General features: G+C 73.2%; 54 protein-coding genes, 1 tRNA gene, 2 pseudogenes and 1 riboswitch (2 of these 58 running past the window's edge). Of the genes and pseudogenes, 24 read left to right on the forward strand and 33 right to left on the reverse strand.

All coding sequences use genetic code 11. The annotated features are described in order from the left end of the window. Positions 1-1,676: the 3' portion of a phosphoribosyltransferase gene (locus ACTWJ9_RS23585; protein ID WP_423836122.1), read on the forward strand. The gene continues 964 nt to the left of window position 1, outside the view; only the last 1,676 of its 2,640 coding nucleotides appear in the window; its start codon lies off the left edge, out of view; its stop codon occupies positions 1,674-1,676. Then, complete coding sequence (locus ACTWJ9_RS23590; protein WP_388701984.1) at positions 1,676-2,488, forward strand: HAD family hydrolase; 813 nt, start codon at positions 1,676-1,678, stop codon at positions 2,486-2,488. Before ACTWJ9_RS23585 ends, ACTWJ9_RS23590 begins: the two co-directional genes overlap by 1 nt. A 95-nt stretch (positions 2,489-2,583) precedes the next feature. On the opposite strand, the gene ACTWJ9_RS23595 is transcribed toward ACTWJ9_RS23590, so the two are convergent. From ACTWJ9_RS23595 to ACTWJ9_RS23605, 3 genes are all read right to left on the reverse strand, one after another. Next, on the reverse strand, positions 2,584-2,808 hold the full coding sequence (locus tag ACTWJ9_RS23595; protein ID WP_279336258.1) for an FmdB family zinc ribbon protein: 225 nt from the start codon (positions 2,806-2,808) through the stop codon (positions 2,584-2,586). Positions 2,809-2,876: 68 nt separating this feature from the next. Next, a complete protein-coding gene (locus ACTWJ9_RS23600) occupies positions 2,877-4,319 on the reverse strand; it encodes a hypothetical protein (RefSeq protein WP_443294739.1) in 1,443 nt (480 codons plus the stop codon). A gap of 73 nt (positions 4,320-4,392) precedes the next feature. Further along, positions 4,393-5,241, reverse strand: coding sequence for a DUF4097 family beta strand repeat-containing protein (locus tag ACTWJ9_RS23605; protein ID WP_387037763.1), 849 nt, complete (start codon positions 5,239-5,241; stop codon positions 4,393-4,395). 252 nt (positions 5,242-5,493) lie between these two features. Between ACTWJ9_RS23605 and ACTWJ9_RS23610 the strand changes: the two genes are divergently transcribed. Further along, positions 5,494-5,565 (forward strand) — tRNA-Val (locus ACTWJ9_RS23610). A 66-nt stretch (positions 5,566-5,631) separates the two neighbouring features. On the opposite strand, the gene ACTWJ9_RS23615 is transcribed toward ACTWJ9_RS23610, so the two are convergent. Next, complete coding sequence (locus ACTWJ9_RS23615) at positions 5,632-5,985, reverse strand: hypothetical protein (protein ID WP_443294741.1); 354 nt, start codon at positions 5,983-5,985, stop codon at positions 5,632-5,634. A gap of 107 nt (positions 5,986-6,092) precedes the next feature. Here ACTWJ9_RS23615 and ACTWJ9_RS23620 point away from each other — a divergent pair, with 107 nt between their 5' ends. Beyond that, entirely contained in the window at positions 6,093-6,326 is a 234-nt protein-coding gene (locus ACTWJ9_RS23620; protein ID WP_279336262.1) for a DUF2277 domain-containing protein, read from the forward strand. A 43-nt stretch (positions 6,327-6,369) separates the two neighbouring features. On the opposite strand, the gene ACTWJ9_RS23625 is transcribed toward ACTWJ9_RS23620, so the two are convergent. From ACTWJ9_RS23625 to ACTWJ9_RS23640, 4 genes are all read right to left on the reverse strand, one after another. After that, a complete protein-coding gene (locus ACTWJ9_RS23625; RefSeq protein ID WP_443294742.1) occupies positions 6,370-6,972 on the reverse strand; it encodes a DedA family protein in 603 nt (200 codons plus the stop codon). Positions 6,973-7,140: 168 nt separating this feature from the next. After that, positions 7,141-7,323 carry a hypothetical protein gene (locus tag ACTWJ9_RS23630; protein WP_279336264.1) on the reverse strand — a complete coding sequence of 61 codons (183 nt, stop codon included), beginning with the start codon at positions 7,321-7,323 and terminating at the stop codon, positions 7,141-7,143. A 77-nt stretch (positions 7,324-7,400) separates the two neighbouring features. Continuing rightward, positions 7,401-9,104, reverse strand: coding sequence for an alkaline phosphatase D family protein (locus tag ACTWJ9_RS23635; RefSeq protein WP_443294743.1), 1,704 nt, complete (start codon positions 9,102-9,104; stop codon positions 7,401-7,403). A 67-nt stretch (positions 9,105-9,171) separates the two neighbouring features. Then, positions 9,172-9,816: an HNH endonuclease family protein gene (locus tag ACTWJ9_RS23640; protein ID WP_279336266.1), complete on the reverse strand. Its 645-nt coding sequence runs from the start codon at positions 9,814-9,816 to the stop codon at positions 9,172-9,174. A gap of 422 nt (positions 9,817-10,238) precedes the next feature. Between ACTWJ9_RS23640 and ACTWJ9_RS23645 the strand changes: the two genes are divergently transcribed. After that, the gene (locus tag ACTWJ9_RS23645) at positions 10,239-10,820 is read left to right on the forward strand and encodes a TMEM165/GDT1 family protein (protein ID WP_279338072.1); all 582 of its coding nucleotides are present in this window, start codon (positions 10,239-10,241) and stop codon (positions 10,818-10,820) included. A gap of 259 nt (positions 10,821-11,079) precedes the next feature. Beyond that, positions 11,080-11,745: an HAD-IA family hydrolase gene (locus ACTWJ9_RS23650; RefSeq protein WP_279336267.1), complete on the forward strand. Its 666-nt coding sequence runs from the start codon at positions 11,080-11,082 to the stop codon at positions 11,743-11,745. A 65-nt stretch (positions 11,746-11,810) separates the two neighbouring features. Here the strand turns inward: ACTWJ9_RS23650 and ACTWJ9_RS23655 are convergent, their stop codons facing one another. Beyond that, a complete protein-coding gene (locus tag ACTWJ9_RS23655) occupies positions 11,811-12,869 on the reverse strand; it encodes a peptidoglycan-binding protein (RefSeq protein WP_443294744.1) in 1,059 nt (352 codons plus the stop codon). Positions 12,870-13,219: 350 nt separating this feature from the next. On the opposite strand from ACTWJ9_RS23655, the gene ACTWJ9_RS23660 reads away from it, so the two are divergent. After that, positions 13,220-15,358 carry an MDR family MFS transporter gene (locus ACTWJ9_RS23660; RefSeq protein ID WP_387037751.1) on the forward strand — a complete coding sequence of 713 codons (2,139 nt, stop codon included), beginning with the start codon at positions 13,220-13,222 and terminating at the stop codon, positions 15,356-15,358. A gap of 79 nt (positions 15,359-15,437) precedes the next feature. On the opposite strand, the gene ACTWJ9_RS23665 is transcribed toward ACTWJ9_RS23660, so the two are convergent. Then, complete coding sequence (locus ACTWJ9_RS23665) at positions 15,438-15,929, reverse strand: GNAT family N-acetyltransferase (RefSeq protein ID WP_279336270.1); 492 nt, start codon at positions 15,927-15,929, stop codon at positions 15,438-15,440. A gap of 125 nt (positions 15,930-16,054) precedes the next feature. On the opposite strand from ACTWJ9_RS23665, the gene ACTWJ9_RS23670 reads away from it, so the two are divergent. Together ACTWJ9_RS23670 and ACTWJ9_RS23675 are read left to right on the forward strand one after the other, a co-directional pair. After that, on the forward strand, positions 16,055-16,732 hold the full coding sequence (locus tag ACTWJ9_RS23670) for a hypothetical protein (RefSeq protein ID WP_387037748.1): 678 nt from the start codon (positions 16,055-16,057) through the stop codon (positions 16,730-16,732). A 5-nt stretch (positions 16,733-16,737) separates the two neighbouring features. Further along, positions 16,738-17,265, forward strand: coding sequence for a hypothetical protein (locus ACTWJ9_RS23675; protein ID WP_387037746.1), 528 nt, complete (start codon positions 16,738-16,740; stop codon positions 17,263-17,265). Between the two features lie 40 nt (positions 17,266-17,305). On the opposite strand, the gene ACTWJ9_RS23680 is transcribed toward ACTWJ9_RS23675, so the two are convergent. Further along, positions 17,306-17,743: a J-domain-containing protein gene (locus ACTWJ9_RS23680; RefSeq protein ID WP_279336272.1), complete on the reverse strand. Its 438-nt coding sequence runs from the start codon at positions 17,741-17,743 to the stop codon at positions 17,306-17,308. A gap of 152 nt (positions 17,744-17,895) precedes the next feature. On the opposite strand from ACTWJ9_RS23680, the gene ACTWJ9_RS23685 reads away from it, so the two are divergent. Next, complete coding sequence (locus ACTWJ9_RS23685) at positions 17,896-18,288, forward strand: hypothetical protein (RefSeq protein WP_279336273.1); 393 nt, start codon at positions 17,896-17,898, stop codon at positions 18,286-18,288. Between the two features lie 30 nt (positions 18,289-18,318). On the opposite strand, the gene ACTWJ9_RS23690 is transcribed toward ACTWJ9_RS23685, so the two are convergent. Further along, complete coding sequence (locus tag ACTWJ9_RS23690; RefSeq protein ID WP_443294746.1) at positions 18,319-18,990, reverse strand: O-methyltransferase; 672 nt, start codon at positions 18,988-18,990, stop codon at positions 18,319-18,321. A gap of 326 nt (positions 18,991-19,316) precedes the next feature. On the opposite strand from ACTWJ9_RS23690, the gene ACTWJ9_RS23695 reads away from it, so the two are divergent. Continuing rightward, positions 19,317-21,395 (forward strand): bifunctional glycosyltransferase 87/phosphatase PAP2 family protein, encoded by a 2,079-nt coding sequence (locus ACTWJ9_RS23695; protein ID WP_443294747.1) that lies wholly within the window; start codon positions 19,317-19,319, stop codon positions 21,393-21,395. Between the two features lie 177 nt (positions 21,396-21,572). Here ACTWJ9_RS23695 and ACTWJ9_RS23700 read toward each other — a convergent pair whose 3' ends face one another. From ACTWJ9_RS23700 to ACTWJ9_RS23730, 7 genes are all read right to left on the reverse strand, one after another. After that, positions 21,573-21,989 (reverse strand): transglycosylase SLT domain-containing protein, encoded by a 417-nt coding sequence (locus tag ACTWJ9_RS23700; protein WP_279336276.1) that lies wholly within the window; start codon positions 21,987-21,989, stop codon positions 21,573-21,575. Between the two features lie 358 nt (positions 21,990-22,347). Beyond that, complete coding sequence (locus tag ACTWJ9_RS23705; RefSeq protein WP_279336277.1) at positions 22,348-23,205, reverse strand: ECF transporter S component; 858 nt, start codon at positions 23,203-23,205, stop codon at positions 22,348-22,350. Next, on the reverse strand, positions 23,202-24,866 hold the full coding sequence (locus tag ACTWJ9_RS23710; RefSeq protein WP_279336278.1) for an ABC transporter ATP-binding protein: 1,665 nt from the start codon (positions 24,864-24,866) through the stop codon (positions 23,202-23,204). Before ACTWJ9_RS23710 ends, ACTWJ9_RS23705 begins: the two co-directional genes overlap by 4 nt. Further along, complete coding sequence (locus ACTWJ9_RS23715; protein WP_443294749.1) at positions 24,863-26,029, reverse strand: energy-coupling factor transporter transmembrane component T; 1,167 nt, start codon at positions 26,027-26,029, stop codon at positions 24,863-24,865. Before ACTWJ9_RS23715 ends, ACTWJ9_RS23710 begins: the two co-directional genes overlap by 4 nt. Beyond that, complete coding sequence (locus tag ACTWJ9_RS23720) at positions 26,022-26,711, reverse strand: SCO2322 family protein (RefSeq protein WP_279336279.1); 690 nt, start codon at positions 26,709-26,711, stop codon at positions 26,022-26,024. The genes ACTWJ9_RS23715 and ACTWJ9_RS23720 overlap by 8 nt, the downstream gene beginning before the upstream one ends. Beyond that, on the reverse strand, positions 26,708-27,964 hold the full coding sequence (locus tag ACTWJ9_RS23725) for a prenyltransferase/squalene oxidase repeat-containing protein (protein ID WP_388701966.1): 1,257 nt from the start codon (positions 27,962-27,964) through the stop codon (positions 26,708-26,710). The genes ACTWJ9_RS23720 and ACTWJ9_RS23725 overlap by 4 nt, the downstream gene beginning before the upstream one ends. A gap of 123 nt (positions 27,965-28,087) precedes the next feature. After that, a riboswitch (adenosylcobalamin-variant (AdoCbl-variant) riboswitch) is annotated at positions 28,088-28,184 on the reverse strand. Between the two features lie 202 nt (positions 28,185-28,386). Continuing rightward, positions 28,387-29,007, reverse strand: a complete 621-nt coding sequence (locus ACTWJ9_RS23730; protein WP_279338075.1) for a TetR family transcriptional regulator — start codon at positions 29,005-29,007, stop codon at positions 28,387-28,389. Between the two features lie 333 nt (positions 29,008-29,340). Between ACTWJ9_RS23730 and ACTWJ9_RS23735 the strand changes: the two genes are divergently transcribed. From ACTWJ9_RS23735 to ACTWJ9_RS23745, 3 genes are read left to right on the forward strand one after another with little or no spacing between them, the layout of a single operon-like run. Continuing rightward, positions 29,341-30,768 (forward strand): glycosyltransferase family 4 protein, encoded by a 1,428-nt coding sequence (locus tag ACTWJ9_RS23735; RefSeq protein ID WP_279336282.1) that lies wholly within the window; start codon positions 29,341-29,343, stop codon positions 30,766-30,768. Further along, positions 30,762-31,550, forward strand: coding sequence for a class I SAM-dependent methyltransferase (locus ACTWJ9_RS23740; protein ID WP_279336283.1), 789 nt, complete (start codon positions 30,762-30,764; stop codon positions 31,548-31,550). Before ACTWJ9_RS23735 ends, ACTWJ9_RS23740 begins: the two co-directional genes overlap by 7 nt. After that, positions 31,547-32,623, forward strand: coding sequence for a prenyltransferase (locus tag ACTWJ9_RS23745; RefSeq protein ID WP_279336284.1), 1,077 nt, complete (start codon positions 31,547-31,549; stop codon positions 32,621-32,623). The genes ACTWJ9_RS23740 and ACTWJ9_RS23745 overlap by 4 nt, the downstream gene beginning before the upstream one ends. Before the next feature lie 37 nt (positions 32,624-32,660). On the opposite strand, the gene ACTWJ9_RS23750 is transcribed toward ACTWJ9_RS23745, so the two are convergent. The 5 genes from ACTWJ9_RS23750 to ACTWJ9_RS23770 all read right to left on the reverse strand — a co-directional run bounded on the left by ACTWJ9_RS23750 (position 32,661) and on the right by ACTWJ9_RS23770 (position 36,003). After that, positions 32,661-32,786 (reverse strand): hypothetical protein, encoded by a 126-nt coding sequence (locus ACTWJ9_RS23750; protein WP_279338172.1) that lies wholly within the window; start codon positions 32,784-32,786, stop codon positions 32,661-32,663. Between the two features lie 77 nt (positions 32,787-32,863). Next, positions 32,864-33,157, reverse strand: a complete 294-nt coding sequence (locus ACTWJ9_RS23755; RefSeq protein WP_279336285.1) for a hypothetical protein — start codon at positions 33,155-33,157, stop codon at positions 32,864-32,866. Between the two features lie 132 nt (positions 33,158-33,289). Next, positions 33,290-34,102 carry a hypothetical protein gene (locus tag ACTWJ9_RS23760; RefSeq protein WP_443294750.1) on the reverse strand — a complete coding sequence of 271 codons (813 nt, stop codon included), beginning with the start codon at positions 34,100-34,102 and terminating at the stop codon, positions 33,290-33,292. 157 nt (positions 34,103-34,259) lie between these two features. After that, positions 34,260-35,273: an N-acetylmuramoyl-L-alanine amidase gene (locus ACTWJ9_RS23765; RefSeq protein WP_387037729.1), complete on the reverse strand. Its 1,014-nt coding sequence runs from the start codon at positions 35,271-35,273 to the stop codon at positions 34,260-34,262. 67 nt (positions 35,274-35,340) lie between these two features. Beyond that, the gene (locus tag ACTWJ9_RS23770; protein ID WP_387037727.1) at positions 35,341-36,003 is read right to left on the reverse strand and encodes a class I SAM-dependent methyltransferase; all 663 of its coding nucleotides are present in this window, start codon (positions 36,001-36,003) and stop codon (positions 35,341-35,343) included. 200 nt (positions 36,004-36,203) lie between these two features. On the opposite strand from ACTWJ9_RS23770, the gene ACTWJ9_RS23775 reads away from it, so the two are divergent. Together ACTWJ9_RS23775 and ACTWJ9_RS23780 are read left to right on the forward strand one after the other, a co-directional pair. Then, on the forward strand, positions 36,204-37,640 hold the full coding sequence (locus ACTWJ9_RS23775) for an MFS transporter (protein WP_387037725.1): 1,437 nt from the start codon (positions 36,204-36,206) through the stop codon (positions 37,638-37,640). 385 nt (positions 37,641-38,025) lie between these two features. After that, a complete protein-coding gene (locus ACTWJ9_RS23780) occupies positions 38,026-38,769 on the forward strand; it encodes a class I SAM-dependent methyltransferase (protein ID WP_279336290.1) in 744 nt (247 codons plus the stop codon). Here ACTWJ9_RS23780 and ACTWJ9_RS23785 read toward each other — a convergent pair. Both ACTWJ9_RS23785 and ACTWJ9_RS23790 read right to left on the reverse strand, forming a co-directional pair. Continuing rightward, entirely contained in the window at positions 38,713-39,300 is a 588-nt protein-coding gene (locus tag ACTWJ9_RS23785) for a response regulator (RefSeq protein WP_279338076.1), read from the reverse strand. The two genes, ACTWJ9_RS23780 and ACTWJ9_RS23785, sit on opposite strands and share 57 nt — an antisense overlap. 507 nt (positions 39,301-39,807) lie before the next feature. Beyond that, a complete protein-coding gene (locus tag ACTWJ9_RS23790; RefSeq protein ID WP_387036745.1) occupies positions 39,808-41,109 on the reverse strand; it encodes a hypothetical protein in 1,302 nt (433 codons plus the stop codon). 197 nt (positions 41,110-41,306) lie between these two features. On the opposite strand from ACTWJ9_RS23790, the gene ACTWJ9_RS23795 reads away from it, so the two are divergent. Genes ACTWJ9_RS23795 through ACTWJ9_RS23805 form a run of 3 tightly spaced genes read left to right on the forward strand, consistent with a single transcriptional unit; the run spans position 41,307 to position 44,344 of the window. Then, a complete protein-coding gene (locus tag ACTWJ9_RS23795) occupies positions 41,307-42,224 on the forward strand; it encodes a Nif3-like dinuclear metal center hexameric protein (protein ID WP_279336292.1) in 918 nt (305 codons plus the stop codon). Beyond that, the gene (locus tag ACTWJ9_RS23800; RefSeq protein WP_279338077.1) at positions 42,221-42,964 is read left to right on the forward strand and encodes a zinc ribbon domain-containing protein; all 744 of its coding nucleotides are present in this window, start codon (positions 42,221-42,223) and stop codon (positions 42,962-42,964) included. The genes ACTWJ9_RS23795 and ACTWJ9_RS23800 overlap by 4 nt, the downstream gene beginning before the upstream one ends. A gap of 12 nt (positions 42,965-42,976) precedes the next feature. Then, positions 42,977-44,344 (forward strand): bifunctional RNase H/acid phosphatase, encoded by a 1,368-nt coding sequence (locus tag ACTWJ9_RS23805; RefSeq protein ID WP_443294751.1) that lies wholly within the window; start codon positions 42,977-42,979, stop codon positions 44,342-44,344. On the opposite strand, the gene eda is transcribed toward ACTWJ9_RS23805, so the two are convergent. The 5 genes from eda to ACTWJ9_RS23830 form a co-directional block, all read right to left on the reverse strand. Next, positions 44,319-45,011, reverse strand: a complete 693-nt coding sequence (eda, locus tag ACTWJ9_RS23810; protein ID WP_443294752.1) for a bifunctional 4-hydroxy-2-oxoglutarate aldolase/2-dehydro-3-deoxy-phosphogluconate aldolase — start codon at positions 45,009-45,011, stop codon at positions 44,319-44,321. The genes ACTWJ9_RS23805 and eda overlap by 26 nt on opposite strands. A gap of 72 nt (positions 45,012-45,083) precedes the next feature. After that, entirely contained in the window at positions 45,084-45,866 is a 783-nt protein-coding gene (gene yaaA / locus ACTWJ9_RS23815) for a peroxide stress protein YaaA (protein WP_443294753.1), read from the reverse strand. A 65-nt stretch (positions 45,867-45,931) separates the two neighbouring features. Beyond that, complete coding sequence (locus ACTWJ9_RS23820) at positions 45,932-46,534, reverse strand: hypothetical protein (RefSeq protein WP_443294754.1); 603 nt, start codon at positions 46,532-46,534, stop codon at positions 45,932-45,934. Then, on the reverse strand, positions 46,531-47,289 hold the full coding sequence (locus ACTWJ9_RS23825; RefSeq protein WP_443294755.1) for a MerR family transcriptional regulator: 759 nt from the start codon (positions 47,287-47,289) through the stop codon (positions 46,531-46,533). The genes ACTWJ9_RS23820 and ACTWJ9_RS23825 overlap by 4 nt, the downstream gene beginning before the upstream one ends. A gap of 212 nt (positions 47,290-47,501) precedes the next feature. Then, on the reverse strand, positions 47,502-48,944 hold the full coding sequence (locus tag ACTWJ9_RS23830; protein WP_443295919.1) for an NAD(P)-binding domain-containing protein: 1,443 nt from the start codon (positions 48,942-48,944) through the stop codon (positions 47,502-47,504). A gap of 578 nt (positions 48,945-49,522) precedes the next feature. Between ACTWJ9_RS23830 and ACTWJ9_RS23835 the strand changes: the two genes are divergently transcribed. Together ACTWJ9_RS23835 and ACTWJ9_RS23840 are read left to right on the forward strand one after the other, a co-directional pair. Then, a complete protein-coding gene (locus ACTWJ9_RS23835; protein ID WP_279336298.1) occupies positions 49,523-49,852 on the forward strand; it encodes a hypothetical protein in 330 nt (109 codons plus the stop codon). Then, on the forward strand, positions 49,849-50,334 hold the full coding sequence (locus ACTWJ9_RS23840; protein ID WP_443294757.1) for a hypothetical protein: 486 nt from the start codon (positions 49,849-49,851) through the stop codon (positions 50,332-50,334). The genes ACTWJ9_RS23835 and ACTWJ9_RS23840 overlap by 4 nt, the downstream gene beginning before the upstream one ends. A gap of 72 nt (positions 50,335-50,406) precedes the next feature. Here ACTWJ9_RS23840 and ACTWJ9_RS23845 read toward each other — a convergent pair whose 3' ends face one another. After that, positions 50,407-50,877 (reverse strand): ATP-binding protein, encoded by a 471-nt coding sequence (locus tag ACTWJ9_RS23845; protein ID WP_443294758.1) that lies wholly within the window; start codon positions 50,875-50,877, stop codon positions 50,407-50,409. Between the two features lie 168 nt (positions 50,878-51,045). On the opposite strand from ACTWJ9_RS23845, the pseudogene ACTWJ9_RS23850 reads away from it, so the two are divergent. Continuing rightward, positions 51,046-51,666, forward strand: a pseudogene (locus tag ACTWJ9_RS23850) (Scr1 family TA system antitoxin-like transcriptional regulator); the annotation flags it as partial. Between the two features lie 77 nt (positions 51,667-51,743). Here the strand turns inward: ACTWJ9_RS23850 and ACTWJ9_RS23855 are convergent. Then, complete coding sequence (locus ACTWJ9_RS23855; RefSeq protein ID WP_443295920.1) at positions 51,744-53,645, reverse strand: TerD family protein; 1,902 nt, start codon at positions 53,643-53,645, stop codon at positions 51,744-51,746. 340 nt (positions 53,646-53,985) lie between these two features. Between ACTWJ9_RS23855 and ACTWJ9_RS23860 the strand changes: the two genes are divergently transcribed. Together ACTWJ9_RS23860 and ACTWJ9_RS23865 are read left to right on the forward strand one after the other, a co-directional pair. Beyond that, positions 53,986-54,819, forward strand: coding sequence for an AraC family transcriptional regulator (locus ACTWJ9_RS23860; RefSeq protein ID WP_443294759.1), 834 nt, complete (start codon positions 53,986-53,988; stop codon positions 54,817-54,819). 19 nt (positions 54,820-54,838) lie between these two features. Next, positions 54,839-55,166: pseudogene (locus ACTWJ9_RS23865) on the forward strand (DMT family transporter) (its annotated part continues 452 nt past the right edge of the window); the annotation flags it as partial.

The following is a 55,166-nucleotide window of genomic DNA, read 5'->3' on the forward strand; positions in this document are numbered from 1 at the left end:
CCGCGCACCGCGCCCGCCTGGAGAGCGCACTGCCCGACATGGCGGCCCGCCTCGCAGCGGCACTCCCCGACGGCGCGCACCGCGTGCTCGTCCTCGGCTTCGAGGAGCTGATGTACGCCCCGCTCCGCCTCGCCCACGCGCTGGAGCAGAGGGGCGTCGAGGCGCGCTTCTCGACCACCACCCGCTCACCCGTCCTCGCCGTCGACGACCCCGGCTACGCGATACGCACCCGGCTGGTCTTCCCCGCCCACGACGACCCCGCCGACGGTCCCGGCGAGCGCTACGCCTACAACGTCGCGGGCGCCGGCTTCGACGCCGTGGTCGCGGTCGTCGACTCGGCCGCCGACACCCCCGCGCTGCACGCGCCCGGCGGTCTGCTGGCCGAGCTCGCCGCGCACACCCCGCAGGTCCTCCTCGCGGTCATACCGTCGTACGTCCCCGCGCCCTCCTACGGACCTGCCGGACCCGACGTACCCGCCGGACCCGCCGGACCCGACGCCCTCGAAAGGCCCGCCTCCATGCTGCCCGAGCCCCTCCGCGGCCCCGCCTTCTCCTCGTACGCGCCCGAGGAGGTCGGCTGGCTGCTCCAGGACCTCTCGGACGTCACCCTGGAGGCGCCGACCGAGGAGCGCGAGGAGGCCATCCAGAGCGGCGGCGCGCACTACGCCGAGTCGCTGCCCGTCGAGTACCAGCCGAGCGAGCAGTACCAGCAGCTCTTCCACGCGGCCCTCGAGACCTCGGCGGCCCGCCTCGCCCACGCGGTCGGCGTGGTCACCGAGACCGTCCTCGCGGAGAGGTCACCGCGCCCGGTCCTGGTCTCCCTGGCCCGCGCCGGCACCCCCGTCGGCATCCTGATGCGCCGCTGGGCCCGGCACCGGCACCAGCTCGACCTCCCGCACTACGCCGTCTCCATCGTCCGCGGCCGCGGCATCGACGCCAACGCGCTGCGCTGGCTGGCCGAGCATCACGACCCCCGGGACGTCGTCTTCGTCGACGGCTGGACCGGCAAGGGTGCCATCACCCGTGAACTCGCCCAGGCCGTCGAGGAGTTCGAGAAGTCCCACGGCGTCACCGGCTTCGACCCGGAGATCGCGGTGCTGGCCGATCCCGGCTCCTGCGTACGGACCTACGGCACCCGCGAGGACTACCTGATCCCCTCCGCCTGCCTCAACTCGACCGTCTCCGGCCTCGTCTCACGCACCGTGCTGCGGGCCGACCTGGTCGGCCCGGACGACTTCCACGGTGCCAAGTTCTACCGCGAACTCGCCGACGCGGACGCCTCGGTGGCCTTCCTGGACGCCGTCGCCGCCCGCTTCCCCGAGGTCACGGACGCAGCCTGCGCCCAGGCCAAGGAACTGCTCGCCACCGACCGCACCCCCACCTGGGAGGGCTGGGCCGCCGTCGAACGCATCAGTGAGGAGTACGGCATCCACGACGTGAACCTCGTCAAGCCCGGCGTCGGCGAGACCACCCGGGTGCTGCTGCGCCGGGTGCCCTGGAAGATACTGGCGCGGGCCGGGGCGGGCAGCGACCTCGACCACGTCCGGCTGCTGGCCGAACAGCGGGGCGTCCCCGTCGAGGAGGTCGACGGACTCCCGTACACCTGCGTCGGGTTGATCCACCCCCGGTACACGCGCGGCGCGACCGGCGCCGACGGCAGGGCGGTGACCCGCTGATGACCGTCCTCGTCGCCAGTGACCTCGACCGCACGCTCATCTACTCCGCCGGCGCGCTCGCCCTGGCCGTGCCCGACGCCGAGGCGCCCCGCCTGCTGTGCGTGGAGGTCTACGAGAGCCGCCCGCTGTCCTTCATGACGGAGACGGCGGCCGGACTGCTCGCCGAACTGGGTGACAGCGCGGTGTTCGTACCGACGACCACCCGCACCCGCGAGCAGTACGGGCGCATCAGCCTGCCCGGCCCCCCGCCGGCCTACGCCATCTGTGCCAACGGCGGCCATCTCCTGGTCGACGGCGTGTCCGACCCCGACTGGCAGGCCCGGGTGACCGCGCGCCTCGCCGCCGAGTGCGCCCCGCTCTCCGAGGTGCAGGACCATCTGCTGCGGACCGCCGAACCGGCCTGGACCCTCAAGCACCGGGTCGCCGAGGACCTCTTCGCCTACCTCGTCGTCGAGCGTCGGCTGCTGGACGAGGAGTGGGTGAAGGAACTCGCCGTGTGGGCGGAGCACCGGGGCTGGACGGTCTCCCTGCAGGGCCGCAAGATCTACGCCGTACCGAAGCCGCTCACCAAGAGCGCGGCCATGCGTGAGGTCGCCCGCCGCACCGGCGCCGGCCTCACCCTCGCGGCCGGCGACTCCCTCCTCGACGCCGACCTGCTGCTCGCCGCCGACCGGGGCTGGCGCCCCGGCCACGGCGAACTGGCCGACGCCGGCTGGACGGCCCCCGGGACCACGGCACTGCCCGAGCGCGGGGTGCTGGCCGGCGAACGCATCCTGCGGGAGTTCCTGCACACGGCCCGCACGTCACGCTGACGGCACCGGCAGGGGCCCCTGCCGGTGATCACCGGGATCCTTGCCGGTCGGTGACCGGTGACCGGTCACCGGGGAGTGCTGAGCGGCCGGGGCCGTCAGCCGCAGCAGCCCCCGCCGCAGCAGCCGCCCCCGCCACCCCCGCTCGCACGGGGTGCGGCGGCCGGGGCGGAGGCGGCACCGCCCACGGCGACCGTGGACAGGAGCTTCACCGTGTCGTCGTGTCCCGACGGACAGTCGGCCGGGGCGGCGGACTCCGCCATGGGACGGCTCAGTTCGAAGGTGTCGCCGCAGGTCCGGCAGCGGTACTCATAACGAGGCATGCGCACAGGTTAACCGGCACTTCCCTGTTCGTGGCGGGGGAGAGCGGTGTGCGGGGGAGCCGTGCCGGTCAGCCGGCGGAGCCGCCGCGGTCCTCGCGGATCAGGGCCACCACCTGTGCCACCGACTCGCGGACCGCCTCCGTCTCCGTCAGGAAGTGCCAGTAGTCGGGGTGACGGGCCTCCAGGGCGTCGACGGCCCGGTCCAGGCGGGCCACGGCGGCGTCCAGCGGGTGGGCGTGGCGCGGGTCCGGGGTGTGGCGGCCGGCCATGGCCAGGCGCTGGGCGTCCCGGATGGCGAAGCGGGTGCGTTCGATCTCCTGCTCGGGGTCCTTCTGCACGGCGTTCAGCCGGCGCAGCCGGTCACCGGCGGCGGACACCGCCTCGTCGGTCGTGTTCAACAGCGCCCGTACGGTCGACAGCAGGGCGGTCGCGTCCGCCCAGCGCTGTTCCTCGCGCGCGGTTCTCGCCTCGGCGAGCCTGCTCTCGGCCTGGCGCACGTTCTCCGCGGCCACCTCGGGGACGTGCTGCAGGTCCTGCCAGCAGGCGGCGGTGAAGCGGCGGCGCAGTTCGCTGAGGACCGGTTCCACCTGCGTGGACCGGGTGGTGAGGGCCTGGGCGCGGGTCCGCAGGGAGACCAGTCGGCGGTCGGTCTCGGCGGCCCGCTCCGGCAGCCGGTCGGCCTCCGCGCGGACGGCCTCGGCCTGACGGGTGACCTGCTCGGCCCGCTCCAGGGTCTGCGGCACACCGTGCTGCCCGGCGCCCTGGTTCAGCTTGGTCAGCTCCGGGGAGAGCGTGGCGAGCCGGGCGGCGAGGTCGTCGGCCCGCAGCCCCGACCCGCGGGCGGTGTCCAGCGCGTTCGACGCGGCGAGCAGGGCCTGCCGGGCACGCTCCACGGCGGGCGCGAGCCGGGCCAGCTGGGTCTCGGCCTTGCCGAGGAGGGGGCCCAGGCCGTCGGTGAAGCGGTCCAGTTCCCGCTTGACCCGGTCGAGCTCGCCCTTGGCGGCGGTCAGCTCGGTGCGGGCCCGGGAGGCGACCGAGGCCTCCAGGTCGTCGCGGTCCAGGTCATGGGCGTCGATGGCCTCGATGTACTGGTGGCTGGCCTCGTCGATACGGCGGCCGAGCGCCTCGAAGTCGGCGACGACCCGGCGGGCGGCGGGGGAACTGTCGACGGCGGTGATCGTCTCGATGGAGATCCGCAGGTCCCGCTGGGCGGTGTCGAGCTCGTAGAACGCGGCGGCCGCCGCGTCCTTGGCGGCCTGCGCCTCGGCCCGCTGGTTCTCGGCCCGCCCGCCGAACCAGCGCCGGGTGCCGCCACCGGCGAACGCTGCGGCCAGCACCGGCGCCGCCACCAGCGGCAGGGCCATCAGGGCGAGCGTGTCCCGGAGCGGACCGGCCGCCCGGCGCAGGCGCACCGTGCGACGGCGTGGCCGCGAGGGAGGAGACAGAACACCACGCGTGCGGTGCACGCGTGGTCCCGACGGCGAGTACGGCTGCTCTGGTATCGCCGTCACATCCCTCTCCCGTACTGTCGTTCGCCCTGCCGGTGCCATTGTCCCACCGGTGGAAGACGAACACACGGGTCGGTCAGTTCGTCGTACGGACCGTGAGACTTCCGTCGCCGGTGCGGACGTCCACCCCATGGGGGCTGGTGTCGTCACGGGGCACCGACACGTGCTCGGCGCCGTCACCGGTGGTGGCCGTCACCCGGTAGGCGGCCCGGGGCAGTTCGACGGTGGTGGAACCGTCGCCGCTGCGGGACTCCACCAGGTCGGGGACGGCGCCCAGCGTCAGGTGCAGCGAGCCGTCACCGGTCCGGGCGCGCACGGTGCGCGAGTCGGCCTCGGCCCGCAGCGACCCGTCGCCGGTCCGCAGGTCCAGGGGTCCGGTGGTGTCGGTGACGTGCACGGACCCGTCCGTGGTACGGATGCTCAGCGCGTCGCGGAAACCCCGGGCCCGCACGCTGCCGTCGCCCTCCACGACCTTCACGGCGACCCCGCGGGGCACCTCGACGCGGTGCTTGGCGGAGCAGACGGCGACGATGCCGGAACACTGCGTGCGCAGGGTCAGCCGGTCACCCTCCATCGACCAGGTGACCTTCGGGTCCGAGCCGAGGGCGACGGTGCCCTGGAACCACCGGGTGACCTGGATCCTGCCGGACGGATTCCCTTCCGCGGCCACGACCTCGAGCGCGGAGTCGCGGGAGTCGACGGTGAGGGTGCTGCCCGGCAGGTCGAAGGACCGGTGCTCGGGGTCCGTGTCCTCCGCGGCCGCCGCCCCGCAGGCGCTCAGCCCCGCGACGAGCACCACGGCGGCCCCGCCGAGAGCGACCGCGCGCCCGAGCCCGCCACGGGAGGGGCCGGCGCCGGCGGTACGGGCGGTGCCGCCCGTACCGTTGGTTCCGGTGCTGCGGGGCGTGCAGGTGGTGCGGGTCATGACGGTCTCCCCCTGGGACGGACGGCGGCGCTCGATCTCCGGCGCATGTCGACCGTACGGACACGGGACCCGCCGGGGGATCCGGGCCACCACCGGATCCGCGGTGGGGTTTCCCCCACCCGGGAATCCAGGGATCACCCTGGGGAAACCCCGGTGGCAGGGTGCCGGACAGCCGTCGGGACAGGGGTGTGCCGGACCGCGCCCCGGGCCATGTAGGCTGTCGATTCGGCCTGGTCGGTGTGTCCGGGTCCCGGGTGCGTAGCTCAGGGGTAGAGCGCCTGCCTTACAAGCAGGATGTCGGCGGTTCGAAACCGTCCGCGCCCACCGTGTGACGATCAAGGGCCTCCGGAGACGTTCCGGAGGCCCTTCTCGCTGTGGACGGCGGCGCCCTCACGGGGACCGCTCCGTGCCCTTGGGCGGGTTCGCGTGGGCGTGCTTCAGCCGGGAGCGGGCGTGCACCCGGTCGGCGCCGGTGAGCTTCGCCTGGCAGCGATGAGCGCTGACGAACACCACCAGCTCGTGCTCCCGGCGCCGCAGCTTCTCCACCTCGGCCTGTTCGTCCTCGGTCCAGCCGGGCGAGGCAGGGCGCTCGACCTGGCGCCGGCCGGCGTCGTCGCTGAACCCGTCGACGGGCTCCACCGACCAGGGAAGCCGCTTCAACAGGGCCGACAGCTCGGCCTGGACCTGACGCAACTCCTCCTGCCCGGCGAGGAGATCACTCGGAAGGTCATAGGTCGCGGCCACCCCCCGATCATACGCCTGTTCGATTTCGGGGGAGCAGGTCACCCGAGGGCTCCCCGGTGGTTCACCCTCGTGGCCCACAGGGGTCCGGCGGGGTCAGACTGGGGGGCATGTGCCGGAGTATCAAGACCCTGCGTCCGCCCGCCCTGCCCGAGGAGGCCACCGAGGACGAGATCCGGGCCGCCGCCCTGCAGTACGTGCGGAAGGTGTCCGGCTTCCGGGCGCCGGCCGCCCACAACCGCGAGGTCTTCGACCGGGCCGTGGACGCGATCGCCGAGGCCACGGCCGAACTGCTGGACGGCCTGGAGGTGCGCGGCGCGGGCGCGGCGCGAGAGGCGGGGTGAGCGGGCGGTCCCGGCCCACCGCGACGCCCCGGCCGCGCCGTCGCTACGAGGCCTCCACCGGTACCGGGTGCCGGCGCACCAGGTAGGTCGCTCCCGCGCCCGCCGCGAACAGCGCGCCGACCGATACCGCGGTGGCGAGCCAGGACGCGCCCAGCCAGTGGGCGCCGAAGTAGCCGAGGGCCACGCTGTAGGCGGCCCAGGACAGGCCCGCCAGCGCCGACCAGGGCAGGAAGTCGCGGGCCCGGCGGCGGGCGGCGCCCGCCCCGAGCGAGACCAGCGAGCGGCCCGCCGGGGCGAAGCGGGCGAGGACGACCAGGCCGCCACCGCCTCGGGCCAGCGCCGAGCCGAGACGTTCCTGCGCGCCGGTCAGCCGGCGCGACCGGGCGATCGCCCGGTCCAGACGGGCGCCGCCGCGCCAGGCGAGACGCCAGGCGACCAGGTCGCCCAGGACGGAGGCGGTGGCGGCGCAGAGGGTCAGCGCCAGGATGTCGGGCACGTCGGTCGCGGTGCCCGCGGCGGCGGCGGTGGCCGCCGCGATCACCAGGACCCCGCTCGGCAGCACCGGCAGGAACACGTCGAGCAGGACCGAGAGGGCCACCACCGCATAGACCCATGGACTGCCGACCAGCGCCCCGAAACTCTCCACCCGAACTCCCCATGGCTCCCCCGCGGGCCAGACCGTGCCGCGTTGTCGCGGGGGGAGCGGCAGGGGTGGCCTTGACAGCCTACGAGCCTACGCCGGGGATGTGACGGAAAGGTCACGGGAGGTTCGTGTGCCCGGTGCCCGGAGTTCGCGTCCCGGACTGCCGGTCTGTCAGGCGGCGACCGGGGTCGGCTCCGTCGGTTGTGGTTGCGGTTGCGGCTCCGGCTGCGCGGCGCGAGCACGGGTGCGCCGGGTGGACAGCCGGTCCAGGCCGAAGGCGCCGGACGAGATGAACGCGGCGACGCGGGCGCCGAGTTCGGCGGCGCCGTGGCAGGCGAACAGCGGCCCGACCATGATCCGGAGCAGGCCGAGAACGTACGGCTGGGCGCTGTCGAGGCGTCCGGGCCTACCGAACGCAGGGGCACCCCCCGCTAATTGCTCAGCAGGACCTCCGCCACCGTCCTCAGCCGCGCCCCCGTCCGCCGTCCGCTTCCGGTCTCCGGCCTTGTCTCCCGCGGCTTCTCCGCGCGTGCCTGGTCCAGTCGCAGCACCGCCGAACGCCCCCGCAGCGTCAGCGTCATGAGCTGGTTGCCGAACCACGGCCCGCCCGTCCTGCGCCACGCGACCGGCGGCTTCCCGGCTCCCCCGTGCCGGGCGAAGGCGCGGCCCAGGGTGCGGGCGGCGGTGCTCCAGCCGAAGCGGAAACCCCACCGGATCGACAGGGGAATGGAGTTGTGCACGGGGGAGCAGGTCAGCTGGGTCACCCGGGCGTCCGGCTCCCGTCCCGGCCAGCTCGGCTCGGCCGTGTACGCGTGGTGCACGTCGCCGGAGAGCACGGACACCGTCGCCGGGGCGTCCGGCCCCGTACCGGCCTCGGCGATCAGCTCCGCCAGCTCCCCGAAGGACTCCGGGAACGCCGCCCAGTGCTCCAGGTCCGCCGCGCGCCGCAGCCGCTCCCCGAACCGCGCCCACCGGGGGCCCTTGTCGCCCCGGCACAGCAGGGAACTCCACGCCTCGACGTCGTGCACCAGGTGCGGCAGCAGCCAGGGCAGGGAGGTGCCGATGAGGAGGTGGTCGTACGCACCGCGCCCGTCCCGCATCTGGTCGCGCAGCCACGCCGCCTCGCCCGGGTCGAGCATCGAACGCTCGCCCTCCGTCAGGACGCGGGCCGCCCTGCTGTCCACCATCAGCAGCCGCACCCGGCCGAAGTCGCGCCGGTAGCTCCAGCGGGTGGAGGCCGCGTCCGCCTCGGCCTCGGCGGCGAAGGCCCGCAGCACCTCCGTACCGTCGGGGTTCTCCCGGACGGACGCGTACAGGGGGTCCGCCGCCAGCTCACGCGGGGAGAGGTTGCCCAGGTGCTGGTACACCCAGTACGACATCAGGCCGCTGCGCACCCGCTCCCCCCACCAGGAGGTGGCGCGCATGTCGGCGACCCAGGAGGCGGAGGTGTTCCAGTCGTCGACGACGTCGTGGTCGTCGAAGATCATGCAGGTGGGGACGGTGGACAGCAGCCAGCGCACCGGGGGGTCGAGCCAGGACTCGTCGTAGAGGTGGGTGTACTCCTCGTAGTCCGCCACCTCGGCGCCCGGGGGGTCCTCGAGACCGCGGCGGGCGGCGAGGTACGCGCGGGTCGCCGCGGAGGTCTCGTCGGCGTACACCTGGTCGCCCAGGAGGAGCAGTACGTCGGGCCGCTCCCCGTCCGGGTCGGCCGCGATGCGGGTGGCCAGGGCGTGCAGCGCGTCGGGGCCGACGGGGTCGTGCTCGCCGCTCGGCGGGGCCGCCCAGTGGCAGGAGCCGAAGGCGACGCGCAGGCCGGGGCCGGTGGCGGGGTCGGTGGCGGGAGCGGGGGTGGCGATGACGGAGGGCGGGAGGGACCGGAAGGGTTCCTCCTCGGGCAGCGGCCACACCCGTTTGCCGTCGAGGAACACCTTGTACGGCGTCGCCGCGCCCGGGGTCAGGCCGGTCACCTCGACCAGCGCGTAGTGGTGGCCCGCGACCTGGAAGGTGCGGGCCGTCCCGCCGGACCCGTCCGCGCAGCGCACCTCGGCGGTGCCCGGCCGGCTCGTCTCGACCCAGACGGTCGCGGACGAACCGTCGACGTACCTCAGCAGCGGCCCGAGGCGCAGTGCGGTCATGGCGTCACCTTCCTCCGTCGCCCCGTACGGTACGCAGCGACGGAGGCCGGCGGGGAGAACCCGGTACTCAGCAGCTCGCGAGGTACCCCTGGAGGGCGGACTTCTCGGTCGAGTCGACCGACAGGTTGTAGTAGTACTTCACCTGCACCCAGGCGCGCACGTAGGTGCAGCGGTAGGCGGTGCGGGACGGCATCCACTCCGCGGGGTCCTTGTCGCCCTTGGACTGGTTGACGTTGTCCGTGACCGCGAGCAGCTGCGGACGGGTCCGGTCGTTGGCGAAGGCCTGGCGCTGGGCGGTGGTCCAGTTCCGGGCGCCGGAGTCCCACGCCTCGGCGAGCGGGACGACGTGGTCGATGTCGACGTCGGAGGCGGCGGTCCAGGTGGCGCCGTCGTACGGGGAGTACCAACTGCCGCTGGTGGACGCGCAGGAGGAGTCGGTGACGACGTTCGTGCCGTCGCGCTTGAGGATCGTCTCGCGGGTGTTGCAGGTGCCGCTGACGGTGATCCAGTGGGGGAAGAGGTCGCGGTTGTAGCCGGTGCGGACCTCGGTGGCGACGGGCAGCGAGGCGAGGTAGGTACGGGCGGTGGAGGCGCTGACCGGGGTGGGGAGTGCGGCGGAGGCGCTCGTCGCGTTGAGCATTCCGGCGGAGGCGATGAGCCCGGTGAGCGCCGCGGCTATGCTCAGCCGTCGACGCGCGTAGAACTTCGTCATGTGCGAACTCCCTTGTGGGGCGGGTCCGTTGAAGTGCGAGCAAGGGAATGCTCGGCTCGCTGTCTTACGCGGAGGGGTGGGTCGGGTGAGAAGTTAATGACGCGCCCATGACATGTCCAGGGTCGGGGCGGTGCGGATGTGGTGCGGGTGTGATGTGTCCGGGCGCACAGACGGGCCGCGGCGCCTCGCGTACCATGGACGGCGCAGAGGGGGAGTAGCCCTTCGCCGGACCGTCGACATACTGCTCAGCCCGTCTGAGCCGGCGCCCGGAGGCAGGTCCCGCAGGGGCCGGCCGGCGAGACCTTCGGCAAGCAGTGCACCACCCGTGCCCTTCGGTGCGGGTACCCCGTGTGCTGCCGCGCCGAGGTGTCCGCGAACGTACAGCACTCTCGGTGGGGCAGCCCCGACCGATCGAGGAACCGTTGATCAACCTGACCGTGACGGCCGTCGTGTTCGGCGTCGTCTTCCTGGCCGAGCTGCCGGACAAGACCGCGCTCGCCGGCCTCGTCCTCGGCACCCGTTACCGGGCCTCCTACGTCTTCGCCGGTGTCGCCGCCGCCTTCGCGGTGCACGTCGCGCTCGCGGTGGCGGCGGGCAGCGTGCTCACCCTGCTGCCGCAGCAGCTCGTGAGCGCGATCACCGGTGTGCTCTTCCTGGGCGGTGCCGCGGTGCTGCTGTTCAGGAAGGACGACGGCGAGGAGGAGATCCGCAATCCGGAGAACCAGTCCTTCTGGAAGGTGTCCGGAGCGGGCTTCATGCTCATCCTGGTCGCCGAGTTCGGCGATCTCACCCAGATCATGACGGCCAACCTGGCCGCCCGGTACGACGACCCGCTCTCCGTCGGCCTGGGCGCGGTGCTCGCGCTGTGGACGGTGGCCGGGCTGGGCATCGTCGGCGGGAAGGCCCTGATGAAGCGGGTGCCGCTGAAGCTGATCACGCGGATCGCGGCGCTGCTGATGCTGGGGCTCGGGGTGTGGAGCCTGTGGGAGGCGGTCGCCGGCTGACCGGTCCGGGAGCGGCCCGGGTGCCGGGAGCCGGGCACCCGGGCCCCGCGAAGGGGTGCGGGAGCGACGGCGGGGCCAACGAACGGTGAACGGTTGGCGGAGGGACTGGCGGAATGCCGGGCGGGTTTTGTACCGTGGGTGAACAAAGTGGCTCCCGCCCGTTCTCCCTGACCGGCGGGCGGGGCCGCCTTGTCTCCTCCGGGCCCCCTCCCGGCCCGCACCCGGGTTGGGCCCCACCCCCCGCGCTTTGGAGCTGCCGATGACGGCCACCGCCGTACTCCCCGCCCGCGCCCTCCTGCTGGACATGGACGGCACCCTCGTCAACTCGGACGCCTCGGTCGAGCGCGTCTGGCGGCGCTGGGCCGAGCGGCACGGGCTCGACGGGGACGAGGTCATGAAGGTCGTGCACGGGCGGCAGGGCTACGCCTCGATGGCGCTGCTGCTGCCGAACAGGCCGATGGCGCAGAACCACGCAGAGAACGCGCGCATGCTCGCCGAGGAGACCTCGGACACCGAGGGCGTCGTCGCGATACCGGGCGCCCGTGACTTCCTCGCCTCGCTCGACGGCCTGCCGCACGCGCTGGTGACCTCGGCCGACGTCGGCCTCTCCACGGCCCGGATGGCCGCCGCCGGGCTGGCACTGCCCGAGGTGCGGGTGACCGCCGAGTCCGTCGGCGCGAGCAAGCCCGACCCCGAGGGCTTCCTCAAGGGCGCGGCGGAACTGGGCGTCGACCCCGCCGACTGCGTGGTCTTCGAGGACTCGGGGGCGGGTGTCGCCGCGGGGCGCGCGGCCGGGATGCGGGTCGTCGGGATCGGCCCCCGCGCCGGATTCCACGACCCGGACGTGGCGGTACGGGACCTGACCCGGGTGCGGGTCGAGCGCGAGGCGGACGGGACGATGCTGCTGCACGTCACCGGGGCCTGAGGTGGAGGCGGGGGGAGGCGGAGCCGGAGGCGCGGGCGCGTGACGTTCGCGCCCGGCCCGCCGGTCTACGGCTCCCGGGCCTCCGACTCCAGCCGGCTCCGGGTCTCCGGTCCGTACACGCCCAGTTCGTCGCCCCTGATGCCCCGGGACCACTGATAGGTGCGCAGGGCGTCCTCCACCCGGCGGTTGAACCGGCCGTGCACCTCGCTGTTGTACAGGCGCAACTGGCGCAGGCGCTGCTGGAGTTCGACCACCTCCGGCCCGCGGTCGCCGCGGCGCAGCACGGCACCGGGGACTTCGGGCTCCGCCTCGTCCGTCGCCTCCTCGAGGGTGTCGGCCGGGGCGGTGGTCGGCGCGGCCGACGACGGCTCCGCCGTGTCCGACGGGGTCGCCGAAGCGCCGGCCTCCGACGCCGAGTCCGACGGCGACGCCGACGCCGACGAGCTCGCGCTCTCGGACGGCGAGGCCGAGGCCGAGGCCAGGAGTGACGGTGAGGCCGCCGGGTCCGTGCCCTCGGACGGTGCGGCCGAGGCCGAGGGCGAGGCCGACGGGGCGTCCGGCACGCTCACCCGCACGTCGTCCGGCAGCGCGCCGTCCCGGGACGGCGCCTCGTACGCGAACAGCCCGCTCGCCCACCCGGCGGCCCCCGCCACCGCCACGACGGCCCCGGCGGCGAGCAGTGCGGTGCGGCGACGGCGGCCCCGGGGAGCGGGTCCCCCGGCGTCCGGGCCCGGGCCTGTGGCCGGTCCCGCGGCGGCGGGCACCCTCCGGATCGGGCGGGTGGCCTCGAACAGGTGGAGGTCGGTGGCGCTCGGCTCGGTCGTGGGCGGCGCGAGCGGCGCGGCGAGCGGTGTGGCACCGGGGGCGGGCGCGGGCGTGGCGGAGGGGGACGCGGAGGCCGCGTCCGGCGGGAGGGCGCGCAGTTGCATGGTCGCGTCGGCGGCCGGCGGCGCGACCGGTCGGTCCTCGGCCGGGGCGGGGCGCGCGGCCCCTTGCCCGGCTTCCGGCTCGGGGGTGTGCCCGGGTTCGGGGCGGTGCTCGGGTACGGCGTCGGGTTCGGGTGCGGCGTCGTGCCCCGGTGCGGCGTGCGGCGCGGTCGCCGGTGTTTCCTCGTCGAACTCCACGTATGGGCGTATGCGGAGCGGATGGAAGTCCTCCACCGCTGCCGCCTGAGCCGTACGGGCGTCCCGGAGGGCGTCGGACGCGCGCGGACCGCAGGCGCAGGACGGAGTGTTGTCCCTGTTCCTGGGCGCACCGCACTGCGGGCACGGGGTTCCCGTCGGATGATCCACGCGTAGGCCCTCCCCTCGTGATCTCCAGAGATTATGCAGATCTCCTCCACACCCCGATGCACAAGCCCCCGGAATGCGGCCTTCCGGAGGTCTCGGCAGGCGGCTCGACGGGCTGTTCGACAGGAGAAAAACGGTCATACCGATCACGATGGACCCGGAAACCAGAACCTGTGGAGGTCGCCATGGCCGGGGACGCGCACGGCAGGACGGAGCGGGCGGGCAGCACGAGGCCCTCACCCGGTGCCGGTTCCGGACCGCCGCCCGCCGCCGCAGGGCCGCCCGCCGCCGCGGGCCCCCCGGAGCAGGCGCCCAAGAACCTCGTCGTCTCGATCAGCGCCCTGCTGCTCGGTCTGCTCCTCGCCGCCCTCGACCAGACCATCGTGGCCACCGCGCTGCCCACCATCGTCAGCGAACTGGGCGGTCTGGAGCACCTGTCCTGGGTGGTCACCGCGTATCTGCTGGCCTCGACCGCGGCCACCCCGCTGTGGGGCAAGCTCGGCGACCAGTACGGCCGCAAGCGGCTGTTCCAACTCGCCATCCTCATCTTCCTGCTGGGCTCCGCGCTGTGCGGCGCGGCGCAGGACATGTCCCAGCTGATCGCCTTCCGCGCGCTCCAGGGGCTGGGCGGCGGCGGACTGGTCGTGCTGTCCATGGCGATCGTCGGCGACCTCGTCCCGCCCCGTGAACGCGGCAAGTACCAGGGCATGTTCGGCGCGGTCTTCGGCACGACGAGCGTCCTCGGGCCGCTTCTCGGCGGACTGTTCACCGAACATCTCAGCTGGCGCTGGGTGTTCTACGTCAACCTGCCCCTCGGAGTCGTCGCGCTCGCCGTGATCGCGACGGTGCTGCACATCCCGCGCAGATCCACCCGGCACGTCATCGACTACCTCGGCACCTTCCTCATCGCCTCCGTCGCGACCTGCCTCGTCCTGGTCGCCTCCCTCGGCGGCACCACCTGGGGCTGGGACTCGCCGCAGACCGTCGGCCTCGCGGTGCTGGGCGTCGTCCTCGCCGTCGTCTTCGTCGCGGTGGAACGGCGGGCGGCCGAACCCGTACTGCCGCTGAAACTGTTCCGGATCCGCACCTTCACGCTCTCCGTCGTGATCAGCTTCATCATCGGCTTCGCCATGTTCGGCGCGCTGACCTATCTGCCGGCGTTCCTCCAGATGGTCCACGGGGTGAGCCCGACCATGTCCGGCGTGTACATGCTGCCGATGGTGTTCGGCACGCTGTCGGCCTCGACCGTCTCCGGACAGATCGTCAGCCGCACCGGCCGCTGGAAGGTGTTCCCCATCGCGGGCACCGCCGTCACCACCGTCGGCCTGCTGCTGCTCCACCAGCTCGACGAGCACAGCTCCACCGCCGTGATGAGCACCTTCTTCCTCGTCTTCGGCCTCGGCCTCGGGCTGGTCATGCAGGTCCTGGTGCTGATCGTGCAGAACGCCGTCTCCTACCAGGACCTGGGCGTCGCCACCTCCGGCTCGACCTTCTTCCGCTCCATCGGCGCCTCCTTCGGCGTCGCCGTCTACGGCACGATCTTCGCGAGCGGCCTCGAGGACCGGCTCACCGACGCCTTCCGCGGCGAGCGGCTCCCGCCCGGCGTCTCCGTCGACGCGCTGCAGGCCGACCCGCGCGGCATGGCGGACCTGCCGACCGCCCTGCGCCCCGAGGCCGTCCACGCGTACGCCGCCGCCATCACGGACGTCTTCCTGTACGCCGTTCCCCTCGCCCTCCTCGGCTTCGCACTCGCCTGGCTGTTCAAGGAGGACAAGCTGCGTACCTCGGCCCCCGCGCCCGACGGCACCGGGGCGCCGGCCGGCCGGTCGGCGGAGCGGCCGGCCCCCGACGAGGCGGGCCGCGCGCTGTCCCTGCTCGGCACCCACGAGGGACGGCGCGAGATCTACCGGACGACCACCGTCCGCGCGGGCTGCGACCTGCTGCCCGCGACGAGCTGGCTGCTGCTGGGGATCAAGGAGGGCGGCCCGGTGGAAGCCGCTCTGCTCGCCGAACGCAGCACCCTCCCGCCCGCCGTCGTCCTGGAGGCCGCCCGCCAGGCCGAGGCGCGACACCTCGTCGCACGCGAGGGCCCCGACCTCGTCCTGACCGACGACGGGTGCGCGGTCGTGGAGCGGCTGGCGCGGGCGCAGGAGGAGTTCCTGGCCGAACTGCTCGGCGACCGGTGGGGGCCGGACCGGCCGACCGACCTGGTGCGGCTGGCGCACGAGCTGACGGAGGAACTGGGCGGCTCGAGAGCCGGAAACCCGCACGACGACAGCCCGGAAGGCCCGCACGGCGAGCGGCCGGAGGCACCCGTCGGTTGAGCCGGGTGGTCCGGACGGGGGCAGACGGACGGTCTGGGCGGGTGCAGGCGAGGGCAGGCGGACGGTTCGGGCGGGTGGCTCAAGCGAGGTGCTTGGCGAACCAGCGCTCGGCGTACGGCCCCGCGTTGTGCGGCTCGGTCTCGGTGAAACCGAGCCGGGCGTACAGGGCCCGGGCCTCCACGAGGTCCGAGCGCGTGTCGAGGATCAGCCGGGTGGCTCCCGACGCGCGGGCCGCTTCCTCGGCGGCGCCCACCAGCAGCGCCGCACCGCCCCTGCCGCGCATCGCCTCGTGGACGAAGACCCGGGTGAGTTCGGCGGTCGCGGCGTCCAGCAGCCGGACCCCCGCGCTGCCCGCCGGCTCGCCCGCGTACCGCGCGACCAGCAGGCGCCCCCGCGGCGGCACGAGGTCGGCGCCCGACTGGGCGGCGACCTCGCGCTCCAGCTCCGCCGGGTCGGTCCGGCGCCCCTCGTGCAGCAGGTACCAGCGGTCGCTGACCTCGGTGTAGTACGCCCGCCAGAGCGCGGCGGCGACGGGGGAGCCGGGGTGTTCGGGGCGGATGGTCCACGTCATGACCGCATTCTGCGTCCCTCCGCGGCCGGACGCACAACTCCTGTTTACGGTCCGGTCTTTCGGCTACCCGTTCGGCGAACCGGCGCGCGAGGAGTGCCGGTTGGCCGACACACCGGAAGGCATCCATGTCCACTGGCCTGATCATCGCTTTGATCGTGATCGTGGCGGTCGTTGTCGTCGCGGCGGCCGTACTGTACCTGCGCGCCCGCGGTCCGCACCGCGGCGCGCACCTGAAGCGGCGCTTCGGACCCGAGTACGACCGGGCCGTCGCCCGGCACGACGGTGACGCCGAGGCCGCCGAACGTGAACTGGCCCAGCGCGTACAGCTCCACGGCGACCTGCGGACCCGACCGCTGGAGCACGCCGAACGGGAGAGGTACGAGGCGGGCTGGACGGCCGCGCAGGAGCGGTTCGTCGACTCGCCGAGGGACGCGGTCGCCGAGGCGGACCGGCTGCTCGCCGAGCTCGCCGCCGCCCGGGGCTTCCCCGGCGGCGGGCAGTACGAGGAGCAGCTCGCCGCGCTGTCCGTGCACCACGCCCGGCACGTCGACGGCTACCGGCGGGTGCACCGGGTGGCGCGGATCCGCGTCGACGGCACGCACGGAGGCGGCGCGGGCACCGAGGAGATGCGCGAGGCGATGGTCGAGGCGCGCGCCCTCTTCGACGACCTGGTGCGCCCGTCCCGCCACGACGGCGGAGACCACCGCACCGGCCCGCACGGCACCCGTGAGGAGACGGCCGCACACGGCCGCTCCCCCCACATGCCGTCTTTGCTCCACCGGCGACAGGCGAAGGAGAGCTGAGCGAGTTGACCGACGCGACCCGGCGCCCCGGCGACACACCGACGGGCGAGGCTCCCCCCACCACGACCATCCACCCGACCAGCCGAACGACCGCTCCCGGGACCCACGACGGCCTCCCCGAGGACGTGCACGGTGACCCCCGCCATGACGTTGACGAGGAGCGCGCCCGCCACGGCGGTGACCGCGGCCCCGAGAAGGCGGACGGCGTCCGTCTGCTCCCGGACGACCACCGGCACACGCTCTCCGAGCAGTTGCAGCACGCCGTGGCCGGGTTCGTGGACGCCCCGCGGGACTCCGTGGAGCAGGCCGATCACGTACTGGAGGAACTCGCCGCCCGCCTCACCGACGCAGTGACCGAGCGGCGCCGCACCCTGCGCCGGTCCTGGCGGACCGCGGACGGGGGTGAGGGCCCGGACACCGCCGTGACCGGTACCGGCACCACGACCGGCACCGGCACCGCGGCCGACACCGAGCAGTTGCGTCTGGCCCTGCGGGACTACCGCGGGCTGGCGGAACGGCTGCTGCGTACCTGACCGGACCTGACCGGACCGGATCCGGGCAACCGGCGGGCTGTCAGGCGGGCGGGCCCTGCTGCCCGTCCCCCGCCGCCCCCGCCCGGCGCTCCCGCCACTGCCGTACGACGTCCTCGACGTCGTACGGCTTCTTGCCCAGCGGGGGGCCGGGCGGGGGCTTGAACATCATGTCGCGGATCTTGGCGTTGACGTCCGTGATGATCTTCCGGACGATCCGTTCGGAAGGGGCCGCGTAGGCCGCCGCCAGGGCGTCCTCGGCCTCCTTGCGCAGGGCCAGCGTCGGCGGCAGCACGGAGTGGCCCTCGCGGGCCAGCTTCCGCCTGACCCACCACAACTCGTCGTACGGGGACTCCATGTCGGCGGGCAGCGGCTTGCCCGCCCCCGGCAGCCGTTCGAACTCGCCGCGCGCCTCGGCGTCACGGATCTGCTTGTCCACCCAGGACTCGAAGTCGACGCCCGGCGGCTTTCGCTCGGTCATACGGCCATTGTGCCCACCGGGCAGACGCGGTGGAACCGGGCGTTTTATCATTCGGCGGCAGCGGGCGAGTCGTACCGGTCGCCGCGCCAGGCCGTCGTGGCCACCGCAGGGGCGGTCCCCCGGCCCGCCAGAACGTCTCAGGAGGAGCGCACGTGCTCGAACTCACCATGGCCGCCGTGTCCGCGGAGGAATCGGGGGCCACGGCCGGCATGCTCATGGCCGAAGCGCCGAGCGAGCCGGGCGCCGTGCTGCGGGTGGGGCGGGACAGGTCGGTGTGCCGGCTCTCCACCCCGGACGACTGGCTGTTCGTGTCCCGGGTCCATCTGGAGTTCCAGTGCGCCCAGGACGGCACCTGGTATCTGAGCTGGCTGCGCGGCTCGCTGCCCGAGCCGTCCTCCGAGGTCCGGCTGACCGTCGGCGAACAGGTCCACCCGGTCGCCTACGGTGGCAGCGTCGCGCTGCCCCGGGGCGGCAACGGCGAGGTCGTCATCCTGGACCGCGCCGCCCCGCGCAGCGTCAACGTGGGCTTCTACCACGAGGTGTGAGGCCGGCGGGCACCGCGAGGGCCCACCGGCTCACTCCAGCACCCGCGCCAGCGCGAAGCCGTCGTAGCCCTTGCCGCCGACCGTCTGGACCGCCGTACCGGTCAGCCGCGGGTGGTCGGCGATCAGGTCGAGGGCGGCGCGGGTGCCCAGCACGTCCGGCGCGGTGCTGTCCGCGTCGATCACCCGGCCGCCCCGGACGACGTTGTCGAGGACGATCAGGCTGCCCGTACGGGTGAGCCTCAGGGCCCACTCCAGGTAGTGCGGGTTGTTGACCTTGTCGGCGTCGATGAAGACCAGGTCGAACGGGGGAGGGTTCTCGTCGGCCAGCCGGGGCAGCGACTCCAGTGCCGGGCCCACCCGCACCTCGACGAGCCGGTCCAGGCCCGCGCGGCCGATGTTGCGGGTGGCGACCTCGGCGTGGCGCGGCTCGTACTCCAGCGTGATCAGCCGCCCGTCGGCCGGGAGGGCGCGGGCCAGCCAGATGGTGCTGTAGCCGCCGAGGGTGCCGATCTCCAGGATGTACCGGGCATCCTGCGTCCGGGCGAGGAGCTGGAGCAGCTTGCCCTGGTTGGGGGCGACGGCGATGGGCGGGAGCCCTGCGGCCTCGCTGTCCCGCAGGGCGGCCGCCAGAGCCTCGTCGTCGGGTGCGAGACGGGCGGCGAAGTAGTCGTCCACCGCGTGCCAGAGCTGCGATTCGCCCATTCCCCTGTACCTCTCCTCTTTCTCTGGTTTCTCTGGTTTCTCCGGCTTATCTGGCTTATCTGGTTTCTCCGTCCGGCCGGTGAGGCCGACGCCACCGACCCTCCCATGTGACCCCTCTCGCGTCCCTGCGGGCAACCCGGCCCCCGGCCGTCCATCGCCTTCCGGACCGAAGCCTGACCGAAGGCAGGACCAAAGCAGGACGGACATCAGGTGAAGCGGGGGTTGCCTGCGTCTCCTTCCGGGGGCGGCGCGAGCCTCATAAGGTTTGCGGAGGTACCCCCACGCGCGGGACGTGCGGGACCAATGGGGCGGGAGGCCGACGAGGCGTGGCGAACGCGGAACACAGGGGGCGACCGGCGGAGACGTTCGGAGCCACGACCGTCGACGGTGCCCGGACACGTCTGCACACGGTGCGCCTCGGACTGTGGCTGCTCGCCGCCGTCCTGGCCGTACGACAGGTCACCGCCGTCCTGACCACCCCGCGCGGGGAGCGGCTCACGGACCTCGAGACCTGGTTCGGGCACGACGGGGTGCTGCGGGTCAGCGGCTCGCTCTACGAGTCGACCCGCTTCACCGGCACCCCCTTCGGCGGGCTCGTCCTCAAACCGCTCAGCAGATCCGCCGAGCAGGCCCTGGGCTGGGGCTGGACCTTCGGCACACTGCTGCTGGTCGTCGCCCTCGGTCTGGTCGCCGTCCGTGCCCTGCCCCACCCGGTCGGCCGGCGCACGGCCCTGCTGGCCGCACCGGTCGCGGTCAGCCTGCTCATGCTGTCGCTGCCCGTGCGCAACACGCTGTGGCTCGGCCAGACCAGCGTCATCCCCGTCCTGCTCGTCCTGCTCGGCTGCTTCGTCGCCCACGGACAGCGGACCGGCGGGGCGCTGATCGGTGTCGCCGCCGCCCTCCAGCCCACCCTGCTGCTCTTCGCCCCGCTGCTGTGGTTCACCGGCCGCCGCCGGGCCGCCGCGGCCTCCGGCGTCGCCTTCGCCGCGGGCACCGCGCTCGCCTGGGCCGCGATGCCGCAGGACGCGTACACCTACTGGGTGCACCACATGGCGGGGGTGGGCCTCGGCGGCCGGGCCGACGACCTCGCCAACCAGTCCCTGCACGGCGCCCTGCTCCGCCTCGGCCTCGAAGGCCCCCTCGAGATCGGGCTCTTCCTGCTGCTCGGCGCGGCCGTCGCGGCGCTCGGCCTGCGCCGCGCCGTCCGCTACGCCCACGACGGCCAGTTGCTGCTCGCGGTCGCGATCACCGGCTGCGCCGCCATCGCCGTCGCCCCGACCGCGTGGCAGCACCAGCTGCTGTGGGTGCTGCTCGCCCTCGTCGGCACCGTCGGCAGACGCGCCGGCGACCGGCTGCTGTGGCCGGTGGCCGTCGTCCTGGTGATGACGCTGCCCGCCCAGATGATCCTGCCGAACCTGGCGGTCCTCCACCCCGTCCGCGACAACGCGGTGCTGCTCACCGCGCTCGCCGCCGCCACGGTGATCCCGTTCCTGTCGCGCACCTCGCCGTACTACGACTCACCCGTCCCGACCCGGTACGCCCCGCCCGTGCCGGCCCGCTTCCGCTACGTCCCGCTGCTGCCGTTCCTGCGCCGGGTCCTGAGCCGCCCCAACCTGCTGCTGGAACTGCTGCTGATCCGGGTCACCTACGCCGCCTACTCCAAGGTGCGGCTCGCGGCGACCGGCGGCAGGGAGCGCGCGGAGGAGCACGCCCAGCAGATCCTCGACCTGGAGCGCGTGCTCCACCTGGACATCGAGCACGCGGTCAACCACGCCGTCGTGGAGATCGGCTGGCTGCGGCACTTCTTCGACTTCTACTACACGTCGTTCCACTTCCTCGTCCCGCTCACGGTCCTCGGCCTGCTGTACTGGCGCCGCCCGGTCGACTACCGCTGGGCCCGCGCGAGCCTGGGCTTCGCCACCCTGCTGGCCCTGCTCGGTTTCTGGCTCTACCCGCTGGCCCCGCCGCGCCTGATGCCGAACCTCGGGATCATCGACACCGTGCACGGCGTCCAGGACTTCTCCCAGCCGGACTACGGCACCCTCACCGCCCTCACCAACCAGTACGCGGCGATGCCGTCCCTGCACTTCGGCTGGTCCCTGTGGTGCGGCGTGGTCATCGCGCTCATCGCCCCGAAGCCGTGGATGAAGGCACTCGGCCTGCTGCACCCCCTGTTCACGGCCGCCGCGATCGTCGCCACCGGTAACCACTGGATCCTGGACGCGGCCGGCGGCGCGCTCGTCGTCGCCGCCGGCTTCGGCCTGACCCACCTCTTCCAGGGCCCCCGCGCCCGCACGACCACGCCCCCGGCACCCGGGCCCGAGGACGCCCCGGCGGTACCGCACCAGGCGGCGAGCCCGGAGCGGTCGGAAAGCCCGGAGCGACCGGAGAAGGAACGCGCCTGACCGGGCCGACGGCCGGGCCGCCCTCCACCATCTCGTCCTCGGCACGCCGACTCTCCCGGCGCTGTCAGGTATCGGCGTGAACACGGCGAAGGCGGCGGCCCCGGGGATCGGGGGGCCGCCGCCTTCGGTATGCGGGGGTGGTGCGGGTGGTGCAGGGGGGGGCTGGTGCCGGGTGGGTCAGTACCAGTTGTTGGACTGCCAGAAGTCCCAGGCGGCGCAGGGGCTGCCGTAGCGCTCGTTCATGTAGCTGAGGCCCCACTGGATCTGGGTGGCGGGGTTGGTCTTCCAGTCGGAGCCGGCCGAGGCCATCTTGGTGGCGGGCAGGGCCTGGACCAGGCCGTAGGCGCCGCTGGAGGCGTTGGTGGCGGTGTGGTTCCAGCCGCTCTCGCGCTGGACGATGTTCGAGAAGCACTGGTACTGCGCGGGGTCGCCGACGATCTGCTGCGCGGTCGCCTGGGCCGAGCCCGTGGCCGTGGGGGCCGCCTGCGCGGGGGTGGCGGCGATCAGCGTGCCGCAGGCCGCGGCGGCGAGAGCGGCACCGGCGAGGGCCTTCTTCGGAGTGGCGACGGCGCGGAGGATGGAAGCGGCGGACACGTGGGGCCTTTCTTCGGGTGCAGGGCGGTCGCCGTGGGCCCGGTCCCGGACCACAGGGGGTGCGGGGTGAGGCATGCGTCGGCGCCGCGGCCCGTGGGGGCACGTCGGCGCCTGGCGACTGCTCCACAGAAACAGCCCGAGGGTTCGTTACGCAATGCCCGTGTTTACTAGCCTTGGTCGCATTTCGCGTGCATTGCCGGAATGTGGTCCGCAGGTGTGCGCGCAGGTCGGGGCGGGTGGGGGAGGGGGGCGGGGGCGGGCCGAGGGCTACGAGGCCGCTTCGTATGTGATCCGGGCCATGTGGGGTGGTTCACCGTGGCGGGCCGTCGTCGTCACCGTGGGCGTGCGGGGCGATTACTCAGGGATGCCCCGTGAAAGTGACCGGCGTCTCGAAAGCGGCCCGGCGGGTGGCGCGGCGCAGGGCGCGGAGGACCGGGGCGCCCAGGGTCAGGGCCAGGACGACGGTGAGCAGGGCCCGGCCCAGGTCCCAGCCGAGGGACGTGGCCAGGCAGTACGCCACGAAGCGGGCCAGGTTGGCGGGGACCGACGCGTCCGGGTCGAAGGAGATGTTCGAGGCGAGGGCGGCCATGAAGGGCCAGCCCGCCATGTTCATCACCGTGCCGTAGGCGAAGGCCGCCAGAAAGCCGTAGGCGGCGAGCATCCACAGCTCCGCGCGGCCCCGGAGGCGGTCCGGGCCCGGGAGCAGGCCCGCGCCCATCGTGAACCAGCCCATCGCCAGCATCTGGAACGGGAGCCACGGGCCGACCCCGCCCGTGAGCAGCGCGGACGCGAACATCGTCACCGAGCCGAGCACGAAGCCGAAGCCGGGGCCGAGGACCCGGCCGCTCAGCACCATCAGGAAGAACATGGGTTCCAGACCGGCCGTCCCCGCGCCGATGGGGCGCAGGGCCGCGCCCGTCGCCGCCAGGACGCCCAGCATCGCGACCGCCTTCGGGCCGAGGCCCGACTCCGAGATCGTCGCCGCCACCACCGCGACCAGCAGCACCAGCAGCCCCGCGAAGAGCCACGGCGCGTCCTGCGCGTGGGCGTTGAGGGTGGAGGCGGGCGGGGCCAGGAAGGGCCAGCCGAAGGCGGCCACGCCCACCGCGCTCACCAGGGCCAGCGCCAGCAGCGACCGCGGTCCCAGGCGGACGGCCCGCACCTGGCGCTGCGCGCCGGTGACGGTGCCGGTGGTCGGGGTGCGTGCGGGGGTCATGACAGGGCCGCCCGTACCTGGGAGACCGTGAGCCACTGCTGCGGGGCCAGGATCTTCGCCACCTGGGGGGCGAAGGACGGGGACGCGACGACCACCTCGGCCGCCGGCCCGTCGGCGATGACCTCGCCCTCGGCGAGCAGGACCACCCGGTGGGCGAGTTCCGCCGCCAGTTCCACGTCGTGCGTGGCCAGGACGATGGCGTGGCCCTCGGCGGCCAGCCCCCGCAGCACGGCGACCAGGCGGGCCTTCGCCGCGTAGTCCAGGCCGCGGGTCGGCTCGTCGAGCAGGAGCAGGGGCGGGCGGGCGGTGAGGACGACGGCCAGGGCGAGGGTGAGGCGCTGGCCCTCGGACAGGTCACGGGGGTGCGTGTCGTCCGCGACCCCGGGGAGCAGCTCCGACAGCAGGGCGCGGCAGGTGCCCGCCTCCGCCTCCGCGTCCCGGTCCGCGGCGGCGCACTCCGCGCCGACCGTGTCCGCGTACAGCAGGTCGCGCGGCTCCTGCGGGACGAGCCCCACCCGGCGGACCAGGTCGCGGGGGCGGAGGCGGTGGGGCACGGCGTCACCGGTGCGGACCGAGCCGGCGGAGGGTTCGACCAGACCGACCAGCGCGCCGAGCAGCGTCGACTTCCCGGCGCCGTTGCGGCCCATCAGGGCGACCGTCTCGCCGGGGGCGACCGTCAGGTCGATGTGGCGCAGGGCCTGGACACGGCCGCGGCGGACGGCGAGGGAGCGGGCTTCCGCCACGGGGGCGGGCGCCGAGGCGTCGGCCCTGGTGCGTGTGAACAGGCGCCGGCCGGAGGGCACGGGAGCCGGAGCCTTCCGTGCGGGCTCCTGCTGCGCCGCGGCCCCGGCCAGCCGCTCCCGCAGCCCGGCCGCCCGACGGCGCGCGTCCCGCACGGTCAGCGGCAGCGGGGACCACTCCGCGAGCCGGCCCAGCGCCACCACCGGCGGGAACACCGGGGAGACGGCCATCACCTCCGCCGGTGTGCCGAGCAGCGGGGGCTCGCCCCGCCCCGGCAGCAGCGCCACCCGGTCGGCGTACTGGATGACGCGTTCCAGCCGGTGCTCGGCCATGAGGACGGTGGTGCCGAGGTCGTGGACCAGGCGCTGGAGGACCGCGAGGACCTCCTCGGCCGCCGCGGGGTCCAGCGCGGACGTCGGTTCGTCCAGGACCAGCACCCGCGGGTGCGGGGTGAGCACCGAGCCGATGGCGACCCGCTGCTGCTGGCCGCCGGAGAGCGTCGAGAGGGGACGCCCGCGCAGGCCGGCCAGGCCCAGCAGGTCCAGGGTCTCCTCGACGCGGCGCCGCATCACCTCCGGAGGCAGACCCAACGACTCCATGCCGTAGGCGAGTTCGTCCTCGACGACGTCCGTCACGAAATGGGACAGCGGGTCCTGGCCCACCGTGCCCACGACGTCGGCGAGTTCGCGCGGCTTGTGGGTGCGGGTGTCGCGGCCGGCCACCGTGACCCTGCCGTGCAGAGTGCCGCCGGTGAAGTGCGGTACGAGGCCGCTGACCGCGCCCAGCACGGTGGACTTGCCGACCCCCGACGGGCCGGCGAGCAGGACGAGTTCACCCTCCGGCACCTCGAAGTCGACGCCCCGCACGGAGGGTTCGGGCAGGCCGTCGTACGTCACGGAGACGTTCTCGAAGCGGATCACGACGGCTCCTTGCCGGTGTCCTCGGGGGCGGGTGTGACGAAGGCGGGGAGCAGGCCGATCAGTACGGCCGCCGCCGGCCACAGGGGGAGCGTGGGCGCGACCAGCGGCACCACACCGGGGTGCAGGGCCGCCGGATCACGCGCGGCGGCGAGCGCCAGCAGCGCCGCGACCGCCGCGCCGGAGCCGGTGACCAGCCAGGCGCGGGCGTCCCAGCGGTCCGGGCGGTAACGGGTGCGCAGGGAACGCCGGCCGCCCAGCCACAGGCCCGCGAGCGCGGCGGCGAGACCGGCCAGGAGCACGGGCAGGCCGTGGACGGCGCCCTCGGCGGTGAGCAGTCCGTACGTTCCGGTGCAGACGCCGAGCAGCCCGCCGAGGGTGAGGGCGGCGGTGGTGCGGCGGATCCCGGCCGGGACCTGCGCGCTGCGGCCGTAACCGCGGGCGTCCATCGCGGCGGCGAGCGCGACCGAACGCTCCAACGCGCCCTCCAGGACCGGCAGTCCGACCTGCAGCAGCCCCCGGACACCCCGGTCGGGACGGCCCCGCAGCCGGCGGGCGGCGCGCAGCCGCTGGACGTCCGCGATCAGGTTCGGCGCGAACGTCAGCGCCACGACGACGGCCACCCCCATCTCGTACAGGGCGCCGGGCAGGGACTTCAGCAGACGGGAGGGGTTGGCGAGGGCGTTCGCGGCACCGACGCAGATGAGCAGCGTGGCCAGTTTCAGGCCGTCGTACAGGGCGAACGTGAGGGCCTCGGCCGTGACCTCGCCGCCCAGGCGGATGCCCTGCGCCCAGTCGGGGAGCGGGACCTCGGGCAGATCGACCAGCACACGCGTGCCGGGTACGGGGGAGCCGAGGACGATCGCGAAGAGCAGGCGGACGGCGAGCACGAGGAGCGCCAGCTTGACGAACGCGCCGTAGGAGCGGGCCCAGGGCGCGTTCGGGCGGCGGGTGGCCACGACGTACGCGGAGACGGTGACGAGGAGGGCGAGCAGCAGCGGGTTGGTGGTACGGGTGGCGGCGACACCGAGGGCCAGGGCCCACAGCCACCAGGCACCGGGATGCAGGGCACTGCCCTGCCGGCGGCGCGAGGCGGGGGCGCCCGGCGGCACCGGACGTCCGGTGCCGGTGCCGGTGCGCCCCCGTGGTCGGGCGCCGCTAGCCACGACGGCGTACCTGCCAGACCGCCGCCGCCCCCAGCAACGCCACCACGGCGATCCCGGCGACCAGACCGAGCGAGGGGCCGCCGTCGCCCTCCGAGGAGGACGAAGACGCCGTCGGCGCCGAGGACTTCGCGCCGTCCTCCCCCTCCGACTTCTCGGGCTTCCCGGGCGCCGGTGCGCTGCCGCCCGACACCTGCTCCCCGCAGCCCTTCTCCGGATAGCCCGCGATCGCGCACAGCAGGGCGTTGCTGTCGTAGCGCAGGGGCTTGGCGACGGAGGCCAGGGCCTCGGCCGTCGTGGCGTCCGAGGGGACCCGGGCGCAGGCGGTGCGGCCGTCCGGCGGAGTCTCGCCGGACGGGGCGTCGGCGGCGATACCGAAGTCGATGACCAGGGCCACCCGCTTCTCACCGTCCTTCGCCGGGGTCTTCGCGCAGATCGCGGCGAAGTCGGCGGCGCCCCGGGGCCGCGTCGCGTCGGCGGAGTCCTCGCTGACGGCGAACCGGAAACCCTGGACGTCGCCGTCGGCGGGACGGGCCGTCGAGGGCCCCTGGGTGGCGTACGTCCACGCGTCGCCGTCCAGGTCCCAGAACGACCAGTACCGGTAGCCGGCGGCCTGCGCCTGGCCCACGCCCGCCAGCAGCGGCAGGAGCGCGGCCAGGAACAGCACGGTGGCCCGGCGGATCACGACTGCTGCTTCCGGCTCCGGCCGCGCAGCAGGAAGACGGCGCCGACAGCGGCGACGAGGCAGACACCGACGATCGAGAGGGTCCACCGGAGGCCGGACCCGGAGTCCGACGCGGCCTTCGCGGCCTTCTCGTCCTGTCCGGCCTTGTCGTCGTTCGCCGTCCGCGAGGACTCCCCGGCGGCCGGCCCGGTCGCCGAGAGCTGCTTCACCAGGTCGGTGCCGCCGAAGGCGCGCGGGTCGGTGCCGGTCGCGTGGGCGGCGAAGATCAGCTGGGCGTAGGCGGCGGGGCCGCTCTGGGCGGCCCAGTCGGCGGCGTTCTCCGCCAGCCAGGCCGCGGACTTCGCGGCCTGCCCGGTGGCGCCCTGCGCGGCGAGCGCGACCACCGCGTCGGCGGTGTTGCCGTAGTCGGGCTGGTCCTCGGAGCCGGGGAGGGCGGAGACGAGGTGGTCGTCCCCGGCGAGTACGCCGGCGAGGTGGGCGGCGCCGTTGGCGGCGGCCTGCTCGGGCGTGTCCGCCTTCTCGCAACCGGCGTCCGCCGACTCGCCCTTGCCGGGTTCGACCACCAGGCCCGCGCCGAGGGAGCCGGCCACGCCCGCCGCCGTGGCGTCGGTATTGGCGACCAGTTCGCCCTTCTTGCCCGGCTGGAAGGCGAACGCGCCCGCGCCGTCACCCTCGTCGTCGCACGGCAGCGCCAGCTTCAGCAGGGCGTCGTAGGGGGACTTGCCGTCCTTGACCGCCTCGGCCGGCTTCTCGCCCGTCGCGGTGAGCGCGCCGATGACCACGGAGGTGGAGTTGGCGTCGCTGTCCCCGCCCGCCATGTAGCCCCAGCCGCCGTCCTCGTTCTGCACGGACTTCAGCCAGTCGACGGCCTTGCCGACGACGGCGTCGTGCCCGCCGAGGGCGGCGAGGGCCTGGACGGCGGCGGCGGTCTGGTTGGTGTCGACCATGGTCGTGGCGTCGCACGCCGTGCCGGTGTCCGCACGGTACGGGGCGAACGAGCCGTCGGCGCACTGCTGCCCCGCCAGCCAGTCGACGGACGACTTCGGCGGCTCGACGCCCACCGTGTGCTGGGCGAGCAGGGCGAGCGACTGCCGCCACACGCCGTCGTACTGCGGATCGCCGTCGCCGTACAGGGCGGCGGGCAGGGGCTGTTGGGACGGTGAGGGGGACGGGGACGAGTCGGCGGCGGCCGGTACGGCGGCACCGATCACGGCGACGGCGGCCAGAACCGCTGCGCTGCTACGGACGTTCATGATCGGCGGATGCCTCTTTCCCACTGGGGAGCCAGGCAGCACGGGACATCCCGGCGGCTCGGCTCCGTAAACCTCGACGGTGCCGCGCCCCGGCGGGCCGCCGGGCGCGTGAGCCGGTCACGAACCGTCCGGGGCGTTCCGGCTCGCCGTCCCGGGGGACGGCTCACGGTTGCGGGTCAGCGCCGGAATTGCACCGGCTTTCCCCCGTACGGGTGATGACGACGCCGTCACTCTACCCGTACGTAAGAAAGTGGTCGGAAGTGGCGTGAACCGAGGCGGCCGAGGTCACGTCGCCATGGACCGGCCCGCCCCGTCGGTCAACCGTTCACGCGCAATCGGTCCATGGACGGCCGAAGGGTGACCGGTCAGGGGAGTGAGAGCGGCACGCGGCGGCTGACGGAAGGGCGTCGAACGTTTCGACTTCACGGCGCTCCATCCTTCGGTGCCGTCCGGTCGATCAGTCGGCACGCCGTCTCGATGTCGATCCTGACCTGGGCGATCGAGGCGCGCCCCGACAGCCAGGTGATCAGGGCCGAGTGCCAGGTGTGCTCGATGACGCGGACCGCGGCGAGCTGGTCCGGTGTGGGCTCCCCGAGGTCCATGGCGTCCAGGATGATCATCGTCGTCCGGCGGGAGACCTGGTCGACCTCCGGGCTCACGCTGCGGTCCGCGAAGGTCAGCGCGCGCACCATCGCGTCGGCCAGCTGCGGCTCGCGCTGGAGCGCGCGGAAGGCCAGCATCAGGGTCCCGGTGACCCGTTCCGCGGCCGTGTCGCCCGCCGGGGGCTTCTTCCGCAGGGTGCGGTGCATGCGCTCCAGCTGGTCCTGCATCGTGGCCACCAGCAGGTGGATCTTGGACGGGAAGTAGCGGTACAGCGTGCCCAGCGCCACCTGTGAGGACTCCGCGACCTCCCGCATCTGCACCGCGTCGAAGCCGCCCCGGCCGGCCAGCCGGGCGCTCGCGTCCAGGATGCGGCGCCTGCGCGCCTCCTGCCGCTCGGTCAGGGGTGAGGTGGGGGAGGCTCCGGTGGCACCGGCGTCCATGAGCGCCGCCTTGTCCGCCTCGCCGGACTTGTCGGTCCTGGAGGTCCTGGCGGTCCTGCCGGCCTTGTTCGGCTTGGGCGGCGTCGCCGCCTCGGCCGCCTTCTCGGTGTGGGCTTCCGTGGGCATGGGCCCCGTTCCGTGACCGTCGGTGAGGGGTGGTGATCGGACAGCATGGCACGCGTCCCGTCGTGGCGTGAATCACCTGATCCACTGCTTCCGGCGTCCCTACCTGCCGGTAGATTCGGAGCCGCGGAACGATCAACTCTGAAACTTGTTCCAGGTTAACGTCCCGACGTAGAGTCGCGGGACCGTGCAGGGAGAAGGGGGCCCAGGGTGACCGCTGAGGCCAGTCAGGCCGGGCCCTCGCGGGGTCCCTCCGCCGCCGCCGACGGCATGCGACCGCTCCGCATCGCACTCCTCACCTACAAGGGGAACCCGTTCTGCGGCGGACAGGGCGTCTACGTACGCCACCTCTCCCGCGAACTCGTCCGCCTCGGGCACCAGGTCGAGGTCATCGGCGCCCAGCCCTACCCCGTCCTCGACGAGGGCCACGACGGACTGAGCCTCACCGAGCTGCCCAGCCTCGACCTCTACCGCCAGCCCGACCCCTTCCGCACCCCGGGCCGCGGCGAGTACCGCGACTGGATCGACGCGCTCGAGGTCGGCACGATGTGGACCGGCGGCTTCCCCGAACCGCTGACCTTCTCCCTGCGGGCCCGCCGCCATCTGCGGGACCGGCGCGGCGACTTCGACGTCGTGCACGACAACCAGACGCTCGGCTACGGCCTGCTCGGCGACCTCGGCGCACCCCTGGTGACCACGATCCACCACCCCATCACCGTCGACCGGCAGCTGGAGCTGGACGCCGCCGGGAGCAGACGGCGCCGCGCCTCGGTGCGCCGCTGGTACGCCTTCACCAGGATGCAGAAGCGGGTGGCCCGCCGGCTGCCCTCCGTGCTCACCGTCTCCGGCACCTCCCGCGACGAGATCGTCGACCACCTGGGCGTACGGCAGGACCGGATCCACGTCGTCCACATCGGCGCCGACACCGACCTGTTCTCGCCGGACGCCTCGGTGCCCGTCGTGCCGGGCCGGATCGTGACCACGTCCAGTGCGGACGTGCCGCTCAAGGGCCTGGTCTTCCTCGTCGAGGCACTGGCGAAGGTCCGCGTCGAGCAGCCCGAGGCCCACCTCGTCGTGGTCGGCAAGCGCCCCGCCAAGGGGCCCGTCGCCGACGCGGTGGAGCGCTACGGGCTCGAGGGCGCCGTCGAGTTCGTCAAGGGCATCTCGGACGCGGAACTGGTCGACCTCGTGCGCTCCGCCCAGGTCGCCTGCGTGCCGTCGCTGTACGAGGGCTTCTCGCTCCCGGCCGCCGAGGCCATGGCCACGGGCACGCCGCTGCTCGCCACGACCGGCGGCGCGATCCCGGAGGTGGCCGGCCGCGACGGTGAGACCTGCCTGGCCGTCCCGCCCGGCGACGCGGGCGCGCTGGCCGCCGGACTGAACCGACTGCTCGGCGACCCCGAACTGCGCGCGCGGCTCGGCGCGGCCGGCCGGGAGCGGGTGCTGCGGCACTTCACCTGGGCCCGCGCGGCCGAGGGCACGGTGGCCCGTTACCGCGAGGCGATGGCCGGCGCGGGGACCGCAGAGGCCGCGGCGACCGCGGGCGCCGGTCCCGTCGTCGCCGGTCCCGTGGCGGCCCCGGCGCTCGTCGTAGAAGAACCCGTCACCTCCCACCGCGAAAGCAGGGCCACGTGCTGACCGTCGACTTCTCCCGGTTCCCGCTCGCCCCGGGCGACCGTGTCCTGGACCTCGGGTGCGGAGCCGGCCGGCACGCGTTCGAGTGCTACCGGCGCGGGGCGCGGGTCGTGGCACTGGACCAGAACGGCGAGGAGATCCGCGAGGTCGCCAAGTGGTTCGCGGCGATGAAGGAGGCCGGGGAGGTGCCCGCCGGGGCCACCGCCACGGCGATGGAGGGCGACGCCCTCGCGCTGCCCTTCCCCGACGCGTCCTTCGACGTCGTGATCATCTCCGAGGTGATGGAGCACATCCCCGACGACAAGGGCGTCCTCGCCGAGATGGTCCGCGTGCTCAGGCCCGGCGGCCGCATCGCGGTCACCGTCCCGCGCTACGGGCCCGAGAAGGTGTGCTGGACCCTGTCCGACGCCTACCACGAGGTCGAGGGCGGCCACATCCGCATCTACAAGGCCGACGAACTGCTGGCCAGGATGCGCGAGGCCGGCCTGCGCCCCTACGGCACCCACCACGCGCACGCGCTGCACTCGCCGTACTGGTGGCTGAAGTGCGCCTTCGGCGTGGACAACGACAAGGCGCTGCCGGTGCGGGCGTACCACAAGCTGCTGGTCTGGGACATCATGAAGAAGCCGCTGGCGACCCGCATCGCGGAGCGGACCCTGAACCCGGTGATGGGCAAGAGCTTCGTGGCGTACGCGACCAAACCGCATCTGCCGCGCACCGAGGCCGGGTCAGGCGCCGATGCCGACACGGGGGCGGGCACCGAGACCGTGGCGGCGGCCAAGTGACCACTTCCCGGACAGAACACCTCGTCCTGCCCGGGGTCCTCACCGCCGGGCAGGCCGCCGCGACCGTCGCGGGCATCCTCGCCGTGCAGCGTGAGGACGGGGCGATCCCGTGGTTCCGCGGACACCACCTCGACCCGTGGGACCACGTCGAGGCCGCCATGGCGCTGGACGCCGCGGGCGCCCACGAGGCCGCCGAGCGGGCCTACCTGTGGCTGGCCAGGCACCAGTTGGCGGACGGCTCCTGGTACGCGGCGTACGCCGACGGCGACCCGCTCGACGTCACCGACCGGGGCCGGGAGACCAACTTCGTCGCCTACATCGCCGTCGGCGTCTGGCACCACTACCTCTCCACCGGCGACGACACCTTCCTGGACCGCCTGTGGCCCACCGTGTACGCGGCGGTGGAGTACGTGCTGAAACTGCAGCAGCCCGGCGGGCAGATCGGCTGGCGGCGCGACGACGACGGCACGCCCACCACCGACGCGCTGCTCACCGGCTGCTCCTCCGTCCACCACGCGCTGCGCTGTGCGCTGGCCATCGCCGAGCAGCGGGAAGAGCCGCAGCCGGACTGGGAGTTGGCGGCGGGCGCGCTCCGGCACGCGATCCGGCACCACCCGGAGCGGTTCCTCGACAAGAACCGCTACTCGATGGACTGGTACTACCCCGTACTGGGCGGCGCCCTCACCGACACGGAGGCCAAGGCCCGGATCGCGGAGGGCTGGGACCGTTTCGTCGTCCCCGGACTCGGGGTGCGCTGCGTGATCCCCAACCCGTGGGTGACCGGCGGGGAGTCGGCCGAACTCGCCCTGGCCCTGTGGGCGACGGGCGAGTCCGACTGGGCGCTGGAGATCCTCCAGTCCATCCAGCACCTGCGCGATCCGGAGAGCGGCCTGTACTGGACGGGGTACGTCTTCGACGACGAGGCGGTCTGGCCGGTCGAGCTGACCACCTGGACGGCCGGCTCGCTGTTGCTGGCCGTCGCCGCGCTCGGCGGCCACGAGGCCACCTGCGCGGTGTTCGGCGGCGACCGCCTCCCCCGAGGCCTCGACCCGGACTGCTGCGCTCTGGTCTGAGAGGCTCAAGCGCGGAGAAGGGGCCGGGGAGGTCCGGTCAGCGCCGGTGGAGGCGGTCGGCGATGGCGTGGCCGATGAACAGGTGGACGACCGCGGCCGGTCCGTATCCGGCGCCCACCCGCGCCCACTCCGCGTCGAACGTGCTGTGTTCTCCGGGGGACACCCCCAGACCCCCCGGTCACGCGACCGGCCGCTCGGGCGGTGGCCGGGTCGTGGGTCGGAGGGGCGTGGGGGTGTGGATCAGCGCCGGTGGAGGCGGTCGGCGATGGCGTGGCCGATGAACAGGTAGACGACCGCGGCCAGTCCGTATCCGGCGACCACCCGCGCCCACTCCGCGTCGAACGTGAACAGGTCACGCGACCAGCCGGCCAGCCAGGAGGCCGCGTCATGGACGAACTGCACCAGGTCGTTGGCCCGGTTGGCGTCCAACAGGTACATCAGAATCCACAGTCCGAGAATGACGGCCATGATGTCCGCGATCACCGCGACGACCGTCCCCGCGGAAGTGGAACCCGTGCGATTTCGAGGGGACATGATGTCCGTCTGGCCCCGGAATCCCGATGCAAACCCGGACGACGGTCAACACCGGGAATTCCGCGGGAATTCAGCTGCACGACAACGGCCCCCCGCCCGGCAGGGCGAGGGGCCGTACGGCATGGAGCGGGGTCAGCCGCGCTGGATGCCGGAGGTGTCCTGGAGCACGCCGCGGCGGCCGTCCTGCGTCTGGGCGACGAGGGCCGCTCCGCGCTGTTCGACGGCCAGGTACCAGGTACCGGGGGCCAGTTCGGCGATCGGCGTCTGCGAACCGTCCTCCGGGAACAGCGGCCGGGGCACCGGGACGGCGAACCAGAACGGCGAGAAGTCGGCGACGGGCGGCGCGGCCGGCTGGCCGGGCTGCTGACCGCCGAACGACTGACCGGGCTGGCCGGACTGCGGCGGGCCGCCGAAACCGGCCTGCTGCGCACCCGGGTAGCCGTAACCGGCGGGCGGCTGGGCGCCGTAGGGCTGCGGGGCGGCGGGACGGGGCGCCGGAATGAGGGCACCCTTGAGGGCGGGGACCAGGGGGGTGGCGACGGCGGCCGCGGCCAGGAGCAGGGCGGCGATCAGGCCGAGGATCAGGCCTGCGCCGGCTTCGGGCTCCCTGCCGCCGAGACCGGAGAGGACATCATCGAACGCCCCCAACGGGTCGATGATCGTCCAGAAAGACGTCCACGCGGCGAAGATCGTCAGAGCCACGCCGAACTGACCCAGGTCAAGACCGGCGACCTTCGGCGGCTGGGGCAGCACACGGGCCATGACGATGAGAGCGGCACCGGCGATGCCGGCGATGTACAGGCTCATCACCAGACCCAGGTTGTCCCAGGCATTGGGGATGTCGCCTTCGTCGCCGCCGAACGTGTCGAGGAACGACGCGATGAACAGCAATACCGCTGCTCCGATCACCACGCCGTCGCCTCGAGTGAGGGAGCGGATATTCACTTCAGGTCCTTCTGGGTCGTCTCGTCGTCGGTAGAGGCGTCGCTGTCACCACCTCGCCCTCGGGGCCCGGTGTGAAGCGCGGGGGTGACCCCTCATCGTGGGAACGACACTATCGTCCGCACGATCGGGCTGTCCGCCTGGATCAGCGCGCTGATCCCTACCCGCGCAGGAAACTCACGATTCCCTCAGAGATTCCCTGCGCCGCTTTCTGCCGCCAGGCACCGCTGGTCAGAAGTGCCGCGTCCTTGCTATCGCGCATGTTGCCGCACTCGACGAACACCTTGGGAACCGTTGACAGATTGAGACCGCCCAAGTCCTTACGCGTGACGAGACCGGTGCCGTCGCCCACGTAATTGGAGGGCGCGTTGCCGGTGACGCGTACGAAGTTGCCCGCGATGCGTTCACCGAGTTCACGGGAGGGGCCGACGATCGCCCGGGTGTCCGCAGCGCCGGAGTGCACGGAGCCGGGGAGGATCACATGGAAGCCGCGGTTCCCGACGCCCGAACCGTCCGCGTGGATCGACACGACGGCATCGGCCTTCGCCTTGTTGCCGATCTCGGCCCGCTCGTCGATGCACGGCCCGAACGGCCGGTCGGCGTCCTGGGTCAGCTTCACCGCGGCGCCCTGCTCCTCGAGGAGTGCACGCATCCGGTGGGCGACGTCCAGGGTGAACTTCGCCTCGGCGTAACCGGCGTTCGTGGACGTGCCGGTGGTGTCGCACTCCTTGGAGTTCGTCCCGATGTCCACCTGGCGGTTGATCTCGGCGGTGTGCCGGAAGTTGCCCGGATTGTGCCCGGGGTCGATGACGACGACCTTCCCCTTGAGCGGCCCGGACCCGGCGGACGCGGACGAGGAGGCGCGATCGGAGGGGGAGCCGGAAGCGGCGGAGCCGCCCGGCTTCCCGCCGTCCGGGTCGCCGGACTCGCCCGACGCCGAGCCGCCGGCGGAGGACGGCGCACGCGACGAAGCCGACGCCGAGGACCCCGCGGACCCCGACGCCCCCGCGGCAGCGCTCCCGCCGCCCTTGTCGTCCCCCGAACCGCCCACGATCGCGTAGACGGCCCACCCGAGCAACGCCCCCGGCACGAGCGCGGCCAGCGCCACGGTCAGGAGCCTGCTCCGGGAGCGGCGGGCGGGGGGCGGTTCGAAGCCGGGTCCGGTGTACGACACCCGGCCACCCTAGCGGCCGCCGCGCACCGCCATCGTCGCCGTGGGGCGGCCGCTGAGCCTCCGCGCCTCAGATCCCGTGCCCGGTACGGCGCAGGACGCGCAGTGAGCCCGTGGCCGAGACCTCCGTGAAGGCGCCGGAGGCCAGGGCGCGGAGGTGGACGCGGTGGGGGGCCTGACCGGTGAACTCGTCGACCGGGTCGGGAAAGACGTCGTGGATGACGAGCAGGCCGCCCTCGGCGACGTGCGGGGCCCAGCCCTCGTAGTCGGCCGTGGCGTGTTCGTCGGTGTGGCCGCCGTCGACGAAGACCAGGGCGAGGGGGGAGTTCCACAGGGCCGCGATCACCGGGGAGCGGCCGATCAGGGCGACCACGTGGTCCTCCAGGCCCGCCCGGTGGAGCGTGCGGCGGAAGGTGGGGAGGGTGTCCATCACCCCCAGCTCGGGATCGACCGTCTCCGGGTCGTGGTACTCCCAGCCCGGCTGCTGCTCCTCGCTGCCCCGGTGGTGGTCCACGGTGAGCGCGGTGACCCCGGCCGCGCGGGCGGCATCGGCGAGCAGGATCGTGGAGCGGCCGCAGTAGGCGCCGACCTCCAGCAGGGGCAGACCCAGCCGTCCCGCCTCGGCCGCCGCCGCGTACAGGGCCAGGCCCTCGTCCGCGGGCATGAAGCCCTTCGCCGCCTCGAACGCGGCCAGGATCTCGGGCTGGGGTGCCGGGGGGTTCGGCGTCGGCATCGGTTCCGGCGTCCTCTCGGTGGTACGCGTCTGATGGTGCGCGTCCGGGGTCGTACGTGTCTGGGGTGCCCATGCTGCCGTACCCGTCGGGGACGGCCCGACGGGGGCCCCTGCCGCCGTCCCCGGGACGGCTTAGGTCGGAAGGACCAGGACCCACCCCGGCGAATTCCCGATGCAAGGGGTGCTCGCCGGTTGAGACCATGACGTCCATGCTCGAAGTCCCGGACACCACCGTCACCCGCACACCCCGTCGCAGCACGCCTCCTCCATGGCTGGCGGTGGCGCTCGCGTGTGCCGGGCAGTTCCTCGTCGTGCTCGACATCTCTGTGGTCAACGTCGCGCTGCCGTCGATGCGGGCCGGCCTCGGGCTCAGCGGGCAGGGCCTGCAGTGGGTGGTGAACGCGTACGCCATCGCCTTCGCCGGTTTCATGCTGCTCGGCGGACGCGCCGGTGACCTCTACGGACGCAAGCGGATGTTCCTCCTCGGCCTCGGCCTGTTCACGCTGGCCTCACTGGTCGGCGGGCTGGCCCAGGACGGCTGGCAGCTGCTGCTGGCGCGGGCGGTGCAGGGGCTCGGGGCGGCCGTCCTGGCGCCCTCCACCCTGACCATCGTCACCTCGGCGGTCTCCGAGGGCGCCGCCCGCGCCCGCGCCATCGCGACCTGGACCGCCGTCGGGGCGGGCGGTGGCGCGGCCGGCGGCTTCGTCGGCGGGGCGCTCACGGACACGCTGTCCTGGCGGTGGGTCCTGCTGATCAACGTGCCGATCGGGGTGGTGCTGCTGGCCGGAGCCGCCTGGTGGCTGGCGGAGGGCCGGGCCGGGGACGGACGGCGGCTCGACCTGCCCGGCGCGCTGCTCGTGACGGCCGGCCTCGGCACCCTCGCCTACGGCATCTCCCAGACCGAGGCCGAGGGCTGGACGGCGACGCCCACCCTGGTACCGCTGCTCGCCGGACTCGCCCTCATCGCGCTGTTCCTCCTCGTCGAGGCGCGGGCCAAGGCCCCGCTGATGCCGCTGGGGCTGTTCCGGGTGCGCTCGGTGTCGTCGGCGAACGCGGCGATGTTCCTGAGCGGCGCCGCGATGTTCTCCATGTGGTTCTTCATGACCCTCTACGCGCAGAACGTCCTCGGCTACACCCCGCTCGCGGCCGGGTTCGCCCTGGTGCCGAGCTCGCTCGCCGTGGTCGTCGGTTCCAAGGTCGCGCCCCGGCTGATGCGGCTGGCCGGGGCGCGCGCCGTGGCCGTGCTCGGCACCTTCGTCGCGATGACCGGCTTCGCCTGGCAGTCGACCATGACGGCCGACGGGACGTATCTGACGGCGATCATGTTCCCCGGCATCCTGATGATGCTGGGCGGGGGGCTCGCCGGGACCCCGCTCGCCGCGCTCGCGACCTCCGGCGCGGCCCCCGAGGAGGCCGGCCTGGTCTCCGGACTGATCAACACCTCGCGCACGATGGGCGGCTCGCTCGGTCTGGCGGTCCTGTCGACGATCGCGGCGACCCGTACGGGAGGCAGCACCACCCCGGAGGCCCTGACCGAGGGGTACGCCCTGTCGTTCCGCACGGGGGCGGTGGTGCTGGCCGCCGGCATGGTGCTGATGTGGCTCTGGCTGCCCCGGAGAGCCACGGCGGCGCGCTGAGGGAGCGGCGGGGGAGAGAAAGTGGGCGTCGGGCCGGTCGGAGAGGCGCCGTGACGGCCCGCGGCGGGGGCCGGGGCGGGTGTTCCTCCCCGCCCCGAACGGCCCCCTCGGCGCCGGTCGTACCGGCCCCTCCCAGGGGCCACCGGAGCCTTCATAGCAGCCCCAACCAGCCCTGCTGAACTGGGACTTCACGCCCCCTGCGGATACGGTCGCCGCATACGGAAGGGGGCCCGGGTGACTCCGCTCCCCCTCCCGAAGGAAGGGTGCTTTCAACCCGAGGGTTGCGGTCCAGCCCGAACCGATCCCTTGCGGGACACCAGAAACGTACACCAGGGATTCGATTCCCCCACCGGCTGAAACCGGTGGTTCCCTCGAAAGAGATCCGATGGACCGGAGCACACGCACCGTGGACGACGTACTCGACCTGCTGGACGGCCTGTTCGCACCGGAGGCCGACCGGTGGACGCGGCAGGGCGCCGACTGGTGGGACGGCTTCTACGCCGACCGCTCCCGGCCGGTGCCGTTCTTCGTGGCGAAGCCGGACGAGAACCTGGTGTCGTACGTCGAGCGGGGCCTGCTCACCGGGGGCCGGGCGCTGGACGTGGGCTGCGGCCCCGGCCGCAACGCGCTGTATCTGGCCGCGCACGGCTTCGAGGTCGACGCGGTCGACCTCTCCCCGGCCGCCGTCGGCTGGGCACGGGAACGGGCCCGCGAGACGGGTGCGCGCGGCGTCCGGTTCCACCGCGGCGACGCCTTCGCCCTCACCCGTGACGGCGGGGAACTCGCCGGGCCGTACGACCTGGTGTACGACTCCGGCTGCTTCCACCACCTGCCCCCGCACCGCCGGATCAGCTACCTCGCGCTGCTCGACCGGGTCCTCGCCCCGGGCGGCCGGTTCGCGCTCTCCTGCTTCGCGGCGGGCGCGATGGGCTCGGAGCTGTCCGACGCGGAGTTCTACCGGGGGCAGGGCGGCCTCCGGGGCGGGCTCGCCTACACGGACGAGTCGCTGCGCCGGATCTTCGCGGACCTGACCGGGATCGAACTGCGCCGCATGCGGAAGGAGCCGGAGGACTCACCGCTCTTCGGGGAGGACTTCCTCTGGACGGCACTGTTCCAGCGGAACGCATGACGGCAGCACCGGGGCGGAGCCGTGGGCCGTGAGCGGTGGCGGCGAAACGCTGTCAGGGGAGTCGGTGGAGTCGACGGTGGCGGTGGTGGCGGCCGCCGCCACGGCGGCGAGGGCGGGATCGATCACCGTCTCCCCGGCCAGCACCCGGTGGATCGCGGAGGCCAGCTCCCGCACCGACCCGTCCTTGACGAGGAAACCGGCGGCCCCCGCCGCCATGGCCCGCCGCAGCCGGTCGGGCCCGCCTGCCGTGGCGAGGATCAGCACCCGGCAGTCGGGCACCTGGTCGCGCAGTGCGGCGGCGATGTCCAGACCACCCGGGCCGTTCGGACCGGGCGACCCGAGGTCGAGGAGGGCGACGTCGGGGCGGTGGGTGAGCGCCGTGTCCACGACCGAGCCCCCCGCCGCCACCTGGGCCACGACCTGGATGCCCTGCTCCATCCGGAGCAGTAAGGCGAGCGCCCCGTGCCTCGTACCGGGATCCTCCGCGAGCAGGACCCGGACGGAGGTGGCGGGCCGGTGGTCCCGGGGCATCTCGTTCACGGACGAAGCGTAGGACGAACGGGCGGAATGCGCCGCTTCACGCCCCCACGTCTTCGGCCGAACGCGTTCCAGAACCGGGAGACCCCATCTGGGGGGCATCCCCGCCACCGACATCACTGTCGAACACCTCTGAACCGGCCCGCGGCCGAGGGGACCTGCCGGACGCGGAACGGCCCCGCCCGTCGTGCGACGGGCGGGGCCGGTTGCCGATCCATCTGGAACCTGACATGCCGTCAGGCAGCCTGTCCCGACTGCTCGTTCTCCCCTGCGGGCCTGCGGTGACGGCCCCGGGGGGCCACCGTGGAGTCCTGCTGGGAAACCGGTCCGCGGTGCCTGCCCCGTCCGGCAGTGGTCTGCCCGCCGTCGGCGGTCTGCGGCTGGTTCGTGCTGGCATCGTTCATTGGAAGGAACTCACCCCGTAAAACTGATCTTTCCTGCAACCGGGTGAGTCTAACCGGCGGGCCACGGTGCGTATCCAGGCGACCACGCCGACCGCCGCTACTTCGTTACAAGCGATGCCAGAGGCGCCTGTTGCAGGGGGACGGGGCGGGGCGCGGGGACGGTCGTCCGCATCGCGGGGCCGACCGCGGGCGCGGGCGCCGGGGGCTCCGTCTCCGACGGGGCGTGCGGGTCGTTCTCCCCACGCCGCGGCTCCGGGACCGGCGGGTACAGCAGGGCCACCGCGCACGGCACCGCCGGTGTGGCGCAGGGCAGCCGCAGCACCCCGTCCGCCGTCCACAGCCCGGTTCCGGCCAACCACCCCTCGGGCGCCGGAAGGTGGCGCATCTGCCGCAGCCCCGGCCGCCACACCCCGACCCAGCTGCCGAGCGCGCCGTCCACGCCGTCCGTGCTGTCCGTGCTGTTGATGCGCAGCGCCACCGCACAGCTCTCCGGCGCCAGCACCTGGCCGGGCTGGATCGCGAACGGCGTGACCGTGCAGTCCGGCAGCCGCAGGCACTCCGGGAAGCGCACCGGCAGTGTGCTGCCCAGCACCCCCCAGCCCAACCGGGCCCGGCCGGGTGAGGGCGCGTCCGAGCGGATCAGCAGCAGCCCGCTGTCCGGGTCGGCGAGCAGGACCCGGTCGTCGCTCTCCGGGGCGAGCTGCAGCAGGGGCGACACCTCGCCCCCGCGGCCCAGGTCCACCACGACCGACTTGGTGCGCCCGCCGGTCTCCCGGTCCAGGGCCAGCATCCGGCCGGTGCGGTCCAGCCACACCCCGCCCGAGCAGCGGCCCGGGATCTCGGCCACGCGTTCGGGCCCGGAGGCGCCGCCCGCCACCAGCCACAGGGCCGTCGACCGCGGGCCCACCGCCACGGCGTACGCCCGCCGCCCGCACGGGGCGGGCGGCAGCAGCCGCAACCGGGTCCCCTCGTCCGGGCACGCGATCGCGCCGAGCGACAGCTCGCCGGTCCCGGGGCCGGCCGGGTACAGGAGGGAGAAGGTGTGCTTCTCGTAGCGCCTCCCGTCGTGCGGCCCGTCCGCAGGCCGGTGGACGAGGACCCGCCCGTCGCCCAGGGGCTGCACCTCGGCCCCGGGCTCCTCGGGCCGGCCGCCGGGCAGCGGTACCGCGTAGGGCTCGGGGCCGTCCAGGGTCCAGCGCTCCGGGACCAGGGAGCCGTCGACGGGGGCGAGGCGCGCGGCGTAGGAACCGTCGGCGGTGAGGACGCAGCCCGGCGCGGGTCTCCCGTCCCCGTGTTCCGTACCGCCCTCGCCCTCTCCCTCCGTACGGGACCCGTGCTCCGTGTCCGCGTGCCCGGTGTCCGAGTGGCCCGTCGAAGGCTCGATCGCACACATCGTCATCGTTCGGTCACCTCCGGCGACGAACGTAGTTTTCGTACGCGCGGGCGGAGGACCCGTCGGCCCCCGCTTCACACATAAGGGTGTTCCAGGAACGATTCACCTGAGGAAACGAGGGCTTATGTGCTCACCGGTATCGGGTCCGTTCCAGGTGCCCGCACCGGTACTACGGCGCCAAAGGGGCAGGTAGCCTTGCGCTTGTGCCCCGTCTGTCTGAAGTCATCACCGCGCTGGAGACCCTGTGGCCCGCCGAGCGGGCCGAGTCCTGGGACGCGGTCGGTACCGTCGCGGGGGACCCCGACCAGGAGGTCACCCGGGTCCTGTTCGCTGTCGACCCCGTCCTGGAGATCGTCGACGAGGCGGTGAAGCTGAACGCCGACCTGCTGGTCACCCACCACCCGCTCTATCTGCGCGGGACGACCACCGTCGCGGCCTCCACCGCCAAGGGCCGCGTGGTGCACCGGCTCATCAAGAACGACATCGCGCTGCACGTCGCCCACACCAACGCCGACACGGCCGACCCCGGGGTGAGCGACGCCCTGGCCGGCGCGCTCGACCTGCGCGTCGTACGGCCGCTCGTGCCGGACACCACCGACCCCGAGGGCCGCCGCGGGCTCGGCCGGGTCTGCGAACTGGACCACCCGCTGACCGTCCGCGAATTCGCCGCCCGCGCCGCCGCACGCCTCCCCGCCACCGCGCAGGGCATCCGCGTCGCCGGCGACCCCGAGGCGCTCGTCCGCCGGGTCGCCGTCAGCGGCGGCTCCGGCGACAGCCTCTTCGCCTACGTCCGGGCGGCCGGCGTGGACGCGTACCTCACCGCGGACCTGCGCCACCACCCGGCGTCGGAGTTCGCGGCGGACCATGCCGCCCACCGTCCCCTCGCGCTGCTCGACGCGGCGCACTGGGCCACCGAGTGGCCCTGGTGCGAGCTGGCCGCAGCCCAGCTCGACGAGATCTCCGACCGTCACGGATGGGGTCTTCGGGTCCATGTCTCCGCCACGGTCACCGACCCCTGGACCGCCCACGCGGCGTCCTTCGTCGACCCGTCGCCCACCACCCCTTCGGGGAGCGCTTCGCGCGCTCCTTCCTCCTCCGATCCCTCTGGAGCCCCCAACTGAACGCCGCGTCCGCCGACCAGATCCGACTCCTCGACGTCCAGGGCCTCGACGTCCGGCTCCAGCAACTCGCGTACAAGCGCAAGTCGCTCCCCGAGCACGCCGAGGTCGAGTCGCTGACCCGGGACCTCGCCCAGCTGCGCGACCTGCACGTGGCCGCGCAGACCGAGGAGAGCGACTGCGCCCGCGAGCAGACCAAGGCCGAGCAGGACGTGGACCAGGTGCGCCAGCGCGCCGCCCGCGACCAGCAGCGCCTCGACTCCGGTGCCGTCTCCTCGCCCAAGGACCTGGAGAACCTCCAGCGCGAGATCGCCTCCCTCGCCAAGCGCCAGGGGGACCTCGAGGACGTCGTCCTGGAGGTCATGGAGCGCCGCGAGTCCGCGCAGGAGCGGGCCGCCGAGCTGGCCGAGCGGGTCACCTCCGTCCAGTCGCGGATCGACGACGCGACCGGCCGCCGGGACGCGGCCTGCGCGGAGATCGACGGCGAGGCCGCCACGGTCACCAAGGAGCGCGCGGTCGTCGCCGGAGCCGTCCCCGCGGACCTGCTCAAGCTGTACGAGAAGCTGCGCGAGCAGCACGGCGGCATCGGCGCGGCGAAGCTGTACGCGCGCAGCTGCCAGGGCTGCCGCCAGGAGCTCGCCATCACCGAGCTGAACGAGATCCGCCAGGCCGCGCCCGACACGGTGGTGCGCTGCGAGAACTGCCGCCGCATCCTGGTCCGCACCGCCGAGTCGGGGCTGTAGGGGTTGCTTCCGGTGCGGGAGTTCATCGTCGAGGCCGACGGCGGGTCACGGGGCAACCCCGGACCCGCCGGCTACGGGGCCGTGGTGAGCGACGCGGCGACGGGGGAGACGCTGCGGGAGGCGGCCGAGTACCTCGGCGTCGTCACGAACAACGTCGCCGAGTACTCGGGCCTGCTGGCCGGTCTGCGGGCCGCCCGTGAGCTGGACCCGGAGGCCACGGTCCACGTCCGGATGGACTCCAAGCTCGTCGTCGAGCAGATGTCGGGCCGCTGGAAGATCAAGCACCCCGGCATCAAGCCGCTGGCGGCCGAAGCGGCGCGGATCCTCCCGCCCGGCCGGGTCACCTATGAGTGGATCCCGCGTGAGCAGAACAAGCACGCGGACCGCCTGGCCAACGAGGCGATGGACGCGGGGGTGCGGGGTGAGGCGTGGAGCGCTTCGGACTCGCGCGCCGCGCTGGACACACCGGAGGCACGGCCCGTGATGCCCGAGCCGTCCGGGCTGCCCGAGCCGTCCGGTCCGCCCGGGGACGCGGCCGCCGGTGCGGCACGGGCGCGTGCGGCTGCGGCCGTCGCCGGGGTCGCCGGTGCCGACGCCGGTGCGGGAGACGCCCCTGCCGGACACGCCCCTGCCGGGAAGGCGGCAGCCGACCTCCGGGCCGCGCAGGCCGTGGCCGCCCCCGGCACCGAGACGGCCGCCGCCCGCACTCCGGCGCCGTCCGCCACCCCCTCGTCGGGCTGGGCGCCCGCCGACATGGGCCCGCCGGCCACCTTCGTACTGCTCCGGCACGGCGAGACCCCGCTGACCCCCCAGAAACGGTTCTCCGGCAGCGGCGGCAGCGACCCCTCCCTCTCCGACATCGGCAGGGAGCAGGCCGAGCGGACCGCCGCCCACCTCGCCCGGCGCGGCACCGTCCAGGCGATCGTCGCCTCGCCGCTGGCCCGCACCCGCGAGACCGCCGGCATCGTCGCCGCCCGCCTGGGCCTCGACGTCACCGTCGACGACGGGCTGCGGGAGACCGACTTCGGCGCGTGGGAGGGTCTCACCTTCGCCGAGGTGCGCGAACGCCACCCCGGCGACCTGAACGCCTGGCTGTCCTCCCCGGACGCCGAACCCACCGGCGGCGGGGAGAGCTTCGCGGCCACCGCGAGCCGGATCGCGGCCGCCCGGGACCGGCTGACCGCCGCGTACGCGGGCCGTACGGTCCTGCTCGTCACCCACGTGACCCCGATCAAGACCTTCGTACGCCTCGCCCTGGGCGCCCCGCCCGAGGCCCTGTTCCGGATGGAACTGTCGGCGGCCTCGCTGTCGGCGGTGGCGTACTACGCCGACGGCAACGCCAGCGTCCGGCTGTTCAACGAGACGTCCCACCTGCGCTGAGGCCATCTGCGCCGAGGCCACCTGCGCCGAGGTCCGCCGCCGCGCGGGCCAGCCGTTCGATCCGGGCCCAGTCGCGAGCCGCCACCGCATCCGCCGGGAGCATCCAACTGCCGCCCACACAGGCGACGTTGGGCAGCGCCAGATAGTCCGGTGCGGAGTCCGGGCCGATCCCGCCGGTCGGGCAGAAGCGGGCCTGGGGGAGCGGACCGGCGATCGCCTTCAGATACGCCGTGCCGCCCGCGGCCCGCGCCGGGAAGAACTTCATCTCCCGCACCCCGCGCTCCAGCAGCGCCACGACCTCCGAGACCGTCGACACCCCCGGCAGGAACGGCACCCCGGACGCCCGCATCGACTCCAGCAGTCCGTCCGTCCAGCCCGGACTGACCAGGAACCGCGCCCCGGCCGCGACGACCTCGCCCACCTGCCCCGGCGTGATCACCGTGCCGGCCCCGACCAGCGCGTCCGGCACCTCGGCGGCGATCGCGCGGACGGCGTCCAGGGCGGCGGGCGTCCGCAGGGTCACCTCGATCGCGGGCAGCCCCCCGGCGACCAGCGCCCGCGCCAGCGGTACGGCGTCGACGGCGTCCTCCACCACGACGACGGGCACGACGGGCGCGAGATCCAGCACGGAGGCAGAGGGGGCCGAGGAGGGCAGGGATGAACTCATGGACGTCATCCTGCCTTCACCGAAGCATCCTGCGCAAAGGTCGTTGCGCAGGGTGCAATGAAAGGGCGCGGGTCAGTGCACCTCGTCCACCAGCACATCCAGCGCCCAGGGCGTCCCCGCCCGCCCCGGCGCCTGCGCCTCCACCACGTACCCGAGGTCCCGCAGCGCCTCCACCAGGGAGGCGGGATCCTCCGGCGCGGTCCCGGCCGTCAGCAGGCTGCGGACGATCCGCCCCTTGGTCGCCTTGTTGAAGTGGCTGACCACCTTCCGGGTCGGCGCGTGCAGCACCCGCACCGTCGCCGTCCGCGCGGCCACCTCGCCCTTCGGCTTCCACGCCGCCGCGTACGCGGCCGACCGCAGGTCCAGCACCAGACCCCCGCCGGCCGCCTCCGGCAGCACCGAGGCCATCGGCGTACGCCAGTACGCCCCCAGCGCCCCGATCCCCGGCAGCCGTACGCCCATCGAGCAGCGGTAGGACGGAATCCGGTCGGTGACCCGGACCGCACCCCACAGCCCCGAGAACACCAGCAGCGAGCGGGCGGCCCGGCGCTTGGCCGCCGGATCGAGCGAGGCCGGATCCAGGGCGTCGTAGAGCACCCCGGTGTAGATCTCCCCGGCGGGCCGGGTGCCGGCGGTGCGCAGCTCCACGTTCTTCGCGACCTCGCCCCGCAGCCCCTGGCTCAGCCCCAGCACCTCGCGCGCCTTGTCCTCGTCACCGGCGCACAGCTCCACCAGCTCGGTGAGAACGGCCTCCCGGGCCTCGGCCAGCCCCGGCAGCGACAGGGCCTGAGGCTTCAGCGGGGCGCCGCGGCCGGAAGCGGCCTTGCCCTCGGACGGCGGCAGCAGGACAAGCACGCGTTGCTCCTCACGGTAGAACCCAGCCGACAGCGTACGGTGCCCCGGCCCTACGCCTGAGTGGCCTACGTCTGAGGGGCCCACCGCCCCGCCGCCAGCGCCCGGACCAGGGCGTCGGGCTCGTCGGCGTGCAACCGTACGATCCGCACCTCCCGGGGCCGCCCGAAGAACGTGACGTGGGTGACCGGCTCCGTGAGTTCCAGCGTGACCGTGGTCTGCGAGCCGACCTCGACGTTCAGCTCACCGTCGGCCCGCTCATGGCTCATCCGCAGCTCGCGCCGGACGGAGGCGATCCGCTCCAGCGGTATCCGCAGGTCGACGTGGACGGCGCGGCGGATCCGCAGCGTCCCGGAGTCCGGGTCCAGTACGTGAGGACGTACGACGTCGGCGGCATGCAGCCCCACGACGATGACGACGGTGTACACATCCAGGAACAGCACCACCGCGTGGACCGTCGGCCAGTCGAGCAGCAGCACGGACAGCACCACCGTCTCGACCACGCACACGAACGCGAACCCGAACATCACCGCGCCGTGCCCCCGCGCGTACCCGAAGGCCGCCCCGCCCCCGACGCCATGAGTCCGCCGCGCCAGCCACAGCACCAGGCTCACCATCAGCCGCAGCTCGTGCCGGACGATCACCCGGCCGACCCGCACGCCGTCCGTCATGTCGTCCGCTCCTTCATGATGATCCGCAGGGTCCGGCGGATCGCCTCCGCCTGGGCCGGGGGGAAGTCCGCGTACATGGCGCGCAGGAAGCTGTCGTCCTGGTCGAAGGAGGCACCCTCCGGGAGCAGACCCGGGGGCAGGCACTCGGCGAGGACACGGGCGGCCTCGTCCACGCGGGGGTCGTCCGGTGCGGCGTCGACGAGTTCGTCGAGCAGCTCGTAGGCGGCGAGCGCACGCTCCACCCCGCCCGGCACCTTCATGAACCCGGTCAGCAGACCCATCAGCTGCTCCCGCTGCTCCGGGGGCGCCGCGGTCTCGATGAGGGCGAGCACCTCCCGGTCCCTGGCCGCCATGGGCGAGTCGGAAAGATCCGCCACCTCCCGGAACAGGGCGGCCAGTTCGGGAGAGACCGGCCCCTCGGCGGTGAGCCCGCCCTCCGTCTCCAGCAGGGCCCGCAGCCGCGCCCGACGGTCCCGGATCGCGGCCTCCTGCCGGGCCAGGTCCTCGTCCAGCTCGGTCAGCACCTCGGCGAGGTCCTTCCCGGCGTCGTCCGCGAGCACGTCCCGCACCTCGGCCAGCCCGAGCCCCAGCTCGGTCAGCCGCCTGATCCGCGCCAGCACGACGGCGTGCCGCAGCGTGTAGTCCCGGTACCCGTTGGCCCGCCGCTCCGGCTCGGGGAGCAGCCCCAGATGGTGGTAGTGCCGCACGGTCCGCGTGGTGACACCGACGGCCGTGGCGATTTCTCCGATCCGCATGCCCCCAGTAGAAACGTTGACGCCGCGACAGGGTCAAGCGAGCACGGTCGAGCGCGCGCAGGACGACAAGCGGGGGCACCTGGGAGAGCCGTGCTGTCGGTCCGGTGCCGATATCCCCGGTTGTGCCCACCCGTGGACACGGGTCAGGGGCCCGCAGCGAGAGCTGCTGGGCCCCTGAGAACCGTAGTGGGGTCCGCCCCCGACCCCGGGAGTTACGCCGCTAGGCTGCGCTCAATGGTCTGCGGGGTCTTGGCGGGCTTTCTGGCGAGGTAGCGCTCGATCGAGTCGTCGAGTTCTTCGAGCCACGGTGTGTGGTGCTCGGCGGCCAGGGTGCCCGTCATGACCGAGCGGTAGGCACGGTCGCGGTAGCCCATGATGTCGGCCTTCTTGTCGCGCTTCCACGCGAGGAAGATCTCGACGACCCGGTCGAGGTCGAACTCGGGGTAGTCCGTCTGCCGCAGCAGATCACGCACGTAGTCGGCCTGGAAGCGGACCTCTTCGGCGTCCGAGGAAAGCTTCTCGAAACGTTCCCGCCACTCGGCGATGGACGCGGCGCGTTCGGTCTCCGACGGCAGCTCGGCGCGGCCCAGGATGAGGTCGCGTACGTACCAGGCCTGCGCGTCGAACATGTTGAAGGTGAACCACTGGTCCTGCGCGCCGAGGTAGGCCAGACGCGGGTTGTCCTGCCACACGACACCGCGGTAAAGGCCGTCCGGGTACACGTTGTTCGGGGAGGCCAGCGCGAGCTCGTCGGACAGGAACGGGTACTTGTGCAGGTAGCCGGTGCACAGGACGACGGCGTCGACGTGCTTCGAGGTGCCGTCGGCGAAGTGGACCGTGTTGCCCTCGATGCGCTGGATGACGGGGCGTTCCTCGAAGCCCTCGGGCCAGTCGTAGCCCATCGGCGCGGAACGATAGCTCGCCGTCACCGAGCGTGCGCCCATCTTGAACGCCTGGCTGCCGATGTCCTCGGCCGAGTAGCTGGAGCCGACGACGAGGACGTCCTGCCCCTTGAAGGCTTCCGCGCCGCGGAAGTCGTGCGCGTGGGCGATGTACCCGGGGAAGGTCTCGATGCCAGGGAAATGCGGCACGTTGGGGAAAGCGAAGTGGCCGCTGGAGACGACCACGTGGTCGAACTCCTCGGTCGTCGTTTCTCCGGTGGGGAGATTCTCGACCGTGAGCGTGAAGACCTCACGCTCGGCGTCGTATTCCGTCCAGCGCACGACGGTCTGGAAACGGATGAAATCGCGCACGTTCGTCTTCTTCAGCCGGGCGGCGATGTAGTCCCACAGAACCGGGCGCGGCGGGTATGAGGAGACGGGGCGGCCGAAGTGCTCGTCGAAGGTGTAATCAGCGAACTCCAGCGCTTCCTTCGGCGCATTCGACCACAGATTGCGGTACATGCTCGAGTGCACGGGCTCGCCGTACTCGTCGAGTCCGGTGCGCCAGGTGAAGTTCCACTGGCCACCCCAGTCGGCCTGTTTCTCGAAACAGACGATCTCGGGGATGTCCGTCCCCGCGCGCGCTGCGGTCTCAAAGGCCCGCAGCTGAGCCATGCCCGAGGGGCCGGCACCGATAATCGCTACTCTTTTTCTGTTCGTCACGTATGTCCTTTTATTCTCGCCATGTGGCCCCGCGTCCGCCCTCACGTTCACGGGCAGGGGGGAGCCGTCCGGTCGCCAGAATCCGCACGTATCGACCGGTCCAGAGAGGCAGCTTTCCTTCGACCGTAGCAGAATTGGCTCAATTGCGCTAATTTGCTGCCGCAATCAACGACGCCAACCCGTCGGAGGTGCGTGCTGCGGCAGCCGGTCCGGCCGTGCGGCTACAGGTCGACCTCAAGCCTCACTTCCGGTGGATGAACTGCAGCTTTGTCGCCTTGTCGGGTGCGACGAGGTCACCTGCCGGGCTGGCCGTGAAGGCCGTCGCCCTGCATGCCTTCACCCTTTGGACTTCACATCGGCAACGCGGTGGAAAGGGTGGAGGGCGCCCTGGCGGAAATGTGCCCGATCGTAGATCCTTCCCGGTCTGCGCGATCTCATTCCTCCGAGATGTAGAAGGAAGTGGATCCGCAATCTGGTTCTCCGCCTTGTCCGAGTGAAGGTGCGTCAGGGGCGCCTCAGTCTGAAGCCCGGCGACGAGGAGATCTTCGTCGGTACCGTCAGGGTCGGGGTCGGGTTGTCCGCGTCCGGGCGCACTCGCGCTGTCGTCATACGCGTATTACGGTGCTTCCGTGGCGAAGACACGGATCAGTATCAGCCTGGAGCAGGGTCAGGCCGACCGCATCAGGCAGCACGCGGAACGGGCGGGCCTGGACGTCTCGGCCTACCTGGTGCATGCCGCGACGCGGCAGATGGCCGAGAGCGATGCCATAGAGGAGCAGTTCGCGGAGGTGGACGCGCTCATCGCCCGGGCGGAGCAGGCGGCAAGTGGGCTGCCCGCCGAACCCGCCCCGGGACCGGCCGCGGAACTGACGGAACAGGAACGCCGCGAGGTCGAGGAGGCCCTGGATCTCGCCCACGGCCGGGACCGGCACGACCGCCGTCCGGGACACGCCGCGTGAACGCACGGGTGCCGGTCTACGACACCGGCATGCTCATCGCGCTCGCCGACCGCAAGGCGAAGGCGGTGGCTCTCCACGAAGGGCTGCGCACGGTCCCGCACCGGGCGCTGGTGCTCGGCCCGGTCCTCGCCCAGGTGTGGCGCCCTCAGCCGGCTCTGGTGCACGCCCTGTCCGGGGTGCTGAAGGACTGCACCGTCCCGCGGGCCCGTACGTCCGAGCCGCCCCTGCGCGAGACAAGAGCGGGCCGTTCGGAGTGTCTGGCCTGTGCGACGGGCCCGGACCTCGCGGACTGGCGGCGCATCGGCACCGCTCTGGGACGAGCGGCCCTGCTGGCGAAGGAACGGCCGGACGCGGTGGACGCCTGGGTGGCCCTGGCGGCGGCCCGGCACGGCAGCGCGGTCGTCTTCACCGCCGACCCGGGGGACATCGAGGCCTACTTGACGGTCCTCGCGCCGACGGACGTGCACGTGGTCGCCGTCTGACGGCCGGGAGCCGCGCTCCGCCCCGGCCAGGTGGCCGCACAGTGCCCGCAGTCGAGGGCTTTGGGCGTGGCCTCAGGTTCGCCCGCTGTGCGTGTCCGGACCGGAGCCCTCGTAGACACATTCGGCCCAGACCGTCTTGCCCCCAGGTGGATACGGCTCGACGCCCCAGCGGTCGGCGAGGGCGGTGACCAGGAGGAGGCCGCGGCCGGATTCGGCCTCCGGGGGTGTTCCGCAGTCCGCGGGCGGTGACGGGAGGCGCTCGCCCCGGGCATCGGTGACGGCGATGCGGAGCAGACCGGCCGTGGTGTCGAGGGTGAGGGTGAGCCGGAAGTCGCGGCTGTCGACACGGCCGTGCAGGGCGGCGTTGGCGGCGAGTTCGCCCACGATCTGCTCGGCGCGTTCGGTGACGCCGGGTGACATCGGCCAAGCGCGGAGCTGCTCGGCGGCGAGGGGGCGGGCGAGCAGGGCTCCTCGGCGGGTGGACGACAGGAGCTGGGTGAACATTTGTACGGTGGAGCCAAGTTGGGGTTTGGTTGCGCTCATGGGGCCACGGTGACGGGTGCGCGTGGGTGCATTCCAGAGGTGCAGTCCGTACGGTGCGTCAGCGTGCGAGCACATTCCGTGGACGGTGCGACGGTTCGTGCGTCACGCTGAGTGTCGTCAGATGTGGGACGGCGAACAGCGCGGGTACGGAACCGGAGGTGGCCGTGGATGACCGACGGCGGTGTGGTGGACTACGAGAACGTGCCGTGCGGCGAAGCGGACCGGGAGCCCGATCCCTCGGACAGCCTGCGGACGTTCGGGGCGGTCATGCAGGCACTGCGCGAGCATGCGGGGTACAGCAGGACCGAGTTCGCGAACCTGGTGAGCTTCTCCAAGCACACCGTGGAGTCGGTGGAGTTGGGGCGGCGGATGCCCGACGTGTCGCTGGTGGAGCGCTCCGAGGAGGCGCTGGGTAACACGGGGGCGCTGCGGAAGTCGTCGAAGTGCGTGACACGGGGGCGCGGGGACGTGGGGCTCGCGGCGTGGTTCCGGCAGTGGGCCCGACTGGAGCAGGTGGCGGTGAGCCTGTGCACGTACGAGTGCCGGCTGGTGCCCGGGTTGTTGCAGTCGGAGGGGTATGCGCGGGCGGTGTTCGAGGGAACCGTCCCGGTGGCGCCGGACAGCCTGCTGGAGGACTTCATGGCCCGGCGGATGGAGCGGCAACGGATGCTGTTCGAGCGGTCGACGACACCGTTCAGCTTCATCGTCGAAGAGCACGTCTTCCGGCGTCGGTTCGGGGAGCCGGACCAGATGCGAGAGATGTTCGACCATCGCGTGAATGTCGACGCCGCATGGTGAGCCGAGGACCGAGCCCTCGCTGCCTTTGCCCCGTGAGGCGTGCGGGCCTTCGCTCACGGCACCGGCGTTCAGTCGGCGATGTCGACTCCGTATTTACGTGCCAGGGCGTCGAGGCTGTGGTCGTAGCCTTGGCCGACGGCGCGTAGGCGCCAGACCGGACCCCTGCGGTAGATCTCCGCGAGCAGCATGGTGCGTTCGGTGGTGGCGGCGTCCAGAGTGGCCCGGGCGAGAGACGCCCTGTTGCTGCCGGGGGCCACACCGATCTGGATCGCACCGACCGTTCCGAAGGAGGCGGTGCCGTCGATGGCCGCAGCGACGACGACTCTGCGTGTCGCAGGCGCCAGGGACGCCAGGTCGAGGGCGATGGTTTGTTCGGCAGGGCCGCCGGTCAGCAGCCGCACCGTCCCGGCGGGGTTCTCCGGAGCTCCGTAGAAGATGAAGTCCTCGTCGGAGGTGACCTGTTCGTCCTCGTCGAGGAGGAAGGCGACGACGTCGATCTCGCAGTCGGCCTGTGGAGCCCAGCCGGCGGTGACGTGCCACTCGGGCGCGGATGTGCCATGTGGCGCGGGCAGGTCGACGACGCCGCCCCTCGGCACCACGTGCGGTTCCTGAGACCGCAGTGCCGTCGCGTTGTGAACGGTGGTGGTCGGAGCGGTGAGCCAGTGCGGGTCGTGTACGGGGAGTTGAAGGGCGAAGATGCGGTTCATACGCCGGTCGGCCTCCCCTCCCGGCAGGAGCACGACGTCGGTGACGCTGGCGGAGAGGTTGATCGCCGCGGACCCGCCCTGCTCGACGACCTGGGTGCGGGCTGCCGCGGCGTCTGCGTGGACCCCACCGAGTACCAGTACCCGGCGCCCCGCCAGGGGTTTGTTCAGGTTGCTGTCCGAGGGCGCCGGTCGACGCGGAGCGGGTACTGCTGCACTCGCGGCAGACGCGGGGAGGGCCGATGCTTCCGGAGCAGGTACGGCAGCGGTAGTGGTGGACGCGGGCTCCAGAGGCCTGACTGCTTCGGGTTCAGCCGTCCGGGCGGTTACGACGGCTGTCGTCTCGTGCGCCGTCCCCGGTTGTACGGCGGCCAGAAGGTGCAGAAAGGTGTGCTCGTCGATGACCGGCACGCCTTCGGCGTGTGCACGTCGGGCCTTTGCCGAGCCGGACGTTGCCTCGTTGGTGACCAGCACGCTGGTGTGGCGGCTGACAGAGGTCATCATGTTCAGTCCGGCGGCAACCGCCCGCCCGACCAACTCCGCCCGGGCATGGGCGGTCTCACCGGTGATCGCGACCTTCATTCCCTGCCGGAGCGGCCCGCCGGGGGTCAGCCGTCCCGGATTGCGGTAGGCGCAGGGAGACTTGGGCGGCTTCGGCGTGAACTGGGACTCTGCCCGGGGCGGGCAGGTCACCAGTGGCAAGGGAAGATCGAGCCGCGCTGCTTCGCGCAGTGACGCTCGCAGGATCCCGGCCAGTACACGGGTGTCGTCCAGCGCATCGTGAGCACGTTGCTGGGGGACGCGGTAATGGGCAGCGAGGGTGCCGAGTTTCATGTCGTCCGTCGGCGGATCCACCTGGCGGTTCAGGGCCAGGGTGCAAAGCCGCTGCGACACCGGCAGCCACATCCGCGCACGGGCGAACTCATGGGCCAGGAAGTCGTAATCGAACTGGGCGTTGTGAGCGACCAGGACCCGGTCCTGGAGCATCGCGCCGATCTGCCCGGCGACCAGGTCGAAGGTCGGTGCGCCATGCAGCCGCTCGGTGGTCAGCCCGTGCACATTCACCGGCCCGGGATCGCACCCCGGGTTGAGCAGTGTCGAGAACTCTCCGGTCTGCTCACCGTCCGGACCGATCGTGATCACCGCGATGGACAGCACTCGGTCACGCCTGGCTGTGAGTCCTGAGGTCTCCACATCGACCAGTGCCCAGTCGTGGGCGTAGCCGTCCGTGGCAGGCGCGTCGAAGGAGGTGGAGACGAGACTCATGGTGCTCATGATGATGCGATATGGGACCTTCCTTCAACCTGCATGCCGTTTTACCCTCATCTGGAAACCCGTTGGGATCGGCTCCCACGCGGTGGTCGGGAATGCGGCTTGTCGGTCGAAGCGGATTCTTTGTCTGTCTCGTCCTCGGCCAGGAGGCGGGCCGAGCCGGTGTCCGGGCCCATGTCGTGCTGGATCTGTACGTCCTTGCTCTTCCACCCCGTCCACCACGGTCGGCGAGAATCTGCTCGGCGGAGCTGCGGGAGTTGAGAGCCTGTACACAGGCATCGACGGCCTCGCGGGCCTTGTCGGAGGATGCCGATACTGAGGACGAGGGTGCGGAGTGGCGAAGGTACGGGAGCAGGCCAGCTGGACCAGGGCGCGGCTCGGGGTCTGCGGGCCCTCCGTCGACCTGCTCACCGCCCGTTTCGACCGGCACGAGTACGCCCCGCACGCCCACGACGAGTTCACGGTCGGGGTCACCGTCGGCGGACTGGAGGCCATCGCGTACCGCGGCGGACGCATCGTCTCCGGACCCGGCACCCTCGTCGTCCTCGAACCCGGCGAGATGCACACCGGCGGCCCCGCCGCCTCCGACGGCTACGCCTACCGCGCCCTGTACGCCGCCCCCGCCCTGCTCACCGACGGAACCCACGGCACCGGTTTCCCGCACTTCCGCGAGCCGGTCCTCCACGACCCCGAACTGGCCGGCGCCCTGCGCCGCGCGCACACCGAGGTCAGCGCCTGCCCCGACCCCCTGGAGGCGGAGTCGAGGCTGCCCTGGCTGCTCACCGCCCTTGCACACCGCCACTCCACCGCCCGGGCGGACGCCGGTGCGGTCCCCGGTGCCGGGCGCATCGCCCTGGCCGTCCGCGAGCGTCTTGCCGAGGAACTGCTCGCCCCGCCCTCCCTCGCGGCCCTCGCCACCGACCTCGGCCTGTCCCGCTACCAGCTGCTGCGCGCCTTCCGTACGACGATGGGGATACCGCCCTACGCCTGGCTCGCCCAGTACCGGGTCACCAGGGCCCGCGGCCTGCTGGAGGCCGGGCTGCGCCCCGCCGAAGTAGCCGGACTCGTGGGCTTCGCGGACCAGGCCCACCTGACCCGGTGGTTCCGCCGCGTCCTCGGGGTGACCCCGGCGGCGTACCGCAACAGCGTTCAAGACCCGGGACACTGACCCGGCCGAGACTCGCCGCATGACTGCACGCGGCTGGTTCCTGTTCTCCCTGATGGGAGTGGTCTGGGGCATCCCCTATCTGATGATCAAGGTGGCGGTGGAGGAGGTGTCCCCGTCCGGGGTCGTCTTCACCCGCTGTGCCCTCGGCGCACTGCTCCTGCTGCCCTTCGCACTGCGGCAAGGAGGCCTCACCGGGACCGTCCGCGCCCACTGGCGCCCCCTGCTCGCCTTCGCGGTCATCGAGATCATCGGCCCCTGGTACACCTTGACCGACGCGGAACGCCACCTCTCCAGCTCCACCGCCGGCCTGTTGATCGCGGGCGTCCCCATCGTGGGCGTGACGCTCG

Source organism: Streptomyces sp. GDS52 (assembly GCF_052246875.1).
Classification (GTDB): domain Bacteria; phylum Actinomycetota; class Actinomycetes; order Streptomycetales; family Streptomycetaceae; genus Streptomyces; species Streptomyces cathayae.

What these genes read in the sequence shown, in the direction of transcription:
- ACTWJ9_RS23635 (WP_443294743.1), bottom strand. Translation starts at nt 9,104, where the DNA reads ATGACCGCACTGCGCCTCGGGCCGCTGCTGAGGTACGTCGACGGTTCG.
- ACTWJ9_RS23845 (WP_443294758.1), bottom strand. Translation starts at nt 50,877, where the DNA reads ATGAGCGCAACCAAACCCCAACTTGGCTCCACCGTACAAATGTTCACC.
- ACTWJ9_RS23640 (WP_279336266.1), bottom strand. Translation starts at nt 9,816, where the DNA reads ATGACGAAGTTCTACGCGCGTCGACGGCTGAGCATAGCCGCGGCGCTC.
- ACTWJ9_RS23650 (WP_279336267.1), top strand. Translation starts at nt 11,080, where the DNA reads ATGACGGCCACCGCCGTACTCCCCGCCCGCGCCCTCCTGCTGGACATG.
- ACTWJ9_RS23755 (WP_279336285.1), bottom strand. Translation starts at nt 33,157, where the DNA reads ATGTCCCCTCGAAATCGCACGGGTTCCACTTCCGCGGGGACGGTCGTC.
- ACTWJ9_RS23775 (WP_387037725.1), top strand. Translation starts at nt 36,204, where the DNA reads ATGACGTCCATGCTCGAAGTCCCGGACACCACCGTCACCCGCACACCC.
- ACTWJ9_RS23855 (WP_443295920.1), bottom strand. Translation starts at nt 53,645, where the DNA reads ATGAGTCTCGTCTCCACCTCCTTCGACGCGCCTGCCACGGACGGCTAC.
- ACTWJ9_RS23605 (WP_387037763.1), bottom strand. Translation starts at nt 5,241, where the DNA reads ATGACCCGCACCACCTGCACGCCCCGCAGCACCGGAACCAACGGTACG.
- ACTWJ9_RS23825 (WP_443294755.1), bottom strand. Translation starts at nt 47,289, where the DNA reads ATGCGGATCGGAGAAATCGCCACGGCCGTCGGTGTCACCACGCGGACC.
- ACTWJ9_RS23790 (WP_387036745.1), bottom strand. Translation starts at nt 41,109, where the DNA reads ATGACGATGTGTGCGATCGAGCCTTCGACGGGCCACTCGGACACCGGG.
- ACTWJ9_RS23820 (WP_443294754.1), bottom strand. Translation starts at nt 46,534, where the DNA reads ATGACGGACGGCGTGCGGGTCGGCCGGGTGATCGTCCGGCACGAGCTG.
- ACTWJ9_RS23620 (WP_279336262.1), top strand. Translation starts at nt 6,093, where the DNA reads ATGTGCCGGAGTATCAAGACCCTGCGTCCGCCCGCCCTGCCCGAGGAG.
- ACTWJ9_RS23670 (WP_387037748.1), top strand. Translation starts at nt 16,055, where the DNA reads ATGTCCACTGGCCTGATCATCGCTTTGATCGTGATCGTGGCGGTCGTT.
- ACTWJ9_RS23690 (WP_443294746.1), bottom strand. Translation starts at nt 18,990, where the DNA reads ATGGGCGAATCGCAGCTCTGGCACGCGGTGGACGACTACTTCGCCGCC.
- ACTWJ9_RS23665 (WP_279336270.1), bottom strand. Translation starts at nt 15,929, where the DNA reads ATGACGTGGACCATCCGCCCCGAACACCCCGGCTCCCCCGTCGCCGCC.
- ACTWJ9_RS23770 (WP_387037727.1), bottom strand. Translation starts at nt 36,003, where the DNA reads ATGCCGACGCCGAACCCCCCGGCACCCCAGCCCGAGATCCTGGCCGCG.
- ACTWJ9_RS23595 (WP_279336258.1), bottom strand. Translation starts at nt 2,808, where the DNA reads ATGCCTCGTTATGAGTACCGCTGCCGGACCTGCGGCGACACCTTCGAA.
- ACTWJ9_RS23785 (WP_279338076.1), bottom strand. Translation starts at nt 39,300, where the DNA reads ATGCCCCGGGACCACCGGCCCGCCACCTCCGTCCGGGTCCTGCTCGCG.
- ACTWJ9_RS23680 (WP_279336272.1), bottom strand. Translation starts at nt 17,743, where the DNA reads ATGACCGAGCGAAAGCCGCCGGGCGTCGACTTCGAGTCCTGGGTGGAC.
- ACTWJ9_RS23630 (WP_279336264.1), bottom strand. Translation starts at nt 7,323, where the DNA reads ATGGTCGGGCCGCTGTTCGCCTGCCACGGCGCCGCCGAACTCGGCGCC.
- ACTWJ9_RS23780 (WP_279336290.1), top strand. Translation starts at nt 38,026, where the DNA reads ATGGACCGGAGCACACGCACCGTGGACGACGTACTCGACCTGCTGGAC.
- ACTWJ9_RS23725 (WP_388701966.1), bottom strand. Translation starts at nt 27,964, where the DNA reads ATGAACGTCCGTAGCAGCGCAGCGGTTCTGGCCGCCGTCGCCGTGATC.
- ACTWJ9_RS23590 (WP_388701984.1), top strand. Translation starts at nt 1,676, where the DNA reads ATGACCGTCCTCGTCGCCAGTGACCTCGACCGCACGCTCATCTACTCC.
- ACTWJ9_RS23660 (WP_387037751.1), top strand. Translation starts at nt 13,220, where the DNA reads ATGGCCGGGGACGCGCACGGCAGGACGGAGCGGGCGGGCAGCACGAGG.
- eda (WP_443294752.1), bottom strand. Translation starts at nt 45,011, where the DNA reads ATGAGTTCATCCCTGCCCTCCTCGGCCCCCTCTGCCTCCGTGCTGGAT.
- ACTWJ9_RS23730 (WP_279338075.1), bottom strand. Translation starts at nt 29,007, where the DNA reads ATGGACGCCGGTGCCACCGGAGCCTCCCCCACCTCACCCCTGACCGAG.
- ACTWJ9_RS23705 (WP_279336277.1), bottom strand. Translation starts at nt 23,205, where the DNA reads ATGACCCCCGCACGCACCCCGACCACCGGCACCGTCACCGGCGCGCAG.